46 protein-coding genes (2 of these 46 cut by a window edge) are annotated in these 57,671 nt (G+C 71.6%); 21 read left to right on the top strand and 25 right to left on the bottom strand.

The annotated features are described in order from the left end of the window. Together ET471_RS00770 and ET471_RS00765 are read right to left on the bottom strand one after the other, a co-directional pair. On the bottom strand, positions 1 to 458 hold the 5' portion of the coding sequence (locus ET471_RS00770) for a hypothetical protein (protein ID WP_129186160.1). It extends 187 nt beyond the left edge of the window; the window shows 458 of its 645 coding nt (coding positions 1–458); its start codon is at positions 456 to 458; the stop codon falls past the left edge of the window. Between the two features lie 306 nt (positions 459 to 764). Continuing rightward, a complete protein-coding gene (locus ET471_RS00765) occupies positions 765 to 1,139 on the bottom strand; it encodes a hypothetical protein (RefSeq protein ID WP_129186159.1) in 375 nt (124 codons plus the stop codon). A gap of 646 nt (positions 1,140 to 1,785) precedes the next feature. Here ET471_RS00765 and ET471_RS00760 point away from each other — a divergent pair. From ET471_RS00760 to ET471_RS00750, 3 genes are all read left to right on the top strand, one after another. Further along, positions 1,786 to 1,986, top strand: coding sequence for a hypothetical protein (locus ET471_RS00760; protein WP_129186158.1), 201 nt, complete (start codon positions 1,786 to 1,788; stop codon positions 1,984 to 1,986). Then, positions 1,983 to 5,315: a MobF family relaxase gene (mobF, locus tag ET471_RS00755; RefSeq protein ID WP_165350345.1), complete on the top strand. Its 3,333-nt coding sequence runs from the start codon at positions 1,983 to 1,985 to the stop codon at positions 5,313 to 5,315. The genes ET471_RS00760 and mobF overlap by 4 nt, the downstream gene beginning before the upstream one ends. A gap of 253 nt (positions 5,316 to 5,568) precedes the next feature. Next, positions 5,569 to 6,144, top strand: a complete 576-nt coding sequence (locus ET471_RS00750; RefSeq protein WP_129186156.1) for a hypothetical protein — start codon at positions 5,569 to 5,571, stop codon at positions 6,142 to 6,144. A gap of 285 nt (positions 6,145 to 6,429) precedes the next feature. On the opposite strand, the gene ET471_RS00745 is transcribed toward ET471_RS00750, so the two are convergent. The 7 genes from ET471_RS00745 to ET471_RS00715 all read right to left on the bottom strand — a co-directional run bounded on the left by ET471_RS00745 (position 6,430) and on the right by ET471_RS00715 (position 15,120). Continuing rightward, the gene (locus tag ET471_RS00745; RefSeq protein ID WP_165350344.1) at positions 6,430 to 7,578 is read right to left on the bottom strand and encodes an MBL fold metallo-hydrolase; all 1,149 of its coding nucleotides are present in this window, start codon (positions 7,576 to 7,578) and stop codon (positions 6,430 to 6,432) included. A 243-nt stretch (positions 7,579 to 7,821) separates the two neighbouring features. Beyond that, positions 7,822 to 8,958, bottom strand: a complete 1,137-nt coding sequence (locus ET471_RS00740) for an alcohol dehydrogenase catalytic domain-containing protein (RefSeq protein WP_129186154.1) — start codon at positions 8,956 to 8,958, stop codon at positions 7,822 to 7,824. Beyond that, positions 8,955 to 9,998, bottom strand: a complete 1,044-nt coding sequence (locus ET471_RS00735; protein WP_129186153.1) for an ROK family protein — start codon at positions 9,996 to 9,998, stop codon at positions 8,955 to 8,957. Before ET471_RS00735 ends, ET471_RS00740 begins: the two co-directional genes overlap by 4 nt. Beyond that, positions 9,995 to 11,089 (bottom strand): nitroreductase/quinone reductase family protein, encoded by a 1,095-nt coding sequence (locus ET471_RS00730; RefSeq protein WP_129186152.1) that lies wholly within the window; start codon positions 11,087 to 11,089, stop codon positions 9,995 to 9,997. Before ET471_RS00730 ends, ET471_RS00735 begins: the two co-directional genes overlap by 4 nt. Continuing rightward, a complete protein-coding gene (locus tag ET471_RS00725; protein WP_129186151.1) occupies positions 11,082 to 12,233 on the bottom strand; it encodes an acyltransferase family protein in 1,152 nt (383 codons plus the stop codon). The genes ET471_RS00730 and ET471_RS00725 overlap by 8 nt, the downstream gene beginning before the upstream one ends. Beyond that, a complete protein-coding gene (locus ET471_RS00720; RefSeq protein WP_129186150.1) occupies positions 12,230 to 13,897 on the bottom strand; it encodes an FAD-binding oxidoreductase in 1,668 nt (555 codons plus the stop codon). Before ET471_RS00720 ends, ET471_RS00725 begins: the two co-directional genes overlap by 4 nt. Continuing rightward, the gene (locus ET471_RS00715; protein WP_207207305.1) at positions 13,894 to 15,120 is read right to left on the bottom strand and encodes a sedoheptulose 7-phosphate cyclase; all 1,227 of its coding nucleotides are present in this window, start codon (positions 15,118 to 15,120) and stop codon (positions 13,894 to 13,896) included. Before ET471_RS00715 ends, ET471_RS00720 begins: the two co-directional genes overlap by 4 nt. Positions 15,121 to 15,480: 360 nt before the next feature. Between ET471_RS00715 and ET471_RS00710 the strand changes: the two genes are divergently transcribed. From ET471_RS00710 to ET471_RS00700, 3 genes are all read left to right on the top strand, one after another. Beyond that, positions 15,481 to 16,260: an aldo/keto reductase gene (locus ET471_RS00710; protein ID WP_342586058.1), complete on the top strand. Its 780-nt coding sequence runs from the start codon at positions 15,481 to 15,483 to the stop codon at positions 16,258 to 16,260. Between the two features lie 7 nt (positions 16,261 to 16,267). After that, positions 16,268 to 17,485 (top strand): serine hydrolase domain-containing protein, encoded by a 1,218-nt coding sequence (locus tag ET471_RS00705; RefSeq protein ID WP_165350343.1) that lies wholly within the window; start codon positions 16,268 to 16,270, stop codon positions 17,483 to 17,485. Positions 17,486 to 17,668: 183 nt separating this feature from the next. Continuing rightward, on the top strand, positions 17,669 to 18,823 hold the full coding sequence (locus tag ET471_RS00700) for an IS701 family transposase (protein ID WP_165350342.1): 1,155 nt from the start codon (positions 17,669 to 17,671) through the stop codon (positions 18,821 to 18,823). 202 nt (positions 18,824 to 19,025) lie between these two features. On the opposite strand, the gene ET471_RS00695 is transcribed toward ET471_RS00700, so the two are convergent. Then, positions 19,026 to 19,910, bottom strand: a complete 885-nt coding sequence (locus ET471_RS00695) for a hypothetical protein (RefSeq protein WP_129186147.1) — start codon at positions 19,908 to 19,910, stop codon at positions 19,026 to 19,028. A gap of 1,074 nt (positions 19,911 to 20,984) precedes the next feature. Here ET471_RS00695 and ET471_RS00690 point away from each other — a divergent pair. After that, positions 20,985 to 21,608: a hypothetical protein gene (locus ET471_RS00690; RefSeq protein ID WP_129186146.1), complete on the top strand. Its 624-nt coding sequence runs from the start codon at positions 20,985 to 20,987 to the stop codon at positions 21,606 to 21,608. 273 nt (positions 21,609 to 21,881) lie between these two features. On the opposite strand, the gene ET471_RS00685 is transcribed toward ET471_RS00690, so the two are convergent. After that, the gene (locus ET471_RS00685) at positions 21,882 to 23,513 is read right to left on the bottom strand and encodes an IS1634 family transposase (protein WP_129186106.1); all 1,632 of its coding nucleotides are present in this window, start codon (positions 23,511 to 23,513) and stop codon (positions 21,882 to 21,884) included. Positions 23,514 to 23,755: 242 nt separating this feature from the next. On the opposite strand from ET471_RS00685, the gene ET471_RS00680 reads away from it, so the two are divergent. Both ET471_RS00680 and ET471_RS00675 read left to right on the top strand, forming a co-directional pair. Beyond that, positions 23,756 to 24,574, top strand: a complete 819-nt coding sequence (locus ET471_RS00680; RefSeq protein WP_129186145.1) for a hypothetical protein — start codon at positions 23,756 to 23,758, stop codon at positions 24,572 to 24,574. 89 nt (positions 24,575 to 24,663) lie between these two features. Continuing rightward, positions 24,664 to 25,578 carry a DNA-processing protein DprA gene (locus ET471_RS00675; protein ID WP_129186144.1) on the top strand — a complete coding sequence of 305 codons (915 nt, stop codon included), beginning with the start codon at positions 24,664 to 24,666 and terminating at the stop codon, positions 25,576 to 25,578. 1,193 nt (positions 25,579 to 26,771) lie between these two features. Here ET471_RS00675 and ET471_RS00670 read toward each other — a convergent pair. Next, positions 26,772 to 28,010: an alpha-amylase family protein gene (locus ET471_RS00670; RefSeq protein ID WP_129186143.1), complete on the bottom strand. Its 1,239-nt coding sequence runs from the start codon at positions 28,008 to 28,010 to the stop codon at positions 26,772 to 26,774. Positions 28,011 to 28,080: 70 nt separating this feature from the next. Here ET471_RS00670 and ET471_RS00665 point away from each other — a divergent pair, with 70 nt between their 5' ends. Further along, positions 28,081 to 28,692: a TetR/AcrR family transcriptional regulator gene (locus ET471_RS00665; RefSeq protein ID WP_129186142.1), complete on the top strand. Its 612-nt coding sequence runs from the start codon at positions 28,081 to 28,083 to the stop codon at positions 28,690 to 28,692. A gap of 238 nt (positions 28,693 to 28,930) precedes the next feature. Here ET471_RS00665 and ET471_RS00660 read toward each other — a convergent pair whose 3' ends face one another. The 5 genes from ET471_RS00660 to ET471_RS00640 all read right to left on the bottom strand — a co-directional run bounded on the left by ET471_RS00660 (position 28,931) and on the right by ET471_RS00640 (position 32,905). Beyond that, complete coding sequence (locus ET471_RS00660) at positions 28,931 to 29,347, bottom strand: Dabb family protein (protein ID WP_129186141.1); 417 nt, start codon at positions 29,345 to 29,347, stop codon at positions 28,931 to 28,933. 26 nt (positions 29,348 to 29,373) lie between these two features. Then, entirely contained in the window at positions 29,374 to 30,570 is a 1,197-nt protein-coding gene (locus ET471_RS00655) for an MFS transporter (protein WP_129186140.1), read from the bottom strand. A gap of 4 nt (positions 30,571 to 30,574) precedes the next feature. Beyond that, positions 30,575 to 31,183, bottom strand: a complete 609-nt coding sequence (locus ET471_RS00650; RefSeq protein WP_129186139.1) for an SRPBCC family protein — start codon at positions 31,181 to 31,183, stop codon at positions 30,575 to 30,577. Between the two features lie 87 nt (positions 31,184 to 31,270). Further along, the gene (locus tag ET471_RS00645) at positions 31,271 to 31,828 is read right to left on the bottom strand and encodes a TetR/AcrR family transcriptional regulator (protein WP_129186138.1); all 558 of its coding nucleotides are present in this window, start codon (positions 31,826 to 31,828) and stop codon (positions 31,271 to 31,273) included. 114 nt (positions 31,829 to 31,942) lie between these two features. Then, positions 31,943 to 32,905 carry an FKBP-type peptidyl-prolyl cis-trans isomerase gene (locus ET471_RS00640; RefSeq protein WP_129186137.1) on the bottom strand — a complete coding sequence of 321 codons (963 nt, stop codon included), beginning with the start codon at positions 32,903 to 32,905 and terminating at the stop codon, positions 31,943 to 31,945. 83 nt (positions 32,906 to 32,988) lie between these two features. Here ET471_RS00640 and ET471_RS00635 point away from each other — a divergent pair, with 83 nt between their 5' ends. From ET471_RS00635 to ET471_RS00625, 3 genes are all read left to right on the top strand, one after another. Beyond that, positions 32,989 to 33,288, top strand: coding sequence for a hypothetical protein (locus ET471_RS00635; RefSeq protein WP_129186136.1), 300 nt, complete (start codon positions 32,989 to 32,991; stop codon positions 33,286 to 33,288). Between the two features lie 112 nt (positions 33,289 to 33,400). Further along, entirely contained in the window at positions 33,401 to 34,150 is a 750-nt protein-coding gene (locus ET471_RS00630) for an alpha/beta hydrolase (RefSeq protein ID WP_129186135.1), read from the top strand. 36 nt (positions 34,151 to 34,186) lie between these two features. Further along, a complete protein-coding gene (locus tag ET471_RS00625; RefSeq protein ID WP_129186134.1) occupies positions 34,187 to 34,990 on the top strand; it encodes an alpha/beta fold hydrolase in 804 nt (267 codons plus the stop codon). 87 nt (positions 34,991 to 35,077) lie between these two features. Here the strand turns inward: ET471_RS00625 and ET471_RS00620 are convergent, their stop codons facing one another. Then, complete coding sequence (locus tag ET471_RS00620) at positions 35,078 to 36,427, bottom strand: coiled-coil domain-containing protein (RefSeq protein WP_129186133.1); 1,350 nt, start codon at positions 36,425 to 36,427, stop codon at positions 35,078 to 35,080. 236 nt (positions 36,428 to 36,663) lie between these two features. On the opposite strand from ET471_RS00620, the gene ET471_RS00615 reads away from it, so the two are divergent. Genes ET471_RS00615 through ET471_RS00600 form a run of 4 tightly spaced genes read left to right on the top strand, consistent with a single transcriptional unit; the run spans position 36,664 to position 40,289 of the window. Next, entirely contained in the window at positions 36,664 to 37,140 is a 477-nt protein-coding gene (locus tag ET471_RS00615) for a hypothetical protein (RefSeq protein WP_165350341.1), read from the top strand. Then, positions 37,068 to 38,309 carry a hypothetical protein gene (locus tag ET471_RS00610; protein WP_165350340.1) on the top strand — a complete coding sequence of 414 codons (1,242 nt, stop codon included), beginning with the start codon at positions 37,068 to 37,070 and terminating at the stop codon, positions 38,307 to 38,309. Before ET471_RS00615 ends, ET471_RS00610 begins: the two co-directional genes overlap by 73 nt. After that, positions 38,306 to 39,334, top strand: a complete 1,029-nt coding sequence (locus ET471_RS00605) for a DUF8094 domain-containing protein (RefSeq protein WP_129186130.1) — start codon at positions 38,306 to 38,308, stop codon at positions 39,332 to 39,334. The genes ET471_RS00610 and ET471_RS00605 overlap by 4 nt, the downstream gene beginning before the upstream one ends. Positions 39,335 to 39,347: 13 nt before the next feature. Further along, the gene (locus tag ET471_RS00600) at positions 39,348 to 40,289 is read left to right on the top strand and encodes a tetratricopeptide repeat protein (protein ID WP_129186129.1); all 942 of its coding nucleotides are present in this window, start codon (positions 39,348 to 39,350) and stop codon (positions 40,287 to 40,289) included. Between the two features lie 67 nt (positions 40,290 to 40,356). Here ET471_RS00600 and glgB read toward each other — a convergent pair whose 3' ends face one another. The 7 genes from glgB to glgX all read right to left on the bottom strand — a co-directional run bounded on the left by glgB (position 40,357) and on the right by glgX (position 53,898). Continuing rightward, positions 40,357 to 42,585 (bottom strand): 1,4-alpha-glucan branching protein GlgB, encoded by a 2,229-nt coding sequence (glgB, locus tag ET471_RS00595; RefSeq protein WP_129186128.1) that lies wholly within the window; start codon positions 42,583 to 42,585, stop codon positions 40,357 to 40,359. Between the two features lie 82 nt (positions 42,586 to 42,667). Next, positions 42,668 to 44,086 carry an NCS2 family permease gene (locus ET471_RS00590; RefSeq protein ID WP_129186127.1) on the bottom strand — a complete coding sequence of 473 codons (1,419 nt, stop codon included), beginning with the start codon at positions 44,084 to 44,086 and terminating at the stop codon, positions 42,668 to 42,670. Positions 44,087 to 44,274: 188 nt separating this feature from the next. Further along, positions 44,275 to 45,576: a phosphotransferase gene (locus ET471_RS00585; protein WP_129186126.1), complete on the bottom strand. Its 1,302-nt coding sequence runs from the start codon at positions 45,574 to 45,576 to the stop codon at positions 44,275 to 44,277. A gap of 1 nt (position 45,577) precedes the next feature. Beyond that, positions 45,578 to 47,350: a maltose alpha-D-glucosyltransferase gene (gene treS, locus ET471_RS00580; protein WP_129186125.1), complete on the bottom strand. Its 1,773-nt coding sequence runs from the start codon at positions 47,348 to 47,350 to the stop codon at positions 45,578 to 45,580. Further along, positions 47,347 to 49,683 carry an alpha-1,4-glucan--maltose-1-phosphate maltosyltransferase gene (locus ET471_RS00575; protein WP_425356564.1) on the bottom strand — a complete coding sequence of 779 codons (2,337 nt, stop codon included), beginning with the start codon at positions 49,681 to 49,683 and terminating at the stop codon, positions 47,347 to 47,349. Before ET471_RS00575 ends, treS begins: the two co-directional genes overlap by 4 nt. Positions 49,684 to 49,768: 85 nt before the next feature. Next, complete coding sequence (locus ET471_RS00570) at positions 49,769 to 51,484, bottom strand: FAD-binding dehydrogenase (protein WP_129186124.1); 1,716 nt, start codon at positions 51,482 to 51,484, stop codon at positions 49,769 to 49,771. 98 nt (positions 51,485 to 51,582) lie between these two features. Continuing rightward, positions 51,583 to 53,898, bottom strand: coding sequence for a glycogen debranching protein GlgX (gene glgX, locus ET471_RS00565; RefSeq protein ID WP_129186123.1), 2,316 nt, complete (start codon positions 53,896 to 53,898; stop codon positions 51,583 to 51,585). Between the two features lie 82 nt (positions 53,899 to 53,980). Here glgX and ET471_RS00560 point away from each other — a divergent pair, with 82 nt between their 5' ends. The 4 genes from ET471_RS00560 to mnmA form a co-directional block, all read left to right on the top strand. Next, positions 53,981 to 54,775, top strand: coding sequence for an electron transfer flavoprotein subunit beta/FixA family protein (locus tag ET471_RS00560; protein ID WP_129190582.1), 795 nt, complete (start codon positions 53,981 to 53,983; stop codon positions 54,773 to 54,775). A gap of 28 nt (positions 54,776 to 54,803) precedes the next feature. Further along, a complete protein-coding gene (locus ET471_RS00555) occupies positions 54,804 to 55,808 on the top strand; it encodes an electron transfer flavoprotein subunit alpha/FixB family protein (protein WP_129186122.1) in 1,005 nt (334 codons plus the stop codon). A gap of 83 nt (positions 55,809 to 55,891) precedes the next feature. Next, on the top strand, positions 55,892 to 57,052 hold the full coding sequence (locus ET471_RS00550; RefSeq protein ID WP_242496478.1) for a cysteine desulfurase family protein: 1,161 nt from the start codon (positions 55,892 to 55,894) through the stop codon (positions 57,050 to 57,052). Beyond that, on the top strand, positions 57,049 to 57,671 hold the 5' portion of the coding sequence (gene mnmA, locus ET471_RS00545; RefSeq protein WP_129186120.1) for a tRNA 2-thiouridine(34) synthase MnmA. 529 nt of this gene lie beyond the right edge of the window; 623 of the gene's 1,152 nt are visible here — the first part of the coding sequence; it begins with the start codon at positions 57,049 to 57,051; the stop codon falls past the right edge of the window. The genes ET471_RS00550 and mnmA overlap by 4 nt, the downstream gene beginning before the upstream one ends.

Genomic DNA, 57,671 nt, shown 5'->3' with positions numbered 1-57,671 from the left:
GGCGAAGCGTGACCAGCGAGCGCGTCGGTAAACGGCGTTCCCGGACCGGTGCACACGACTGTCCCGCCGTCGCCCATGGTCCAGGTGATGCGGTGGATCGTCGCCGTCGCAGTGATGGTGATACCCCCGGCCGACGCCGACGCGGTGACCGGGCCCACCGTGCTCGGCCCAGGACTGACAGCCCACATCCACACCGGCTGACCCACGATGCCGATGTACCCCGGACGCGGCTCGGGAACGATCCCGATCTCAATCGCCTGCAGCTGCATCTCGTCGATCGCCATCTCGGCAACCTGCCGTGGCGACGGGCCGGCAGCCGCCGCCGGCGGCGGGTTCAGCAACCACAGATAGACGTCGACGTCGACAGGCAGTGGCTGATAGCACCCGTACACGGCGCCGCCGTCATCAGGGGAATGGCGCGCCCACAACGGGTCGTCCGCAGCCGGCTGAGGGTCCAAGACCCTCACGTAGCACTGGAGCGACGACGACCAGTAGCCGAGCTCGCTCGTGCACGGCACCGGTCCCGCTGGGACCGTCGTCACACCCTGCCGCGACGGATCGAAGTAGCACGGTGAACCTGCCCCCGCGTCCGCAGGGCCGTCGTCGGAGGCGGGCTCCGTGACCGCTGGAGATGCGGGGAGGCAACCTCGACCTTGCAGACCCCAGTCCAGCGGCTTTCGCGTCGACACTCGGGTTCTGCCGATGCCGCTCCGGCTTGGAGCGTGAGCAGGCTCGCCAACGTGGCGATCGTGAGGACCCGAAGGTCAGTCGGCATCGCATGGTGCCTGCTCGAGGGTCTCGGCCGATGACACACGCCACGCACCAGCGGGGTCCATGTCCCAGTTGTAGTTGGCGACCCGAAGCCGTTCCCAGCCCCGCACCGGTTGATCGGGGGGCGCAACGGAGTTGCCGCTGGCGTCAACGACGTCGCCGCTGCTGATGTCGTAGCAGACGTCGAACTGGACCACAGGAACTCTGCCGGTCGAAGGATCGGAGTTGTCGAGCGAGACGTCAACGAGATCGACCTCGACAAGGCGCGTCGAACCTTGCTGAGTCCACCCGTCGCGACGCCAGCGCTCGAACTCTCGCTTGTCGGCGTCGAGCACGATGCTCGTCGCAACCGACTCGAGGTCCGTCAAGGGCCGTGCAGGGTCCGATCCGACCAGGTCACTCACGCGGTAGTACTCGTGGACAAGCGCTTCCGCGCGAGCTGCCGCGAGATCAGCATCCGACGTCGGGGATGACGACGGTGTCGGTGACGGGCTCGCGGTGGTTGGCAGCGGTGACGCGGTGACTGTCGGCGTCGGGTCGGGGGTGGGGGAGTCGTCAGGCGTGCTGGAGCACGACGAGAGGACGGCCAGTGCCAGCGCCGCCGTCGTCAGAAGACCTGCTCGACCTGTGCCACGCATCCCCCGCACGCCCTCCTCTGAGAACCGCTGACGGCCCCTCGGGACAACGAGGCAACCGTGTGATACCCGCCACACGGTTGCCATCGGGAACGTTTCTCCCATGTCATCGCCCTCCCCGCAAACGGTGCGAGTCCACGTGGTGATCTCCGGCGGCTGATCCGGCCGCTGTGCACCAGGTGTTCCAGCCACACCGAGGCCCGCGTGGGACGCACCGGAATGTCCGGCTCGCAGTGCCCGGAGTCGCGCGTCGCGGCCACGTGCACGAACCGGCCGGCGGCCAGCGCGCCGCGCGGTCGTCACCCCTCCCAGGCGCCTCACACGTCTGGCCAGTGAGGTTCGAGTGCTGCGCGGCACACCTGTGTAGCGGAGGTGGCGGATGACGGTGTCGCTGCGTGTGATGTCGGCGGGCAAGGGTTACCAGTACCTGCTGCGATCGGTGGTGACCGGTGACGGGAACCGGTCGCTGCGCACGCCGTTGACGCGGTACTACCTGGAGGAAGGAACCCCGCCGGGCTACTGGCTCGGGGTGGCGTCGGCGAGTTCGGTGACGGCGGACTCGCGCCCGGCGACCCGGTGACCGCTACCCAGCTCGAGGCCCTCCTGGGTCGTGGCCACGACCCCATCACTGGTGTCCCGCTCGGGGCCGACTTCCGGCGGTACCCGTCGCTGAGCGACCGCATCGATGCGGGCGCCCCAGCGCTGCCAGCGGGCCTTGCCGAGAATGAGCGTGCTGCCGCGGTGGAGGCGATCACGCGGGTGGAGTCGGGCAGGTCGACCCCGACGGCCGTGGCTGGGTATGACCTGACGTTCTCCGTGGCTAAGTCGGTGTCCGTGTTGTGGGCGCTGTCCGATGCGTCGACGCAGGCGCGGATCGCGGAGATCCACCATGCCGCCATCGCGGACGTGATCGGCCTCCTGGAACGTGAGGTCGCCAGCACCCGCATCGGGTACGCCTCGCGCGCCCAGGTTCCCGTCATCGGCATCGAGGCCACCGCGTTCGACCACTACGACTCGCGCGCCAACGACCCGCAGCTGCACACGCATGTCGTCGTCTCGAACAAGGTCAAGACGCTCCAGGACGGGGTGTGGCGTGGGCTTGACAGCCGCTCGCTGCACGCCGCGACCGTGGGGCTGAGCGAGTACTACAACGCCGTCCTTGCCGACCGGCTCACCTCCGAGCTCGGCGTCGCCTGGGAGCGTCGGCTGCGTGGGGACGAGCGCTCCGCGCAGTGGGAGATCGCCGGTGTCGGGGAGTCCCTGATCGCCGAGTTCTCCTCGCGGACCCGGATGATCGAGGAATTCAAGGACCGGCTCGTGGCCGAGTACGTCGCCGCGCACGGCAGGGCGCCGTCGCGGGCGGCGGTCATCAAGATGCGCGCCCAGGCCACCTTGGACACCCGGCCCGAGAAGCACATCCGATCCCTGGCCGATCTGACCGCGTCGTGGCGCGAACGCGCCCGACGGTTCGTAGGCGAGGACCCGGCCGCCTGGGCGGCGGGCATCACGCGTGGTCCGGCGGGCGCGTCCCTGACGTTCGACCGCGTCCCTGCCGAGATCTTCGCCGAGGTGGGCGCGCGCGTCGTGACGGCTGTGGCGCAGAAGCGTTCGACGTGGCGGCATTGGAACCTGTGGGCCGAGGCCTCCCGTCAGACGGGCGGATGGCGGTTCGCCACCACCACGGACCGCGAGCAGGCCGTGGCCGCGATCGTCGCGGCCGCGGAGGAGCAGTCCGTCCAGGTCACCCCGCCCGAGGCGAGCGTGACACCCGCGCGCCTGCGCCGGGCCGACGGGACGAGCATGTTCCGGCCCTTGCACGGCAAAGTGCTGACGTCGCAGATGATCCTGGCTGCCGAGCAGCGGCTCATCGACCGCGGCAACGACCTGAGCGCCCCGTACCTCGCACGGCAGGTGGTCGCGGCGATCACGGCCAGGGAGCACAACGGGCAGGTCCTGTCGGTCGAGCAGGCCGACGCCCTGGAACAGATCGCCACCTCGGGGAGGCAGGTCGACCTTCTCCTGGGGCCCGCGGGTGCGGGCAAGACCACCGCGATGACGGCGCTGCGCCACGTCTGGGTCACCCAGTACGGCCCGGGCTCCGTCGTCGGGCTCGCCCCGTCGGCCGCGGCCGCGCAGGTGCTCGCCGGTGACTTGCAGATCGGGTGTGACAACACCGCCAAGTGGCTCCACGAGCACGACCACGGCCGCGCCGACTTCACGGCGGGGCAGCTCGTCATCATCGACGAGGCCACCCTCGCCTCCACCTTGACCCTCGACCGCATCACCGGCCTTGCCGCGCAGGCGGGAGCCAAGGTGCTCCTGGTCGGTGACCACGCCCAACTGCAGTCCGTCGACGCCGGGGGAGCGTTCTCCATGCTGCGCCACGAGCGCGGCGGCCGCGTCCCCCAACTGACCGAGGTGCACCGGTTCCTCCACGAGTGGGAGAAGCGGGCCTCGCTCGACCTGCGCGACGGCGACACCGATGTCGTCGAGACGTACATCGACCACGACCGCGTCCGCGCCGGCACCAGCGAGGAGATGGTCGACGCCGCCTACGCCGCCTGGCGTGCCGACACCCGCGCCGAGCTGCGCACCCTGCTGGTGACGGACTCGGCCGACCACGTGCGCGACCTCAACGCCCGGGCCCGCGCCGAACGCATCCTCGACGGCGACACCCTCGCCGACCGCGAGGCCACCCTCGCCAACGACGCCCGCGCGTCGACCGGAGACCTGGTCATCACCCGCCGGAACAACCGCACCTTGCGCACCGCCTGCGGCGGATGGGTCCGCAACGGCGACCGGTGGCGCGTCACCGACGTCCACCGCGACGGCGGCATGGAGGTCCGCCGCGAGGGCTGGCACACCGGCGCGAGCGTCGTCCTGCCCGCCGACTACGTCACCCAGCACGTCGACCTCGGCTACGCCGTCACCGCTCACCGCGCCCAGGGCATGACCGTCGACACCTGCCACGTCGTCGTCGCGACTGGTACCAGCCGGGAGAACCTCTACGTGGCCATGACCCGCGGACGCCACGCGAACACCGCCTACGTCGCCCTCGACAATGCCGACGACCTGCACACCCACCCGATCACCGACCAGATCACCGCCCACACCGTGCTCACGAACGTGCTCGCCCACACGGGCGTCGAGGCCTCCGCGCACGAGACCATCAGCACCGAGCGGGAGCGGTACGCGTCGATCGCCCAGCTCGCGGCCGAGTACGAGACCATCGCCACCCTCGCCCACCACGACCGTTGGGCCGACGCCGTCACCCGCACCCTGATCGACCGTGCTGGGTTCAATCCCGACCAGGCAGCCGCCGTCGTCAACGACGACGCCTTCGGGCCCCTGTGTGTCGAGCTGCGCCGCATTGACGCCATCCGCGGCGACGCCGAGGCCCTGCTTGAGCGTGTCGTGGCCGGACGCGGGTTCGAGGACGCCGAGAACGTGGCCGCAATCCTTACGTGGCGGCTCTGGAACACCGCCGGGCGACCCGCCACCGGCCACGAACCCCACTTGATCGCTGGACTCGTGCCCGAGGCACACGGCCCGATCGACGACGAGACCCGCACCGCGCTGGACCAGCGCGCCGCCCTCATCGTGCAACGAGCGAACGACCTGGTAGCCGCGGCCATCCGTGACCGGCAACCGTGGGTCGCCGACCTCGGGCCCCGGCCGGGGACGGAAGCCGAACGCCGTGCCTGGCTCGCGCAGGCCGCGGTCGTCGCCGCCTACCGCGACCGGTACCAGATCGGCCCACGCACGGTCCTCGGTGGTGACCCCGTCACCGTCGCCCAGACCCGCGACCGCCAACGCGCACAGACCGCAATCCGGTGGGCTCAGCAGATCGCAGGACCCGGGTGGGCCGCCGGCGTCGAGCAGTTCGACGTCGACCTCACACCCCGGTGAGGCGGCATCCACCCGGGCACCGCGACGCACACGCATGGCACCAGCGTCGGCGCCTCGGGGCAGGTGGGCGCGACCCGATCGAGAGGCTGTGGAGAACCGGTGGGGCGGGCCTCGCCCGTGGGCGAGGGACACAAGAATGCGAATGCCGCCGTCCACAGGCGTCCCAGCGGCACCTGCACGAAGGCGCCGAACCGGCGCACCGTCCTGTCGTCGCTGTCTCGTCGTGAGACGGCACCGACCCAAGGAGGCGGCCGTGGCCTTCCAACTCTCGTTTCTCCTCGCGAGCGCGTACGTCAACTTCTCGCAGAGGTACTTCCCGACCAACATCATCACCAACTGGATGCGCCAGCCCGGCCACCTTCGCTACGCCTGGCCACTGTCCATCGTCCTGTTCCTCGCCTACGGCAATCTCGCAATGTGGCTCGACAAGCTCCCCGCCGCCGAGACCAACGGATGGCTCCGCCTCGCCATCTACGTCGCATCCCTCGACGGGCTGAAGTTCGCCAGCGCCTTCGTCTTCTGGCCGATCGTGGGCGCCTTGAGGGGGCTCCGAAAGATGAAGGCGGCGGGTGAGGGCTGGCTGGCAGGGTGGGGCGTCACGCCCAGGGAACGACTGGCGACCGGATCGCCCGTGGTGACCGGGTCGGCTAGAACAGACGGCTCTGTCAACCTCTGCCCTTGTCGCACACTCGTGGAGCCTGACAGGCAGGTTCCTGCTGCTGCCATGCTCTGCCGTGTCAGGGCCGCTACTCGTGGGGCTGCAGGACTGGTGGGCAAGGACGTCGCCCCAGCATGGCGATGGGCTGGTCGTCACGCCCGTGTGCCGTGACGTCGGGCGGCCCGGGCCGCGTAACCGGTGTGCGCGAGCCGTCCGCACGCGGTCACGATCAGGCGGTGCGCTGCCCGGCGGACCTTCCGGGGGCCGGAGTACCGGCTGATCCGCCCGGTGCGCCGCGTCCTCGCGCACGTTCCGTTAGCAGATCCCGGACGCCCATGAGCGCTGTCAGCGCGCGCGGCCAGCCCTAGTTGTTGCTGGTCATGATGCTGGTGACGTGGCCCGGGGTGTGAGGGAGGGGCCTGGAGGCAGGTGCTGGCGCGTCGGGCATTGCCCAGGTCAGAGCCAACTGGTGGCGGAACTCGTCCATCGTGAACGAGGGTCCCCGGTGACCTGCACCAGGTGGAACCCGCGGTCGTGTACCGCGGTCTGCGTCTCCGGATGAGGATGGCCGTAGCGCGGGGTTGTTGCGGACACGACGCATGCCGGCAGTGGCGGACTGAACATGTCGAGGAGCACCGGGTCCAGGCTCCACCGTGAGCCGTGATGTGGGAGGGCGAATGTTCCGACGTTGGGGAGGTGCCGTTCGAAGACCCGACCGAACTCCTTGAGCCTGCCGGCGGAGTTGAGCGGGGCGTCGCCAGTTCCGAGCCAACCAGGACGCACGTCCCAGGCGGCAATCTCGGCGCGGTCTACGCCACCGTGGCGCGTCCGCCACGACTTGGCGCTGTTTCCCGTCCCGATCGCGTTGACGGGGCCTGAGTACAGCATGAGCGACGTGAAGTTGAGATCTGTGCTGACGGCCTCGTACGCCTTACGCAGCGCTCGGGACTCGTTCATAACTAGTGAGCGCACGCACGCGGTGCGGTCAATGTCCTTGGCGAGGCTCTCGGCGTCCACGCAGAGCTCCTGGGCGAGCGCCTGCACGAACAGTCTCTGGCGGTCTGTGACGTCTGCGAGCACGTATGTCTCCCACAGCCAAACTGGGCGGGTCCTACCGCCGCGCGTTGCGGCCTCGATGCGGGCAGGCCTCGTCACGAGAGGCGGGACCCAGGTCGTCGCCGCACCTGTTGGCTCAGTGACGTCGCCAGCGGCCAGCACGTCGTCGTCAGCGAACTCTGGCGTTGTCCCTGGAGGGATTTCTATGATCTCGGCGTCCCCGGCTTGGTTGGGAAGGGCGGTGAGCGCGCCTCGCGGGTTGACGACGAACGATGCGTACCAGCCGTCGGGGTCGATCGGTTCGCGGCTGTCGAGCGATCGCGCAAGGGCCAGGAGTCGTTCGGGCGCCGAGACGAGCGGGATGACGAAGCGTTCGACCGGAATGGCCGCGACGAGGTCCTTGACTCGGTTAACGTGGTCCTGGTCGAAGTGCGACAGGAAGACCATGTCGACCTTCGACGGCGCACCGTCGCCTGACGTGTAGGTGCGGATCTCCGCCTTGCACCGAGCGGTGCTCCCGACCGACCCGCAGTCGTAGACGTAGTTCACCGTGACGTGGTCCGTGCTGATCCTGCCTGAACGGAAGAACCCCTGACCTGCGGCCCACTGCGTGTGCGTCGAGTTCACCCACACCATCACGTTCCCCTCTCGTCGCCCATGTTCTCGATCCAACCGTGTTCGCGGTTTGGGTGCCTTGCGTAGTCGCTGCCGGGCCTGTCGGGAACTGAGGAGCTACCGGGCGAAAGCCGAGGGGGGAAGCGGCGGTCGTCCGCCGTACGGGATGCTCATGGCTCACCCGAACCGGATCACCAGGCGGATTATGGGCTCGCCCGAGCTGTCGTGGCGGTCGCCGGCAACGATGCGGTTCAGCAAGCGCACTCCGTCCTCCGGCCCGACGACGTGCGTCAGAAGCGACGCCTGCTCGTGCCCGTGGGCGGCGAGGTCACCTGCCGCGAGGGCCAGCCTCGCGTTCGACACTCCACGGTTACCCGTGAACAACTGGCTTCCCGCGGACGAGGCATGCGGGGGCCAGGGACCGCCGGTGTTGTCGGCACGGACTGCGGCGAGATCGACACTGTTGGAGTCGCGGAGGTGGGCCGAGTCCTGTACACCTCCTATCACGTGGACCGCAATGAGGCGGTTCCCGAGCACCTCAAGAAGCCGTTCGACGTGCTGCGTCGTCGCGTCCCGGTAGACGGCGGACAGGAGCGCGGCGCCGTCGGAGACGTCGGCCAGCCCCATGGGGTCGTCGTCCAGGCTCCAGGTGCGGTGAATGCCAGGGATGCGATCGACTGCCCAGCGGCGAACGGCGTCGTGCCGGTGCAGGACGGTGATCGCTGTGTCCGCGCCGAGGACCCGTCGTGCCCGGGTGGCGGCGAGGAGTCCGATGAGACCTCCACCGTCAACGACGAGGTGCCGGGGTGCCGTGTTGCGGAGACATTCCAGCGCGTAGGTGACGACGGCCAGTGGCTCCGTGAGCGTGCCGAGCGCCGCTGGCAGCTGGTCGGGAACTGGCAGGAGCTGTCCGCCTGCGACCGCTGCGGCATTGACGACGACGCGCTCTTGGAGCAGGCCCGGGACGTTGTGTCCAAGGAGGAAGTTCGGGTTGCCGGGTGCGGTTGGGTTGACCATGACACGGTCTCCCGCCGCGGTTCCGGTAACGCCTGATCCGACGGCGACGACGCGGGCGAAGCCCTCATGGCCGACGACGTCCGCGGGATCCGGCCGCATTCGGCGCAGGATCTGGATGTCTGTCCCGCACACGGCGACGGCCTCCGGTGCGAGCAGGATCTCGCCGGGACCAGGCTGGGGCGTCGGCACCTCGACGAACACGCACTTCGTGGGCGCCCGGATAATCGCACGATGCGTGGCCGAGTCTCTCGTCGTGGTCGACGGCGTGCGGCTGCTACGGGTGGTGGTGGTCGTCATCGAGCGTCTCCTTGGTTGTGGTTGACATGGTGGTCTCCGCCCGGACGCAGCGGGCGTAGCACGTGGTTGGCGAGCAGGCGAGCTCCAGCCCGCAGGTCGAGATCCGTGTCAGACGTCACCCAGACGTGTTCGGCGACCCAGGCGTGGTCCCGTCCGCCGTCCGCGTACGTCCGATCCTCGACGAGCAGTCGGCGCAACTCCCTCTCGTACCGGCGGCCGAGGCCGCTGGCGACTCCACCGCCTACCGCGACCAGTTCCGCGTGGGGACGAACGCGCCACAGTCCCCGGATAGCCTCGGCGACGGGGCGCACTGCCTCGGTGAGGAGTGTCTGTGCCAGCGGATCACCGAGATCGAGGAGTGAGGGGAACCGCTGGGCGAAGTCCTTGGCAGGTCCGAGTCCAAGGGCGTGCGCCGCGCGGCTCAAGCCCGGGCCGGAAGCGAGGGACGCGACGTGACCGAGGCCACCGCACTCGCAGGGTAGTGGCCAGTGCTGGAGGATCTGGCGATCGACCGGAGCGGCTGGTCCGTGTCCCACCTCTCCCTGCAGGCCCCACCGGTCCACCTCGATAACCCCTCGCGTTCGATCGGCGGTACGGAGCGCCACGCCGCTGCTGACCGTCATGTAGGTGATCTGCGCCGCCTCCGCCGGCGCGGAGGCGGCGAGTGAGGCGACCCCGCAGGTGAGGTCGTTGAAGATGGCCCAACGTGCGTCGGGTCGGCGTTTCCGGAGCAGGTCGGCCAGCGGCAACTGCCCCGTCCAGTCCCCCCACAACGGCCCAGACCCGCGGACGACTCCCGTCGTCTCGTCCATCGCTGCACCCAGCGATACCGCGACGTCGGCACCGGGAGGAGCTGAACGGTCGAGCAGGTCGACGAGGTCCGCGATCAGGTCTCCGACGTGGCGGTCGGGGCGCCGCAAGAGGCTCGGGGCCGGGAGCACGGTTTCGAAGGGTTCCGCGCCCGAGTTGTTCGCGACCCGGGCGCGGAACCAGGTACCCCCGATGTCAAGGTCGACCTGAGGTCCGGTGGCCACGGTCATGCGTGGTCCTCGACGGTGACGTGCAGCCCTCGGGACCCGCGGGCCTGGACCCGGAGGTGTGTCAGGTCAGGCACGATGAGGTCAGCGCCGTGCACGGCACCGCCGTCCGGCGCGCCGACCTGCACGACTGTCGCGCCAGCGCGTGCGCCGGCCTCGATCCCAGCGGGAGAGTCTTCCAACACGAGACAGCGTTCCGGTGTAGCGCCCAGGGCCCGGGCCGCGTGGAGGAACCCCTCGGGATCAGGTTTCCCCCGCGGGACGTCCTCCGCGCTGACCAGGACGTCGGGCATAGGAAGACCGGCAGCGGCGATGCGCCGGATCGCGATGCACCGAGGGGCGGCCGTCACGATCGCCCACGCCGCTCTGGGCAGCGCGCGCAGCAGACGGCTCGCTCCGGCGACCTCCCGTACGACGTCGGCGGCGTCTGCTTGCTCCTCCACCATCCGCCTCCGCTCTACGGCGGCAACCTCGGGGTCGGTGACATGGTCGGCGATGATCTCCGACCCGGTCCGGCCATGCACGCCGGCGACGACCTGCTCCGGGTCCAGGCCGTGCCGGAGCGCGAAGGCCGTCCACACGGCGTTGATCGACTCCTCGGAGTCGACGAGCGTGCCGTCCATGTCGAAGAGGATCGCCTCCACGTCGAGCTCGGTGCGGCCGCGGGGACGGTCCACCTGGGGTCGTGGCCCGAAGCCGACAGTGAGGGGCCGCAGCCGAAGGATCGGGATTGGCCGTGTGGTCCGGCTTCGGAACGTCTCGAACTCCGGTACAAGCGCGACCTGTCGACGCCAGAGGCTCTCTGCATCGCGCCCGGTCGCACGCTCCACCGTCGCGATCAGCGTGCGCTCGCCCACCTCGATCTCGCAGTGTCCCGCGGCTATGAGGTTGCCGACCCAAGCAGGGTTCCTCGGGGCTCCACCGTTTAGGCCGAAGACGACGTAGGCCTCGTCGTCCGGGAGGTAGAGCAACGGAGTGGTGCGACCCGTCCCGGAGTGGCGGCCAGTGACGGTGAGCAGGAGCAGGTGCTTGTTCGCGAGGCCGGCAACCCGCCCCTGGTTGGCACGGAACTCGGCGACCACGGGGTCAGCCACGGAGCGCCTCCTCGATCATGGGCGGAGGCACGGCTGGTTCGCGCTTGACGGTTCGCCCCCAGCGGTTCATGGCGGGCACCTCGACGAGCCGGAACAGCGCCCAGCCGAGTCCGAGGCTGATCGCCAGCGACGTCACCACGAGAACTGCCGCGACTGCGGGTTGGCGCGGCACGTCCTGAGGTGCCCGTGTGGCGAGGCCGAGCGGCCCGTACTGCAGGACGAGGAAGTGGACCATGTAGAAGGCGAATGAGATCTCGCCAAGCCGCACCAGCGGCCTGGCGGCGAGCCATCCCGCCCGACCGTCGACCTCACGGTGGGCGAGCACGGCGACGAGCAGGCCGAGCGGGAGAGCCACCGGGGCGACCAAGCCGAACGGACCGGGCAGGAGCAGGACCCCGGCGTAGCCGAGTCCCGCCAGTACCAGCGCGGCAGGGACTCCAACCCGTGGCAGCCGACGTTCGGCGACGACCCTGGCCAGCACCATACCGAGCACGAAGTCGCCGACCCTGCCGGCAGGCAGGAAGTACGCGAACCAGTTCTGGGTCCACGGCATGTTCTGGAAAGGCGACGGCTCGGTGCCCGGCAGCATGCTCGCGACCGCGGGGACAGCCAGCTCGAAAAGGCAGGCGGCGCCGACGGCCCACCACAGGCGATCCGTCCGTACGGCTCGTACCAGGGGAGCGAGCAGCGGGAACGAGAAGTAGAACAGCAGCTCGCAGGCCAGGGACCACGACGGCCCGTTGGTGCCGAACAGCACCGGCAAGTCTGTACTCCAGGACTGGACAAGGAACAGGCTGGGCATAAGCGAGGCGATGGGAACGGCGGCGATCGCACCGGTGCCCACCATGAGAGCGAGTCCGACGACCCAGGTGACGAGGTGGTTCGGGAAGATCTTGACGATCCTGCGGCGGTAGAACGCGCGCATGGTGTCGTGTTCGCGAGCGGACCACATCAGCACGAACCCGGATAGGACGAAGAAGAACGTCACTCCCGCGTAGCCGAGGCGCCCCAGCCAACGGTCCAGCCCGTCCGCCAGGGACTTGTCGGCAACGACGTGGTTGACCGTCACGTGGGTGACAAACACCATGAGCGCAGCGACGAACCGGGTGGACGTCAAGGAGTCGAGCGCCGGGCCGCGCATCATGGTCGGCCCCCGTTCACCGGGGCGACTCCGGGCAGCCGCACCGACTGTGCGTGCCGGAAGAAGTCGGTCGGATCGTACGCGGCCTTCACTCGCTGGAGCCGGGAGTAGTTGTCTCCCCAGTACAGCGTGGTCCACGGGACCCCGGACTGGTTACGGGCAGGGTCGCTGATGTCGCCGTCCGGGTAGTTGACGTAGCAGCCAGCCGTGACCTCGCCAGGGACCGGCACGCCGCCGGTCGAGGCGTACATCTCCTCGTAGAGGTCGCGGAGCCAGGAGACGTGCCGCGCGTCCTGCGACGGGTCGGTCCAGTAGGTCTGGAAGAGCAGTTTGAGAATCGCGTCACGCTGGTGCACGGCCGTCGCGTCCGGAGCGACATCATTGATGGCGCCGCCGTACGAGGTGGCGACGAACATGCCGTAACCGTTGTCGTAGTCGGCGCGAGTCAGGTGCTTCCACGCGGCCGCGATGTGCTCCTCGGTGAAGCTCCTGCGTAGGTACGCGGACTTGTGTTCGCCGCGGAGCGTCGGCGACGTCTGCAGTGGGGAGCCCATGCCCATGTGACGGGTCGCCTTCAGCCACTCCGTGCGCAGCACGTTCTCCGTACGCAGCACGCCCGCAGCAGCGTCCAGCTCGTCGAGGAAGGCGCGTACGAGATGCTCGGCGTCGCCCCTGGAGCCGTCCATCTGAATTAGCACGTTGATCTTCCCGCCCGTCCGGTGCGGGACGAAGAGCCAGCTGCAGAGGCCGGCGTAGGGGTCCGCCCTCCCGGAATGCCGTTCGTGCCACGTACCGTAGGCCCGCAGCAACTTCGCGAAGCCCTGCTCGGTGATCTGGTCCCAAGGCCACTCGGCCGTCACGGAGAGTACTTGGACCGGCGGAGCCGGTAGCAGCTCCGTCGGGTCGGTGCTGGTTGTGTTCTTGGAGCGGAACCAGTATCTGGTCACGACGCCGAAGGTGCCGCCTCCGCCACCGGTGTGGGCCCACCACAGGTCGTGATTCGGATCGGCCGGGTCCCGGGTCGCGACGACGGGCCTGACGATCCCCGTCGCGGACACCGTCACGACCTCCACGGCCTCCAGGTAGTCGACAATCAGGCCGTGCTTGCGCGACAGCATGCCGTAACCGCCGCCGCAGGCGTGCCCCCCGATGCCGACCGTGGCGCACACCCCGGCGGGTACCGTCACGCCGTAGCCCTCATACAAGCCGGTGTAGACATCGAGCAGCGAGGCCCCCGCCTCGACTGCGAACGCCTGGCGAGCCGGGTCAAAGTAGACGCGGCGCATCAGGCTCATATCGACGACGACCTTGATCTGGGAGTTGTATATCCAGTCCTCGTAGCCGTGCCCCCCGCCGCGGACCGAGAGCCGCTTTCCTGCTCGGACCGCCTCCCGCACGGCGTTGACGACCTGCTCGGTCGTCGTGGGCAGCCGCACGGCATCGGGCGATCCGACCCAGCGCTGGTTGAACGGAGAGACCAGATCCCAGTACTGGCGGTCGGTCGGGGTCACGGTCAACGCCGTCGCCGCTGCACCGGACGTGTCCGCCTCGACGACCGCGGACAGCAGATCCCCGGCCGATCCGTGGAGCCTCGACAGCCCGAAGAGGGCTGTGCTTGCACCGGCAGCCGTGAGGACCGTGCGACGGGTGAGTTGGGTGCGAGTCATGCGCGGGACTCCTGAGGGGCGCCGTCGGACACAAGAGAGCGGAGCTGGTGCAGTGCCGCGGTGATCTCGTCAGTGGTGACGTCGTTGACGAACGTGCAGGCGCCGATGCCGACGGGAAGCGGCAGCCGCTGCTGACCGTCCCGGTGCCGGCGGGTGTCCTCCAAAGCACGTGCGAGTAGCTCAGGCTCAAGGCAGTCGTCCCAGGCGGGCAGGCGCAGGGCACGCATCACGTCGAGAACGAGCCGCATCTCCGAGTCCGTCATCAGCCCGCGGCGTGCCGCCATGACCGTCGTGAGGGCCATGTCGATGCACACCGCCTCGCCGTGGAGCAGCGCCGGCAGCGCGTGCATCTCGACCGTGGGGCTGAAGGTGTGGCCGTAATCGACGACCCGCTCCAGGTCCGCCTCCCAGAGGTTGGGCTGAAGTTCCTTGAGCATCCCGTGGATGGCGTGCTCGAGGACGTAAGCCGCGGCCCGGCGCCCGGAACGGTCCTCGTTCTGGAAACGTCGGTCGATCAGCTCAGGACCGGAGAGAGACAGCACGTCGAAGAGGTCACGATCCTTGACGATGGCGATCTTGAGAATCTCGGCCATGCCATTCGAGATGTGCCGCTCGTCGAGCGTGCGGAGGAACGACGGGTCGAGCAGGGTCAGGGACTTCTCGAAGTAGGTGCCGAGACGGTTCTTGTGACCGTTGAAGTTGACACCGGTCTTCACGCCGACTCCCGCATCGACCAACCCGATGAGCGTCGTGGGGACGCGGACGAAGGGGGTGCCGCGGCGGTAGAGGTTGGCCGCAAGGCCGACGATGTCCATGATCACGCCCCCACCGATCACGATGATCGGCTCACGCCGTCGGTCGATCCCGAAAGCGTCGAACTCGGCGGCGACCTGAGCGAGCATGTCCAGCGTCTTGACGGTCTCGTCGATCTCGAGGACGAGAAGGTGCGCCTCGACACGATGGTGGTCGAACCAGGCCCGGATCCGTTCGCCGTGCAGGTTGTCGATCACGGAGTCGATGACGACGAACCGGCGCAGGCTTCTCGGACTGTCAGGTACGCCGGTCTCGAGCAGAGCCGTGGACCGAGGGTCGAACACGTCTTCGCAGAACCGGACTTCGTATGCGACATCCTTCTGGGCCCGCACGCGCCACGAGTCGACATTCCGTGGCTCGATAAAAACGCCGGCACCATCGTGTCTGGCAGGGGAGAGGATCTCGCTCACCAGTATTGCCTCCTCGATCGCGGTGACGGGCCGCCCTGTCGGACGGCACCGATGACGTGGAGGAGGCAACCGCCTGCGATCCGCACGAGGCCAGGACTCGTGGCCCAGTGCGTCACCTCGAAGGGACTCTGTCATGTCGAGAATGTCGTGCGTCACGCCCGACCTGACATAGTCCAGCCGTCATGACACCTTCCGGCGGGAGCGCTTGGCTCGCGCCACCTCGAGCGATGAGCGTTGGCGCTTCCGGAGTAACGAGTTGCCAGGAGGGCGACAGATGACCATTGACGAGAGTTCAGTTAGCGCGGAGCCCGCCGTGCTGATCGGGCAGGACCTGCAGGTTGGGCGGATCGGCTACGGGGGATGCGGCTGGCTGACGGCGACGTCTGGCACGGTCCGGCGGACCGAGCGGCCGCCGTCGGCCTGGTGCGCCACGCCGCAGATCTCGGCGTCACCTTGTTCGACACGGCGGACTCGTACGCGCTCGGCGCGAACGAGGAGATCTTCGGCGAAGCCTTGGGCGGTCGCGACGACGTGGTGGTCGTCAGTAAGGCTGGCGTCGTGCGCCCGGGGCCGTCGATGGAGGAGTGGGTCCCGCTCGGACGCCCCGAGTACCTCAAGCAGCAGGCAGAGCTCAGTCTTCGGCGCCTGCGACTCGAGCGCCTCCCCGTCTACCTGCTGCACCGGATCGACTCCCAGGTCCCGCTCGAGGATCAGGTCGGGGCTCTCAAGGAACTGCAGGATGCGGGAAAGATCGGGCACATTGGCTTGTCCATGGTGACGGTCGACCAGATCGAGAAGGCCTCACAGGTTGCGGACATAGCGGTCGTGCAGAACCAGTACAACCTCTCTGCCAGGAATGACGGGGCGGTCATCGATCACTGCGAGAGCCGCGGGATAACTTACATGCCGTTCTTCCCGATCGCTGTGGGCGAGCTCGCGAAGCCTGGGGGAGTGCTTGCCGAGATCGCGGCGGAGGTGGGAGCGACGCCAGCCCAGGTGTCACTTGCCTGGCTGCTCTATCGTTCTCCGGTGATCGCCCCCATCCCGGGCACGACGTCGGTCGAGCACCTGGCTGAGAACGTCGCGGCTGGCAGCATTGAGCTCACCGATGAGCAGCTGCTGCGTCTCGTGGAAGGGTGACGGCGTCGTGACGACAGAGACGGCGGACGCGGTCCAGGGGACTGTCCACAGCGGCTTCGAGCCACTGCGAGCCGAGTTCGTCCGCAACTTCACGCATCGTGACGAGCTCGGTGCGGCGCTTGCCGTTGCCGTCGACGGCGACCTCGTCGCCGACCTGTGGGGCGGCGTCGCGGACGCCTACGACGAGCGCCCGTGGGAGCGGAACACGCTGCAGCTGATCTTCTCGGGCAGCAAGGGCCTGGTCGCGACAGCCCTCCTCGTCCTCGTCGAGCGTGCCGGGCTTGACCTCGACCGACCGGTCTCCGTCTGGTGGCCCGAGTTCGGGGCTGCTGGCAAGGATCGCATCACCCTCCGCCAGGTGGTGACGTTCACCGCAGGCCTGCCCGCGCTGCACGAGGCGGTCTCGCAGGCGGACGTCGAGGATCCCGAGGCGATGGCCGCGGTGCTCGCCGCACAACCGCCTGAGGATGATCCCCGCGCGTACCCGCTGATGTACGGGCCGTTCACGCCGGGGTGGATCGTGGCGGAGATCATCCGGCGGGTGGACGGCCGCGATCTTGCACGCTTCTTCCATGACGAAGTCGCGGCGCCGCATGGGCTGGACGTGCACTTCGGCGTCCGCCCCGGTGACCTGGGTCGGGTCGCCAGGACGGAGTACGGCGCCGGGTTCCTCGACCAGTTCACTGGGTACTTCACCAGCAGCGACCCGCTGACTCAGCGGGTCTGGCAGAACCCAATGCCCTTTCCGCCTGACGCCGCCATCTGGTCCGACCCCCGTCGGCTCACCGCGCTTGTCCCGGCGGTCAACGCCGTCGGCACCGCTCGTGACCTCGCTCGGTTGTACAGCCTCTTGGCGGCGGACGCGACCCGTGACGAGGGCGAACCCGCAGCGATCCTGGGGCGCGAGCTCCTGCGTGACGCCACCAGGGAGCATGCCCGCCACACGGATGCGATCATTGGGGTTCCGATGGTCTACGGGGGCGGTGGGTACCGTCTGCGTACGCGCGCCAGGCCAGGGGCCGATGGCGCGAGTTTTGGGCACGACGGCGGGGGCGGGTCAGCAAACCAGGCATGGCCGCGGGTCCGTGCAGGCGTCTCGTACGTCCCGAACCGGCTGATCGCCCTCGGCCCGGACGATCGGCGTGCGGGCAGCGTGGTGACGGCCGCTGCCGCCTGCTTTGGAGGCGGTTCCGCGACACCTGGCATCGAGTTCCGGAGGGCGTGACAACGGCAGACACCCCGGCTCGGTCTCATTACGTGAACTCCCGGGCGATACGGGTGAGCAGCACAGAACGGGCGAGTAGGGTGCCCGCGAGTTCGGAAGCGAATGTCGATGGCGCCGCGCGGCAGGGGCGTCAACCAGCTGCGGGTCTGGCGCTTGGACACCTGGACGCCTGGGAGATCACAGATGTCGTACGAGACGGACGGCTTGGCTCGGCTGGAACAAGAGCGAGCGGACGAGCTGTGCCGGCTCGTCCTCGCCGGCATGGCGCGGTCCGACCAGCGGACCCGGGGGCATGAGTACGTGCTGGGGCTCCTCGCCGCCAGTGGACGGAAGACCGTCCGTCGGATCGCTAGTTGCGAACGCGAGCAGACTGCTAACGAGCAGCGGCTCCATCACTTCATCAGCCGCTCGACCTGGTCCTCTCGCGACGTCCTCGGCCGGTTGGTCGGCCGGTTGCAGGCCGAGGACGTCGCGCGAGGCTGGGTTGTCCGGCCGATGGTCGTCGAAAAACACGGCGACCAGTCGGTCGGTGTGAAGAACGAGGTGGTGCCATGCCTGGGCCGAGCGGTCAACCACCAGCACGTCCTAGCGTCGTGGTTCGTGGGGCAGCGGCTCACGGTGCCCGTCGACTGGCGGATGGTCATGGCCGCCACATGCGATGAGGCCGAAGGGCAGCGGACGAAGACGCACGTCCCCGTCCGGAACGACAGCCCAACCGCCTCCCATGCCGCAGCCGCGCTGGTCCGGGCTCTGCGCCCGGTGGACCGGACGGTGCCAGTCATGATGGATGCCCGTGAGGCGGACCCGGGTCTGATCATCGCCGCTGCTCGCGCCAAGGGCCTGCCGTTCCTTCTGCGTATCCCTGGCAGCACCTACCTGCAGGCCCAGGACGGCGTGCCGCCGTTAGGTAGCACGCCGGGGCGGTTTCGCGCCCAGCGCCTTGCGGAACTCGTCCGGGGCCAGGCGCGGCTGGTGCCTGGGGTGACCCTGCGGACCGCCAGCCGCACGCCCGTCGTCCTGCGAGGTCCGGCTGGTTCGATCGCTGCGACGCTCGTGGGACTCTGGTCGAGCGGTGCTGGCTGGGCCGGCGTGTGGCTGACGGACATGGAGGAGGACGTCGCCGCGACGGTGGCGCGCACAGACCTGGTCGCTGAGGCTGACCGTGCGTTCGAGGGCATGGCGCGCGAGCTCGGGGCCGCGGACTACGAAGGACGCTCGCACCAGGGTTGGTATCACCACATGGCGATGGTGTCGGTGGCGCATGCCGTCCGCGCGTCGGTGCTGACGGAGGACGGCGCCGACAACGTCCCGCCGCTCGTGCACCTGGCCGCCGGATAGTTCCGGACACCGGGGCGGTTGACCCGGGGCGTTGGAGGTGGCGACGGACAGGTCCGGTAGTGGGGAGCCGTGTCGCTCGCGTCTCGCGCCCGTCACGACGGTCAGCGCGCGGCTGACGACGGGCGGACGGTTCGTCGCGCAGGGGGCGGCCACAAGCGGAGCAGCCACTGCTCGACTCGGGCAGTGGCACGTCGCGGCGACCCTACGGGCGCCTGAACAAGTGGTCTGAGTCGAGAATTTCAACCCTAGTCGACTTGTCAGGTTCACAAGAGTAGTCAGGCAATCCAGTGGTGGGATCCGTCCACTCTCGCTCACGTTCCTCACCGTCGACGGGGTAACCGCACGTGGCGAGTAGCCACCTAATTGCGGTGCGATCCAGCTGGCCTCCGCCAGGTCCCAGCCGCACAGCACGGATGGGCAACAGCGCAGGTCGGGTCGACCCGCCGACTGGCGCTTGCGTTCCCGCAAGTTCGATCTGTGGTCGTGGAACTCGGCCGTCGTCAGAGAACTTCACCGATGCGGTGCGCGGATCATCGATGGTGACGCGCCACTCCTTCTCGTCGCAGAACGAAGAGTCTTTCGTGGTGGCCTGTACCTCAGACCACGCCTGCCAGATGGCATCGATGAGAATCGGCCAGGCTTCATTGGAAGGGAGGTCATTGTAGGCCTCTGCGGCGGCACGCAACCGTTTCTCGGCACGCTCAATGACGTCGTCGGCGTTGTATGCCAGTGGAGCCCATCTGGTGATCGCTGTGCCGCGCCCGGTTCCGTTGGCGGCTGAGCCGACTACGGTAAGGTGCTCGTTGGTATCGAGTGCGATCGCACATCCGACGGAGTCCGCCGAACCATAGGTGCGCCAGGCGTACAAACTGTCGCCGTCGCTGGAGGCGCAGAACACGTAGCGGGGAGCTCCGCGGACAAGAGGTGCGTTCCAGGAGGGCGTTCCTGTTTCGATAACTTGCCTGTACAACGAGCGAGCACGTGAGGAGAAACTCTTCAGTTCGGGGACTTCCTCCAACTTCTTCAAGACATTCGGGAACACATCGTGGGCGATTGACGGCTCGCGCGGATCATTGAGGAAGTTCACCTCAGTGGCACGGAGTGTCCCAGTCGTCAGAATCTTTCGCAGGGTCTGAAGTGATGTGTAGTGCCATACCCACGTGGTTTCCGAGTTGCTCATCAGGGCCTCCGGAGGGCATCGAGAGCGGTCCTAGGCCTAGGACCGCGCGAGTACGGCCATGCTGCGGTGTAACCTGCGACTACGCGCTTCGTTGGCGCGATCTGTGTGCCATGATGGCGACGCGCGTCGTTTCCCATATAACGAGGAATCGTGTGCCGGTGGCAGTAGTCCGAGTGGTTGTCAAGAAGCGCTTGCGGATCAGCCGGACGGAGAGTGGAAGGTCCATGGTTATGCCATCGCACGGTGTTGTCGGTTCCACCCCAGAGAGCTGCTCGTGGATCGCCCGCCGCAAGATGCTTCCGGACCAGAAGAGAGCGTGACCTGCGCATGGCCAAATCGCCGGCGGTCTGGCGCGGTGCCGCTGCCGGTGCTTGAGTGCTCGGGGCCTCGACACCACATTTCCAGCGGGGAGGACCAGCCGAACGATCTTTGACTAGGGAAGACGAACATCGGGTGGTCAGCGGAACCGGCAGCGAGGTCCGCACAGCGGCCAGACGACCACATCCCTAGTCCGCGGGGGACTCACTTTGCGCCGAACGCCCGACGCCCTTCTGCTGGCGACCCTCGAGTAGCTGGTCACGTGCTCGAGCTCCTCAAGTCGATCCAGCACGGTCTCCACTCGGTGCTCACTGACCACCTCTTGTGGCCCACCACACGCCGACCGACACCACAAACCTGACTCACACCCGGATGGAGAGCGTTCGCGAGGAATGTCCCAGCATCGCCGTAGAGTGCGCCCTGAGACCAGAAAGGGGTGTCACGGTGGCACATACTTCCAGTTGCGAGAATGCGGCGGGCCGCACGTGCCGGTGTCAGTGCGGGAACGCGCGGCACGGCGGCACGCTCATCGATGCGATCACTTCGGCCGATCGCGAGAGTCGCGAGGCAGCGCGCCAGGCTGCCGAACCGCGTCGATGGACGACACTGCCCGAGGCGAAGCGACGCCCCCAGGGCGTGAAGTCCGCAAAGGATCGCCGCGCCGTGCTCGACGCCATCATGTCCGAGCTGATCTGTGTTCTTATCGAGCAGATCAACCAGGATGGCCAGGTCGACGCAGTGGAAGCGCTCGCACGCGGTGTTTCCTCGGAGGTCGCCCACGCTATCGAGGCTCGGTTGAAGGGAGAGAATGCCAGGCGGCCGGGCAATCACTTCTGGTGCGTCGTGATGGCCGCGATATGCAAGTTCTACGACAAGACCTTTGAACTCGTGGGGGTGACGTTGGATAGTCTCGTCGATGCGGTGATGGCCGAATTAGGCGGGTCGGACAGCGCACGCGAACGGGCTGACACCAGCGCCCAGGACATTGCCTCCCGTACCAACGCGCGGCGTACCGCCTTCAGCCTTGGGCACTTCCCATGGCTGACAGTCGTCGTCAAGGCTGCGCTGAAGAGCGTGCTGGAAGCCATCAAGAAGATCGGCGAGGACGCCGTCACTCGCTACCTGCGGTTCTTTGGCCTGATCATGTGCCCGGACCCCGACCGCCACCCCGCTGTCATCCGCTACTGTCTCTGGCCTCTGATCGCAGCGCCCCTCAAGCAGTTGCTTACGGATGAGACCAGCGCCCAGATGCGCGAGTGGGTTCGCGCCAACTACTCCACCGAGTAGCATCGCCGGCGCCCGCGACGGCGAGCTCCTGGCGGCCGTTCGAGACCGCGACGTGGTCGCCCGCTATGAGGCCAAGGTCCACGTCTGTTGGGGCTGGTCGCCGGCGTCGAGGGCGGCTGATTGCGGAACCACAATCTTGACGCACACCCAGTCGCGCACGCGTGCGGCGGTCGTGTCGGTGCTGCCAGGTGGTCCAGCCGTGCAGATTGCCTCCCGCTTGCCGCGATCAACGGGTGAATCCTCGGGCTTTCGACCTGACTTGGGTCAAGAGCCTTAGTGCCTTGCGGGCTTCCTGATCGCGTCGAGGATGGCCTGCTTGTCGGCGGGGATGGCGGGTTCGGCGTCGCGGATGACGCCGTTGATCTCGATGGTCGCGGAGCGCAGTGGTCGTAGCTCGCGCAGGACTTTCCGGATGGACAGTCCGGTGCGGTCCTGGATCGTGCGGGAGACGGCCAGCGCGGTGAAGACGATGGTGAGGTGGGCTTCGATCGCGTCGCGTGTCCTCGCGAAGAAGGGTCTGGCCTGCAGGTCTGTCTTCGACATCCGGAAGGACTGCTCGACGTGCCACAGATCGTGGTAGCTGGAGATGACCTCGCCTGGGGCCATGACCGTGGCGGGGATGTTCGTGACGTAGCCCTTGAGGCCGGCGACCTTCCGCGCCCTGGCCAGGGCGGTCTCGTCGAGGGTGCGGGCGGTTCCGGTGGTCTTGACGAACCGGGTGGCGCGGGCGGGCTTGTCACCGTCGATGACTGATCGGGCGCGGTCCTCCTGCGCGGTCAGGGTCCGGTTGTCTCTCGCGAACCTCTTCGCGGAGTAGGCCCACACGGCCCGCCATGACGCCGGGGTCCCGGTCTTCGTCCACACGGGCTCGGCCTTGACGTTGACGTCATTGACGGGCGTCGCGCCGCGGTGCTTGGGGGTGATCGTGTCGATCATCTGCCCGTCGGTGAACACGGTGCCGTGCCACCGGTAGTGCGAGGCCAGGTCGAGGGGCGCGGTGGTCTGGCGGGAGCCGACGATGAAGGAGAACCCGGCGTCGTCGAGCTCGCGCAGGTTCGCACCGGAGAGCATGCCGGCGTCCGCGACGATGACCATGCCCTCGATGCCGTGCCTGGCTTGGAAGGACTTGATGACGGGCAGGATCGTGAGCGTTTCGGCCTTGTTCCCCTCGAAGCAGCCGATCTCGAGGGGGAACCCGGTCCTGTCTACGAGGAGGCCGACGACGATCTGCGGGTCGACGCGACGTTCTTTGGAGTAGCCGACCTTGCGCAGGTCGTCTTCCTTCTCCGCTTCGAAGTAGAGCGTGGTCACGTCATACAGCACGAGGGACACATCATCGCTGGCCTGCGCGAACGTGAAGCACGCCTTCGCGATCAGGTCCCGGTACCGGCCGTCCTGCGCCCGCTTCAACGTCCGCTTCCGCGTGGACAGCGACGCGGCGACCCGGCCCAGGTCGGACAGGACCCGGTCGACGTCGAGCAGCGAGGTCGGCTCCACGATCCGCGCGATCACCAGGTCGCGGAAGGTGTCGTCGCCGACGATGTCGAAACCGAGCTCGTCGAACACGCCCCCGATCGCGTCGTACAGGATCCGGGAGAACGAGCGCCGCAGCAGGGGCGCGGGCATCCACCCACGCGCACGGGAGGGCGTCTGCCCGAACAGGGCCGGCGGCTGCGGGACGGGAATCAACGGGGCGTACCTCGACACGGCCTGCAGGCCAAGGTCGAGCTCCAACTGCTGGTCACCCTTGATCAGATCGGCCGCCTCATCCATCAACAGGCCGAGCGCGACCTCGTCATGCGCCGACCCGACATGCCGCACGATCCGCCGCCGCCCGTTCACGGACTCGACGATCTGGACCGCCGTCGCACCCGACGCCGTCCTCACCCGCCGAACCCACACCACCCCGGCAGCGTACTTAGTGCCTCCAGGAGGACACTAACCCACAGAGCCACGACCATCACCGCAGGTCAGAGAACTGCGGATCGCGGGCTGTGGAGAACCTGACCGAAGTCAGGTGTCGGTGCTGCCAGGTGGTCCAGCCGTGCAGATTGCCTCCCGCTTGCCGCGATCAACGGGTGAATCCTCGGGCTTTCGAGACCTCTCACTGCCTGGTCGACTAGCCTTCGACCGGAGGTGAAGGCCAAGTGGCGTACCGCGACTTCGCACGCCCAGCCATCGTCGAACGTGCGCACAGTACGCAGAGTTGGCTGGACTGGCTCGATGAGCAGGGCGAAACTCTGGTCCCGGTCGCGCCCCGCCATCCACTCAGCTGCGAGCGCTGCTACGGATCGTCCAGCTACCGCGAGGCGGGGAACGCATGGCCAGTTTGCTGGCAGTGCCGCACCTACGGCGACGCGGTGGACGCCCTGGTACCGATCACCTACAGCCTGGATGCCGGCCTGGAGTCGATGCTTCACCGCTACAAGGATCGCAACGTCAACTGGCTGAGGATGCCCCTGGCGTCCCTCCTCACCCTGTTCGTAGGCAAGCATGCAGACTGCATTGAGGGTGTATCGGGCGGGGTCGATCTCGCCACCCTCATCCCGTCAGGCAACCCGAGCCGCCCGTTCGACCATCTCGGCAATCTCCTGCGCGACGTGGTCGCGAACGACCCTGTCCTCGATATCTTCAACTGGCGCCTCGATGCCATCGCACGCGATCGAAGTACAACCCGACCGGGGCGCGGTGAACTCAAGCCCGAGGCGTACTCGACGAACCCGCACGTCGTCGGCGGTGCCTCGGTCCTCCTGCTCGACGATACGTGGACGTCCGGCTCGTCAGCCGCCAGCGCCGCTGCAGCCCTCAAAGCCGCCGGGGCACGTCACGTAACGGTCGTCACGCTCGGGCGCCAGCTCAACATCGGCAACAACTTCGGAAGTACCCGAGCCATCTACGACGAGCAGCGAACCGCACGGTGGATCCTGGACGACTGCGTCCTCTGTGCCCGAGCTCACGGCCGATGAGTGTCAGTGGCCGACGGAAGACTGGGCATCAGACATGCTGGAGGTCAACGATGGTGAGCCACACGCAGAGCCTGGCCTACTCTGGCCATATGGCCGCAGCAACGGAGGAGAACGCCGCGCTGGTCGCGCTGCTCCGCACGCTCCGCAAGGGCGAGAGATGGGCCTCCGTGACCGAGCGCGTCCTGGAGCGCGGCAGCGCACTCGCAGTCTGGCACGACAGAACCAATGAGTCGCTCCTACCGGACCCCGATCTCGTTGATGCGTACAACCAGGCGCTCGCCGACGTCGGGACCTGGGTCGAGGCCGGCTACCGACTGATCGGGATCCTCGACCAGGACTACCCCGCGCGCCTCCGGGAGATCCATCAGGCCCCACCTTTCCTCTTCGCCGCCGGACAGCTGCTCGCCGATGACGCCGCGATCGCCGTTGTCGGCTCCCGGAAGGCCTCAGATCGGGGGCTCGGCATCGCCTCCGCGCTTGCCGACGCGCTGGCTCGTATGCACGTGACGGTGCTCTCTGGTCTTGCTGCGGGTGTCGATGCCGCGGCGCACACCGCCGCGCTTGCGGCGGGGGGACGTACGGTTGCCATCATTGGTACGGGAATCAGCAGGCAGTACCCCGCTGAGAACCGGGCGCTGCAGCGTCAGATTATGGAGCGGGGCCTCGTTCTCTCGCAGTTCTGGCCCGACGCACCCCCACAGCAGCACAACTTCCTGATGCGGAACGCCGTTATGTCGGGATACGGCCGCGCCACAGTTGTCGTGGAGGCTAGCGAGAAGAGCGGCGCTCGTGCTCAGGCACGCATGGCCGTTGAGCATGGCCGACCGGTCGTCCTCACTGACCACGTCGTGGCCACGAACGATTGGGCAAAGGCTCTCGCCGGCCGTCCTGGCGTTCACGTAGCTCACGGATACCAAGAAGCGCTGGACCAGATCGGCTCAGTTCTCGACAAGGAGAACGAGGTCGACCGCCTCCTGGTTGACCTCCTGGGCGCCGGCCTGTGACAGACCCGCGCGTAGCCCGGGTCAAACCAGCGCTCACGGCCACGGCCGGCGGCTTCCTCCGCAACCCGCGGCTAGAGGGCACGTGCGCCCGATGCTTCACGCCGACGCTGTCACGGCCCGTGTGTGGACGCTGCCGCACGCTGATGTCCTACGCCGATGGTCCAGACCTGCTCGGAGTGATGGCCTACGCAAGCTACCTCGCCCCGATCACCCAGTCCGGGCACCTCATGCGCGGATACAAGAACCCGCACATCCCGTCGCAGGTCCACCGCCAAACGGTCGCCCTGATGTCAGCACTCGGCCTCCTGGGCCACGTCCAGTGTCCGGGAGCCTTGACTGGCACCCGAGTCTCGGCGTGGGCGACAGTCCCATCGCTTCCTCCAAGGCCCGGCGAGCCAACGCACCCGCTCAACGACATCGTGAGCAAGTTGGCGCGACCCGAAGCGATCGAAGTCACCCTGACCGCCGCCACGGCCTCGTCGAATCCCCGGGAGGTCAACCCAGCCCATTACACAGCGAGCGCTAGCGGTGTGGGACGTCACGTGCTCGTGATCGACGACACGTGGACTGGTGGCGGGCACGCCACATCAGCGGCACTAGCACTACGCGCGGCTGGCGCCACCCAAGTCTCGCTCTTGGTGCTCGCTCGCTGGCTCTCCGAGGGATGGGAGCAGACCACGCAGCAGTGGGCAAGGAGGCACTTGTCGACACCGGACTTCGACCCCGAGATCTGCCCCTGGACGCAGGGGCCATGTCCTTGACCTGAGTCTCTCCGCCGATCCCGGCCCGACTCGTGCCACGGTGTCAGTGATCTTGGTGTCGTAGTCGTGTGACCCGCGTGTCGCTCGGGGTGATGCACGGAAGGGGACCGGACAGACACCACGGCGGCACCATAGCCTGTGGGCGTGGCTCACCTGCGGGTGGGGCGCGTGATCCGACCTCGGGCGCGGAGTAGCCTGGTGTCACATGGTCCGGGCGGGTCCTCAGCGGGCAGCGCATTCGCAGACAGGTCCGAACCATGAGTGGCGCGCAGGTGGCACGGCGCCTTCGGCATACGGCAGAATCGGTGGAATCCCGCGCCTCCCAGCCCCTCAGGGCAAGAACTGGGACTTCTGACCGTCCCTCACCTTCGCGGCTGACACGAGGCCCGGAACCGGCGGTTCCGGGCCTCGTCGCGTGCTCGAGCCGGCCGCTCAGGCCGCATGCCGCCAGACGATGCGCCCCGCGCGGTCGCTGACGAAGGTGCCCGCGTCGAGGTCGTGCTCGACGTCGAGCCAGTCCTGGGCGTCGCGCGACGTCGTCCGGTAGGCGTAGCGCGTGCTGGACAGGTGCGTGGTCGTGGTCGTGGCGGTGGTGAGCCACGGGTGGCGGTGGCGCAGCGCGAGGAGCTCTCGGTGGGCGCGGTGCACGGAGCTGCCCCAGGGGGCGAGGTCCTCGGGCCGGTCCGGGAACGCGGGGCGGACGGCGTCGTCGCCGCCGAGGCGGTCCTCCTTGACCCCGGTGAAGCCCTGCTCGTCGCCGGCGTAGACCGACGGGACGCCGCCGACGGTGAGCAGGATCGCGGCCGCCGTCACGGCGTGGTCGGCGCCGACGGCGCTGGCGACGCGCGTGACGTCGTGGTTCCCGACGAAGGTCTGAGGCGTGAAGTGCCCGAGGAGCTCGTTGTGGCGGCGCAGCGTCCAGTCGAGCTCGAAGAAGTTGCGGTCGGCGATCGACGAGCGGACCGCCTTCCACAGCTCGTACTGCGTGACGGTGTCGACGCCGGACGCCTCGACGAACGCGGCGTAGTCGCCGTGGATGACCTCGCCGAGGAACCACGCGTGGGGGAAGCGGGCGCGGACGCGGGGGATCACGCGGGCCCAGAACGCCGTGTCGACGGAGTAGGCGGCGTCGAGCCGCCAGCCGTCGGTGCCGCGCGCGAGCCAGTGCTCCATGACGTCGACGACGTGGTCCGCCGTCTGCGCGGAGGCGTGGTCGAGGCGGGCCAGCGCGCCGTGGCCCTCCCAGACGCGGGGAGCGGGGCCGCCGTCGGCGTCCCAGACGATGTCGAAGAGGCCGGCGTGCTCGCTGTCCGGGCCGTGCGCCAGCGCGTCGACGAGCCAGGGGTGCCGGTCGCCGACGTGGCTGAAGACGCCGTCGAGCACGATGCGCAGGCCGCGCTCGCCGCATGCGGCGACGAGGTCGTCGAAGTCCTGGTCGCCGCCGAGGCGCGGGTCGATGCGCAGCAGGTCGAGGCTGTCGTAGCCGTGCGACTGCGAGGCGAACACCGGGCCCAGGAGGAGGCCGGTGACGCCGAGGTCCGCGGCGTAGTCGAGCCAGCCGAGCAAGCGGCGCAGGCGCGTGGCGGGTGCCGGGTCCGCGTCGCGGATCGGCGCGTCGCAGAAGCCGAGCGGGTACACGTGCCACCAGACCGGCTGCTCGTCGCGAGCCATGACACCTCCTACTGAGAGCGATTCACTAAAGGTTAGTGAAGTTAGTTCAGTAGTCGGTACCATGTCAACCATGGCCAGGACCGACCGCAAGCCGAGGCAGCGCCTCGATCCCGACGCCCGCCGCGCCGCGATCCTCGCCGCGGCCACCGAGGCCTTCGCCGCGCAGCCCTACGCCGACGTGAAGGTCAGTGCGGTCGCCGCGCAGGCGGGCGCGTCGGACGCGCTGCTCTACCGGTACTTCGCGGGCAAGGAGGAGCTGTACGCCGCCGTCGTGCGCGCCGGCGTCGACGCGCTGGGGAGCGCGCTCGTCGCGGCGCTCGCCGAGCTCGACGACGGCGTGCCCGTGCGCGAGCGCCTGCGCGCCGCCGTGATCGTCTACCTCGACCACATCGCCGCGCGTCCCGGGGCGTGGGCGATGCCGCACCGGCAGCCCGGGGGCGAGCCGCCCGCGGCGGCCGCGCTGCGAGCGGCGGCCCGCACCGCCTACGTCGACCGCCTGCGCGCGCTGCTCGCGCCCAGCGCGCAGGCGCGCCACGAGTACGCCCTGTGGGGCTACTACGGGTTCCTCGACGCCGTGTGCCTGCGCTGGGTCGAGCGGGGCTGCCCCGCGGACGACCGCTGGTCCGTGATCGACGCGGCGCTCGGTGCGCTCGAGGGGGCGCTCGGCGACTGGGCGGCCTGATCGCCTGGCGACGGCGCCGCGCGCTGGGTGCCTCCCACGGCACCGGCGGGAGGACCAGGCCGCCCGGGCCGACGCCGCACGCCGTGGTGCCTCCGCCGGGAGGAGGTGCCTCCGCCACAGAACGCCGCGGCCCCCGCGGGTCGCCCGAAGGGGTCGACTCCGCGAGGGCCGCGGCGCACGGGCTCGAGAGCCCGCGGGTGCGGGGTCCGCTCTGCGTGAGCGCACCCCGCGGGGGAGGTCAGCCCGCGTGCGGGCCGGGCGCGGCGCTGCCGCTGTACTCGCCGAGGTCCGACACGAGCTGCGTGAGCGCCGCGTCGCTCTCGTAGCGCCGCTGGTGCAGCGCCGCGATCTTGGCGCCCGCCTCGGGGTCGGCGTCGTCGGTGATGTCGAACGACGCGAACCTGTCGACGAGCGGCAGGCCGACGCGGTCGGTGTTCCGGTGCGCCGGGTGGACGAGGTACTCCCAGTAGCCGTCGAGGTCGTCGATGACGAAGCTGGCGCCCCACTCGTACTCGCCGCCGAAGTCGCGGCCGACGACGAAGGACCGCACCGAGGGGATGACGCGCCCCTGGTTGCGCAGGCTCTCGAGGGCCTCCTCGAGCTGCTCGGGGGTGACGCCGGGCTTGATGGTGAAGCGGTTGCCGTGGACGATCATGGTCGTTTCCTTTCGAGGGTGGTGGGTCAGCGGCCGCGGTGCGGCCGGAGGAGGAACGGGGCGGCGAGGGCTGCGCCCGCGGTGGTGAGGAGCCCGGCCGCGGTGAACGCGCCGTCGGGCCCGACGGCGGCCACGAGCGGCCCGGCCGCCAGCGGCGACAGGAACTGCCCGAGGAAGATGCCGGCGACGAGCCCGGCGAGCACCTGGCCGCGCCGGCCCGCCGGGGCGAGGTCGCCGAGGCGGAGGTTGAGGTTCGGCACGGTGAGCCCCACGCCGATCCCGCCGACGAGGAGCCCCGCCACGACGAGCCCGAGCCCGTCGGCCCGCCCGATCAGCGCCCAGCCGACGCCCAGCAGCGCGAGCGCGGCGAGGGTGATCGCCGTCGGCGACAGGCGACGCCGCACGGCCGGGAACGCGAGCGAGCCGGCCAGGCTCGTCAGGGTGGACCCGGCGATCGCGACGCCCACGACGCCCGGCCCGACGCCCAGGCCGCCCAGCAGGAAGGGCAGCTGGGTGGGGGCCATGAAGAACACGGCGGTCGCGACCAGGGCGAGCGCGTACAGCCCCAGCACGCGCCCGTTCGTGCCCGGCGCCGGAGCGTCGGAGGCTGCCGGGCGCCGTCCCTCGGCGCGGGCAGAGCCCGAGCGCGGGACGGCGGCCAGGACCAGCCCGGCGACGGGCGCCGCGACGGCGTAGAGCCAGAAGGGCGCCCGCCAGCCGACGTCGGCCAGGAGCCCGGCGAGGGGGAGGAGCACCACTCCGCCGAGGCTCGCTGCCGCCTGCTGGTAGCCCAGGTAGGTGGCGCGTCGCGGTCCGGTGAACCAGTCGGTGATCAGGGCGCCGACCGCCGTCGTCACCGCGCCGACCGCGAGGCCGAGCGCGGCCCGCGTGGCGAGCAGCGTGCCCAGGCCGGTGACGACGAGTCCTGCTGTGCCGGCCACGGCGTACGCCACCAGGCCCGCGAGCAGTACCAGGCGGCGCCCGAGCCGGTCGGCGAGCGCGCCCGCGAGCGGGGCGCCGACCGCGATGGCCAGCGACGTGACGGTCAGGGCGAGCCGGACGAGCGTCTCGTCCCTGAAGTGGCCGGCCATCGCGGGCAGGCTCGGGGCGATCAGGGCCGGGGCCATGATCGTCAGGCTGGCCGCCGCGAGGACAGCCGCGCGGGCGGGGCGCCCCGGGGCCTGAGCCCCGAGGACTTCGGCTCGGAGCGTCTGCGTGGTCATGGCGTCAGTCCCACAGGCTGAGCGCGAGCGCGAACGTGAGGACCGGGACCAGCAGCCACGGCTCGGCCAGCACGAAGAGCCCGGTGACGACGAGCGACGTCCAGGCGAGGACCTTCGCGGCCCGGCGTCGGCGGGCCTTCTTCGCGCGCTTGCCGGCCTTGGCCTCGGCCTTGCCCCGCAGGAGCGCCAGCCAGGACCCGAGGGAGGCGTCGAGCGCGGCGCGCAGGTTCTCGGCGTCGGCCCGGACGGGGTCGCCCTCCCAGGACTCGGCGGTGCGGACGATCGTCGCGTCGCCGTCGGGCGTGAAGGTCCACTCGTGGATGCCCGTGATGCCCTGCGCGGGGCCGCCCCACAGGATGCGGCGCGGCGCGTCGACGGCGTAGACGGTCGAGGCGACGTCGAGCCCGTGGGTGCTCCAGCGGAAGGTGGCGCCCGGGACGAGCGGGCCGTCGACGTGCGCGGCCTCGACGTCCGTCTGCCAGGACGGCCAGGCGGCGACGTCGGTGTGCAGGCGCCACACGAGGTCGACCGGGGCCTCGATGCGGACCTCGCGGCGGACGACGACGGTGGCGGACTCGTCGATGGTGGTGGGGACGGCGTCGGTGGTGCTCATGGTGGTCTCCGTTCGGCAAATAGAGTGAACAATCACTCACTATGATGGGCAGAGAAGAACCCGCCGGGACGGCGGGCCCAGGTGCGGTCAGCCGGGGTGCCGGATCCCCTCCGTGAGGAGGCGGGCCCAGGCGTCCGGGACGTCGTCGATCTGCGCGGTGACGATGAGGTGGCAGAGCTGGCCGTACGCGACGAACCGCTGCACCGCCTCGTCCGAGGCGCGCGACCGGCTCTTCGCGAAGTCCACGACCTGCTGCAGGCCGGCGCGCAGCGCCTCGCCGATCTCGGGGAGGTCGGCCACCGACTGCGCGTGCACCTGGAGCATGAGCAGCGTGCGGTCCGCGATGAGGTGCGCGTAAGCGCCGCCCATCGCGTCGAGCAGGCCCGTGGGCGACGGGTCGGCCGCGTGGTCCGCGCCCGTGGCGAGCGCCTCGACCACCTGGTCGAAGCACGTCTCGAGCGCCGCCACGAAGAGCCGCTCCTTGGCGGGGAACAGCTTGATGACGTAGGCGGGGGAGATCTTCGCGGCGCGGGCCACGTCCGCGATGGTGGTGCCGTGGTAGCCGCCGCGGGCGAACTCCCGGACGGCTGCCGCGGCGACGACCGGCTTGCGGAGCTCGGCGGTGGAGAGCGTCGTGCGGTTCATGTGAGTGACTGTACATTCACTCACGCGCCGACGCAACCCCCGCTGCCGGGAACGCCGAACGGGCGGCCTCCCCGGTGAGGGGAGACCGCCCGTTCGGCGTGCGTCAGAGAGCGATCAGTTCGCGTCAAGGATGTCGACGACGAAGACCAGCGTCTCGCCGGCCAGCGCGTGCGAGCTTGCGCCCGCCTCGCCGTACGCCAGCGACGCGGGGATCACGAGCAGCACCTGCGAGCCGACCGTCTGGCCGGCGAGGCCCTGCGTCCAGCCCTGGATGACCTGCTGCAGGCTGAACGTGGCGGGCGTGCCGCGCTCCCAGGAGGAGTCGAAGACGGTGCCGTCGAGCTTCCAGCCGGTGTAGTGCGCGGTGATGGACTGGGTGGCCTCGACGGCCGGGCCCGAGCCCTTGATGAGGGTCTGCGCGACGAGCTCCGTCGGCGCCTGGTAGCCCTCGGGGATCGTGATCGACGGCTTGCCCGAGTCGTCCAGCGTGACGGTCGGCAGGCCCTCGGCCGGCGTCACGGCCTCGCCCTCGGCGCGCGTCGGGATCGTCTTCGCGGCGGCGACCTCGAGCAGCATGATCGACGTCGTGACGGTGCCGTCCTGGGCCGTCATCGGGTTGGCAACGAGGGCGCGCGCCCCGACGTTCTGGCCGGTCAGGACGTCGTTGATGACGCCGAGGCTCGGGTCGCCCAGGGTGATCTGGTCGGTCGAGCCCTGGCCCTCCTGCCACGTCGAGCCGACGCGCGAGGCGTCCTCGCCGCTGAACGCGACGAAGTGGACCGAGAGGTTCTGGCCGTCCTGCAGCGGCTCGCCGTCGCCCTTGTCGACGAGGCGCGCCGTGGGGGTGGACACCGAGAGCGGCGCGTCGAACGTCAGGGTCGGCTCGGCGCCGGCGTCGCCCTCGATCTTGATGCCGGCGACGGCGGCGACGTCGGCCGCGCTGGGCGACGGCGCGGCGGTCGCGGTCGGCGACGGCGAGGCACCGGAGTCGGAGGCCGAGCCGGAACCACAGGCGGTCAGGGCCAGGGCGGCGGCGAGCGCCAGCGCAGCGGCGCGGACGGGAAGTCGGTAGTTCACGGGAGAAGTCCTTCGGTCGGGATCGCGGTCATGCTAGCGGGCGAACCCGAACCACCTACCCAGACTTCGGCGAAGATAGGGGTATGCCCTCCTCCCGCCGATCGTCGCGTCGCCCGTACGGCGCGGAGCACGTCCCGCTCGACCTCGACCGCGCGACCGGCGGCATGCAGCACGTCTCCGCGGACGACGGCGAGTGGGCCGTGCGCAAGGTCCGCGGCGGGGAGAAGACCTTCCGGTGCCCGGGCTGCCAGCAGGAGATCGCGTCCGGCACCGCGCACGTCGTCGCCTGGTCGCGCGACGCCTTCGGGGGAGAGTCGGCCGGGCTCGACGCCCGCCGCCACTGGCACGCGAGCTGCTGGGACCGCCGGTCCCGCCTGCGCTGAGCCCGCCTGCGCTGAGCCCAGCTGCTCTGGCCCCGGCGGCGCCGAGCCTGCTGTCGCGAACGTCGCACCCTGCTGCGCCTGGCGGCGCGTCCCGCCCGACTACGCTGGACGGGTGCCGCAGGAGATCCGTTCGCTCACCGTCCTGCCCGCCCAGCGCGACGACGTCGAGCTGCACACCCGCGACGGCCTGACGCTCGTCGGGGAGCTGGCCGTGCCGGTCGACGCCGAGCCGGCCGCGACGCTCGTGACGTTCCACCCGCTGCCCACGCACGGCGGTTACATGGACTCGCACGTGTTCCGCAAGGCCGCGTGGCGGCTGCCCGCGCTCGCCGGCCTCGCCGTCCTGCGGTTCAACACGCGCGGCACCGCCTCGCCGCGCGGCACGTCGCAGGGCACGTTCGACGGCGGCGAGGCCGAGCGCTACGACGTCGAGGCCGCCTACGAGTTCGCCCAGTTCCACGGCCTGCCGCGGCGCTGGGCCGTCGGCTGGTCGTTCGGCACCGAGCTCATCCTCAAGCACGGCGACGACCCCTCGATCGAGGGCGCCGTCTTGCTGTCCCCGCCGCTGCACCGCGCCACCGACGCCGACCTCGACCGCTGGGCCGCGTTCGGCCGCCCGCTCGTGGTCCTGGTGCCCGAGCACGACGACTACCTCCAGCCCGACGAGGCCCGCCGCCGCTTCGCGCGCGTCCCGCAGGCCGAGGTGATCGGCGTCGACGGCGCCAAGCACCTGTGGGTCGGCGAGCCCGCCGTCCGGCGCGTGCTGGACGAGATCGTCGCGCACGTGGTGCCTGGTCAGGCGCCGTTGCCGACGACGTGGGACGGTGAGACCAGCACCGTGTCGGCCGCCGTCGGCGACTGACGACCGGACCTATCCGCAGAACCCCGGAGGACGATGATGACCCCGCTGCCACAGCTGGCCCTGCACGAGCTCCACGACGGCGGCGGCGTACCGATCGTGTTCATCCACGCCTTCCCGTTCGACCACCGCATCTGGATCCCCGCCGCCGAGGCCCTGCCCGCGAACGTCCGGGCCGTCGCCGTGGACCTGCCCGGGCAGGGGTACTCCGAGTTCGGCAGCATCCCGCCGCGGCTCGACCTCGTCGCCGACGCCGTCTACCAGACGCTCGCGAAGGCCGGCATCGCGAACGCCGTCGTCGTCGGGCTGTCGATGGGCGGGTACGTGGCCCTCGCGCTCGCCGAGCGGCACCCCGGGTTCGTGTCCGGGCTGGGGCTCGTCGACACCAAGGCGGTGGCCGACTCGCCCGAGGCGCGCGCCAACCGGCTGCGCATCGCCCGCGAGATGGAGATGGGGCAGTCGCTCCAGCCCGTGCTCGCGCTGCCCGGGCAGCTGCTGGGGGAGACGAGCCTCAAGGAGCGTCGCCACCTGCTCCCCACCCTCGACGCGTGGGTGCACGCGCAGGCGCCGCGCGGCCTGGCCTGGGCGCTGCGCCTCATGGCGGGGCGGTCCGACCGCACGCACGTCCTCAAGGAGTTCGGCGGGCCCGTCGCCGTCGTCGTCGGCGCGGAGGACAAGGTGACGCCCCTGGACGAGGCCGAGCACATGCTGCACGCCGCGGCGGACGCCGCGCTGACCGTCGTCCCCGGCGTCGGGCACCTCAGCGCGCTGGAGGACCCGCGGTCGGTGGCGGCCGCGCTCGGGCTGCTGCACCGGCGCGTGGTGCGCAGCCGGCGCGCCTGACCGCCAGAACGGACTCCCGGAACGCGAGAACGGGCCTGCGGCAGACGCCGCAGGCCCGTTCTCTCAGGTCCGTTCTTGTGGGCAGGCTCAGGCCTTCGTGGCCTCCGGGGCCTCGGCGACGTCCTCGGCCGGGGTGCCGGCGGACTCGTCGGCGGCAGGCTCTGCCGCGGGCTCCTCGGTCGCGGGCGCGCTCACCGTGCCGAGGACCTGGGCCGCCTCCTTCTCGGAGCCGAGCAGGCCGCGCAGCTCGTCGAGGTAGGTGTTGATCGACTCCTGCTTGCGCGAGAGGTCCTCGAACTGGCGCTGGGCCGCGCTGCGGTGCGCCTCGGACTCGGCGCGGGCGTCGTTGACCGTCTGGTCGGCGAACGCGCGGGCCTCGGCGACGATGCGGTCGGCGGTGCGGCGCGAGTCGGCCACGAGCTCCTTGACGTACTGGTCGGACTCGCCGCGCACCTTCTCGGCCTGCTGGAGCGCGACGGCCACGCGCTTCTCGGCCTCCGACGCGTGCTCCTCCGCGGTGCGGATGAGCTGGTCGGTCTGCTGCTTGGCGAGCTCGTGGCGCTCGGCCGCCTCGCGCTCCACCTGCTCGCGACGCTGCGCGACGTCGAGCTCGGCGTCGGCGAGCGTCTTGCGGGCGGCCTCGCGGAGCTCCTCGAGCTCGGTGGCGGCCGTGTGCGACGCCTCGGTGGCGTGGTGGCGGGCCTCGGCGATGATGCGCGCGGCCTCGCGGCGCGTGGACTCGAGGAGGGTGTTCGCCTCGGCCTCGGCCTCCTGGCGCAGGGTCGCGGCGTCGGCCGCGGCCTGCGCGCGCAGCTGCGCGGTGTCGCGCTCGGTGGCGAGGCGCAGCTCGGTGACCTCGCGCTCCGTCGACGAGCGCAGCACGCCGAGCTCGCGCTCGAGGCTCGCGCGGCGCTCGGACTCCTCGGCCTGGATCGTGCTGGCGATGAGGGATGCCTCGCGCTCGGCGGAGCCCACGAGCTCCTCGGCGCGGCGCTGCGCGCCGAGCAGGGTTCCCTCGGCCTCGGCGCCCGTCGTCGTGCGGATCTCCTCGGCCTCGCGGCGCGCTGCCGCGAGCAGCTCGGCGACCTCGGCCTCGGCGCGGGCGCGCACCTGGCCGGCGGACAGCTTCGCGCGGGCCATCACGTCGGCCGACTGCTGGTTGGCCTGCGTGAGCACGTCGGCCGACTGCTCCTCCGCCGAGCGCAGGAGCTGCTCGATGCGCGAGCCGAGGCCCGAGTACGACGGACGGTCCTGCTCGCGCAGGAGACGCTGGGCCTCCGCCAGCTCGGACTGCAGCTGCATCGCGCGCTCGTCCGAGGCTGCGACGGCGCGGCGCGCCTCGTCGACAGACTGCTCGAGGCGGGCGAGCTGGTTCTCGACCTGGGCGCGGTCGTAACCACGCATGGTGATCGGGAAGAGCGTGCGCTCGTCGGACACGACGGGACCTCCGTGAGGGTGGGTGCGAGGATGGCGCTCGCGCCAGGATAGTGGCCCGGCAAGGCACCCGACACCGGGACGCTGGGTGCAAAGCGGGCGAAACGTCACAAGGCGACACGCCGTCGGCGGCGGTCCGCCCGCGTGAAGGACTGGTGCAGATACGGTCCCTGCGCTGCGAGAAGGCGGTCGGTTGACGCTCGCCTGGACCGTGGACCGCCTGGCGTCCTTATCCTGGGATGTCGTCCGAACGCTCCAACCGGAAGGAACAGTCGGTGCTGCGTCGATTGCTCGGAATCCTCCTGATCGTCCTGGGGCTGGCTGCCGCTGGCCTGGGGGTCGCCTCGGCGACCGTGTGGCGGGAGTCAGACTCCGTCGTCGCGTCCGCGGCGCCGCAGGGGGACGGCACGCTCGTCGTCACCGACCCCGGGGTGCTCGAGCTCATCGGCCCCGACGTGACCGTCCGGGCCACCGTGCCCGACGGCGGGACGGTGTCCGTCGCCATCGGCCGCGACATCGACGTCGAGGGCTGGGTCGGCATCGACCACTCGACGCAGGTGACCGGCCTGTCCGACTGGACGACGCTCGCGACCTCCCCGGTGACCCCGGAGATCCCCGCCGCCCCGAGGGCCAGGAGGCCCCCGTGCCCGGCGTCGGCGCAGACCCCGCGGGCAGCGACATGTGGGTCGCGGAGGCGACCGGCGAGGGCAGCGTGAGCCTGCGCTGGACCGACCGCCCCGGCCGCTGGTCGCTCCTCGCCGCCGGCGTCGGCGAGGGCGCCCAGGCGCCCGAGATCGAGCTGACCTGGCCGCGTGACGCGTCCACGCCGTGGCTCTGGCCGGGCGTCGGCGTCGGCGCGCTCCTCCTGCTCGCGGGGCTCTTCCTGCTGCTCGCGCGGCGCGGCGGCACGACGCCGGCCGAGCCCGCCGCCGACGGCGCGGGGACCGCTCCGCTCGGGACGACCGAGCCGGCGACGCCGGGCGGCACCGCGACGGCCGACGGCGCCGACGCCGGCCGTGCGGGCGTCGCCGCGAGCCTCGGCAGGCGCTGGCCGGTGTCGCTGCGCACCCCGGGCGCCGGCGACGGGGCGCCGTCCGACGTCGCGCCCGCGGACGCCCCGGACGCCCCCGCGGCGCACGGCGCCGACCGGACCGAGTCCTCGGCGTCCGCCGCAGGCATCGAGTCCTCGGCCGCCGGTGGGGCCGACGCCCCGGTGGACGCCGGCGCGGCGGGCGACGAGCCCGCGCAGCGCCCGTCGCGTCCCGCGCTCATCAGCCGGCGCTCGCGCCGCCGCGCCGAGGCGAGCGAGCCCGCCCCCGAGGAGGCCCCCGCCGCCGTCGCGCCCGCCTCTGACACGCCCGCCCCCGGGACGCCCGCCGAGCCCGTCTCCGCCGAGGAGCCCGCTCCCGCCGGACGGCGCTGGGGCTTCGCGCCGGTCTTCGGCGGATCGCCGGCCCCGGCGCAGGCGCCCGCCCCCGCGGCGTGGCCCGCGCCCGCCCCGCAGCCGCCCGCCCCGCAGCCGGCCGCGACGCAGCAGGCGACGCCCCAGCCGACGCCGCCGTCCGCCCCGCCCGCGGCGGTGCCGGGCGACGCCGCCGCCGAGGCGCCGACGGCGACCGGCTCGCTGCCCCGCCTCACGCGTCGCGAGCTGCGCGCGCAGGAGGAGGCGCGCAAGGCCGCCGAGCAGACGGGCATCACCGGCCGCCTCCGCGCGCTGACGGGTCAGATCCCCGCGGTCCGGCCCGCCGCCCCGCAGCCGCCGGCCGACCCGGCCGCCGCGCCCCCGCGCGCGAGCCGCTCGCAGGCCTGGCGTCAGGCCTGGGGCTTCGACCCCGAGTCCGCCGACCGACCCACCGACAACGACACCGAGGGAGGCGCCCGATGACCGCGACCACCACCCGCAAGCCTGGGCGCCTGGCCGTCGCGGCCGTCCTGGCCGCGTCGAGCCTCCTCGTCGCCGGCTGCTCGTCCGCGCCGCCGGCCCCCACGCCCGACGCCGCGGCGTCGGGCCCGGCGCTCTCGCTCGACCAGAACACCACGGTGCTGGAGTCGATGAACGCGGCGATCGCCGCGGCGACCGAGACCCTCGACCCGGCGCAGCTCGCGGCCCGCGTGACGGGCCCGGCGCTCGCGGTGCGCACCAGCCAGATCGAGGTGGCGAAGGTGCGCGGGTCGGCCGACCTCATCACCGAGCTGCCCACGGCGTACCAGCAGATCATCCTGCCGACCACCGAGACGTGGCCGCGGACGTCGTTCGCCATCACGGAGCCGACGGACCAGCTCCAGCCGCAGCGCATGCTCGCCCTCGTGCAGGAGACGCCCCGCGACCCGTACAAGCTGTGGGGCTGGGTGCAGCTGCGGCCCGGCATCCGCATGCCGGCGTTCGCCGACGCCAAGCTCGGCAGCGAGATCCTCGCCCCGGACGACACGTCGCTGAAGGTCACGCCGCAGGACGTCGTCGCGCAGTACGCCGACCTGCTCACCACGGGCGACGGGTCCGCGTTCGCGGGCACGTTCGAGCCGTCGACCGAGGACCCGTTCCGCGCGCTGCTCAAGACCGTGGCGGAGACGCAGGCGGCGCTGCTCGCCGGCGACCGCGTCAACGGCACGTACACGTTCTCGGCGACGCCGCGCCCGGACACCGCGATCAAGACCGTCCGCACGGCCGACGGCGGCGCCGTCGTCATGGCCGCCCTCGACGGGACCGAGGTCATGGAGGCCATGGCGGGCGCGAGGATCACGCCCGGCACCAACACGGCGCTCGCGCTCCTGCAGGGCCAGGGGGAGTCCAACCGCGTGACGGGCGGGTTCTCCGACATGATCGCCCTGTACGTGCCGCCCGCGGGCTCGGACCAGCCCGTCATCCTGGTCGGCTACTCGCACGTCCAGACGTCCGCGTCGCTCGGCTGACAAGATAGGGGCCATGAGCACTCCTCCCGAGCCGGCGTTCTCGACGCGCGGCGCCGTCGACCTGTCCGCGCTCCAGCGTCCGCAGTCCCCGCCCCCGGGGACGCCGGGGGGAGCGCCCGCCGCCGGCGGGTACGTCCTCGACCTGACCGAGGAGTCGTTCCCCCAGGTCGTGCAGGCGTCGTCGACGTACCCCGTCGTCGTGCTGCTGTGGATCCCCACGGACCAGGCCAACGCCGAGCTCGGCACCATGCTCGGCCGGCTCGCGGACGAGTACGCGGGCCGGTTCCTCCTGGCGCGCGTGGACGCGCAGGCCTTCCCGCAGATCGCCGCCGCGTTCCGCGTGGAGGGCGTGCCGACGGTCGTCGCGGTGCTCCAGGGCCAGCCGCTGCCGCTGTTCCAGGGCGGCGCGGCGGAGGACCAGGTGCGCGACGTGCTCGACCAGGTGCTCGCCGCCGCCGAGCAGAACGGCGTGACGGGCAGGGTCCCCGCCCAGGGCGCGGACGCCCCCGAGGGCGCGCCGCAGCCCGAGCCCGAGCCGGAGCTGCCGCCTCTGCACCAGGAGGCGTTCGACGCCATCGACGCGGGCAACTACGACGCCGCGGTCGCCGCGTACGAGAAGGCGCTGCGCCAGGACCCGAAGGACGCCATGGCGGCCGCGGGCCTCGCCCAGGTGCGCCTGCTCCAGCGCACCCACGACGCCGACCTGCCGGCCACGCGCAAGGCCGCGGCCGACGCCCCGGCCGCCGTCGACGCGCAGCTCGCCGTCGCCGACCTCGACGTCCTGGGCGGCAACGTCGCCGACGCCTTCGACCGCCTGCTGGAGCTGCTGCCCGCGGCCGACGCCGACACCAAGGAGAAGCTGCGCGTCCGGCTCGTGGAGTACTTCGAGGTGGTCGGCCCCACCGACCCGCGCGTGCTCAAGGCACGCCAGCGGCTCGCGCTGTACCTGTACTGAGCACCTCTGCCGAGGCGAGGACGCCGAAGGGCCCCGGGTCTCCCCGGGGCCCTTCGGCGTTCCTGCGTCAGTCCTGCGTCAGCACCAGCGCGCCCAGCGGGGGCACGCGCACCGACGCCGAGTACGACCGGCCGTGCCACGGCACCGGTTCCGCCGTGATCGCGCCGAGGTTGCCGACGCCCGACCCGCCGTACATCTCGGCGTCGGTGTTGAGGGCCTCGCGCCAGGAACCGCCGTCGGGCAGCGCGAGGCGGTAGCCCTCGTGCGGCACGCCCGCGAAGTTGACCACGACGACGACGGGCTTCCCGTCGAGGCCCTTGCGCACGTACGCGAGCGTGTTGTGGTCGGCGTCGTTCGAGTCGATCCACTCGAAGCCGTCGGGCGTGAAGTCCCGCTCCCACAGGGCCGGCGTGGCCTTGTAGAGGGCGTTGAGGTCGCGCACGAGGCGTTGCACGGCGGCGTGCGACGGGTTGTCGAGCAGCCACCAGTCGAGGCCGACGTTCTCGTTCCACTCGGCGTCCTGCCCGAACTCCGAGCCCATGAACAGCAGCTGCTTGCCCGGGTGCGTCCACATGTAGGTGAGGAACGCGCGGACGCCGGCGAGCTGCTGCCAGCGGTCGCCGGGCATCTTGCGCAGCAGCGAGCTCTTGCCGTGCACGACCTCGTCGTGGCTGATGGGCAGCACGTACTGCTCGGAGAACGCGTAGATGAGGGAGAACGTCAGCTCGCCGTGGTGGTAGCGGCGGTACATCGGGTTCTCCGCGATGTACCGCAGCGAGTCGTTCATCCAGCCCATGTTCCACTTGAAGCCGAAGCCCAGGCCGCCGTGCGACGTCGGCGCGGTGACGCCGGGGAACGCCGTCGACTCCTCCGCGATCATCATGACGCCGGGGGAGCGGCGGTACGCCGTCGCGTTGGCCTCCTGGAGGAACGAGATCGCCTCGAGGTTCTCGCGCCCGCCGAACTGGTTCGGCGACCACTCGCCGTCGTTGCGGGAGTAGTCCAGGTAGAGCATCGAGGCGACGGCGTCGACGCGCAGCGCGTCGACGTGGAACTCCTCGAACCAGTACGTCGCGTTCGCGACGAGGAAGTTGCGCACCTCGCGGCGCCCGAAGTCGAACACGAGCGTGCCCCAGTCGGGCTGCTCGCCGCGGCGGGGGTCCGGGTGCTCGTAGAGCGCCGTGCCGTCGAACCGGGCCAGGGCGAAGTCGTCCTTGGGGAAGTGCGCGGGCACCCAGTCGACGATGACGCCGATGCCGGCCTGGTGCAGGCGGTCGATGAGCAGGCGCAGGTCGTCGGGGTGCCCGAACCGCGAGGTGGGGGCGTAGTAGCCGGTCACCTGGTAGCCCCAGGAGCCGCCGAAGGGGTGCTCGGCGACGGGCATGAGCTCGACGTGCGTGAAGCCCTGCTCGACCACGTAGTCGGTGAGCTGGTCGGCGAGCTCGCGGTAGCCGAGCCCGGGGCGCCACGACCCGAGGTGCACCTCGTAGACGGAGACGGGGCCCGAGTGCGGGTCCTTGGTGGCCCGCGCCTGCATCCACGCGAGGTCGTCCCACTCGTGGGACGACTCGACGACCACCGAGCCCGTCGCCGGGGGCACCTCGGTGCCCTTGGCCATCGGGTCGGCCTTGGCCCGCCACTGGCCGTCCGGGCCGAGGATCTCGTACTTGTAGACGGTGCCCGCGCCGACGCCGGGCACGAAGATCTCCCACACACCCGTCGAGCCGAGCGAGCGCATCGGGTGCACGGGCGTCCAACGGTTGTGGCTGCCGATGAGGCGCACGGCGCGCGCGTTGGGCGCCCACACGGCGAACCCGGTGCCCGCGACGTCGCCGAGCGCGCTCGGGTAGCGGCGCAGGTTCGCGCCGAGCGCCTGCCACAGCTCCTCGTGGCGGCCCTCGCCGATGAGGTGCAGGTCGACGGCGCCGAGGGTGGGCAGGAACCGGTACGGGTCGTCCTGCGTCTGCTCGTCCGTGCCGTAGCGCGTGCGCACCCGGTAGTCGGGGGCGTGCTCCGCGCCGTCGGCGGTCACGAGCGCCGGGACCACGGCCTCCCAGACGCCCGCGGCCGCGTGCCGGGCCGGCGTCTCGCCGTCGGCGGTGATGACCACGACCTCGTCCGCGAGCGGGCGCAGCACGCGCACGACGGCCCACGCCGACCCGTCCGCGGCGGTCGGCATGAGGTGCGGTCCCAGCACCGAGTGCGGGTCGTGCGTCGTCCCCTGCGCGACGGCGTAGAAGGCGCCCTGGTCGACGGCGGGGGCGGGCGGGGGCGTGCTGGCAGAGCCGATGGTCATGCTGCTCACCTTTCCACGGTGGGGTAGGGACCGCGTGTCCAAGGCGTGCCCGGACCGCGATGTGGGCGTGGCAGGGCCGCGGTCAGACGAGGAACTGCAGCACGAACAGCAGGCCGATGACCGCGGCCGGCCAGCTGATCTCCCGCCAGCGGCCCGTGGCCACCTTGATGACGACGTACGAGATGAGCGCGAACGCGATGCCGTTGGCGATCGAGAACGTCAGCGGCATGATCGCGATCGCGAGGAACGCCGGGACGGCCTCGGTGAGGTCCGAGAAGTCGACCTCCTTGATCTGCGACATCATCAGGCAGCCGACGAAGACGAGCGCCGGAGCGGTCGCCGCGAGCGGGATGAGCGGGATGACCGGCGCGGCGACGAGGGCCACGAGGAACATGCCTGCCGTCGTCAGCGCGGTCAGGCCGGTGCGCCCGCCCTCCTTGATGCCCGACGCCGAGGACACGACGACGGCGGTGGACGACGAGCCGAGCAGGGCGCCGCCCGCGGTGCCGATGGCGTCGGACAGCAGGCCCTTCTCCAGGCCGACGACGTTGCCCTTCTCGTCGACCATGCCGGCCGCCGACGCGACGCCGAAGATCGTGCCGAGCGAGTCGAGCGAGTTGACCAGCGTGTGGGCCAGCACCATCGCGAGCGCGACGGTGACGACGTGGCCCACGTTGCCCAGCGTGGCGAACGTGCCGAAGTCGAGCGTGAAGAACGAGTAGGTCGCGAAGTCGGACCACTGCTGGCCCAGGTTGAAGCTGAAGCCCTCCGGCACGGTCGAGTGGCCGAGCAGGAACGACAGCGCCGTCGTCGCGAAGATGCCGATGAGGATCGCGCCCTTGACCTTGCGCGCGTACAGGACGGCGATGACGAACAGGCCGACGAGGGCGAGCACCGCGCCGATGACGGGGTTGCGCACGGCGGCGTCGGGATGGTTCCAGCTCGCGAAGTCCACCAGGGTGACGAACGTGCTGGGGCTCGCGACGGTGATGCCCGCCTGGCGCAGGCCGAGCAGCGTGATGAACAGGCCGATGCCCGACCCGAGGGCGACCTTGATGTTGCGCGGGATGCCGTCGATGATGCGCTGGCGCACGCCGGTGGCCGACAGCAGCACGAACAGCGAGCCGGAGACGAAGACCAGCGCGAGCGCCATCTGGTAGACCTGCGGCGCGGTCAGCGTGTCGGGTGCGGCGAGGACGCCGATGGCCGGCATCACGGTGAAGGCGAGGTAGGAGCCGAGGCCCATGCCGGGCGCCTGGACGAACGGCAGGTTCGCGAGGAACGCCAGGAGCAGCGAGCCGAGCACCGAGCTGAGCACGGCGGCGATGTAGACGGCGTTCGCGACGGCGGGGTTCGCGCCGGCGTCGCCGACGGCCGCGGCGGCACCGCCGGCCATCATGCCGGGGATGGCGAGCACGGTGAAGACCGAGGCGAAGAAGGACGTCAGACCGGCCATGACCTCGACGCGGACGGTGGTCCGGTGCTCGGTGAGGCGGAACATCCGCTCGAGGACCGGCTTCTTGGGCGCGGTCGGCGGGGCGGCGGGGGTTGCGTTTTTGTACGTGGTGGGCGCAGACACGCCTAGAAGTGTCGGTGCGCGGTCACGCGTCCTGCGGCGTCTGGCGTGCCGGGGGCCGCCGCGGCGTCCCGATGTGATGCGTGCGGCGCGTCAGCGGGGCGTGCCACGCGTCAGCGGGGCTCGCCCGCGAGCAGGCGCTCGACGGCGCCCAGCGGGATGTGCACCCAGTGCGGGCGCTGCCGGGTCTCGTAGACGACCTCGTAGAGCGCCTTGTCGAGCACGAGCGCGCGCAGGACGGCGTCGTCGAGCCGGTCGCCCACCTCGGCGCGGTAGGCGTCGAGGAACGCCGCCTGCGCCCGGGCCGACCAGCCGGGGTCGGTCGCACCGCCCACGGCGGCGGCGTAGTCGAAGGAGCGCAGCATGCCGGCGACGTCGCGGACGGGCAGGTCGGGCGCCGTGCGCTCGGCGACCGGGCGCTGCGGCTCGCCCTCGAAGTCGAGCACCTGCCAGCCGCCGGAGCCGTGGAGCGCCTGCCCGAGGTGCAGGTCGCCGTGGATGCGCTGGAGCGGCAGGGGGGTCAGGTGGGCGCGGAGGTCGTCGAGGACGCGGCGGACGGCGTCGGCGTGCGGGGCGAGCGCGGGGGCGGCCTCGAGCGCGGCGTCGGCGCGCAGGTGCAGCCCCGTGACGAACGCGGCGGGGTCGAGCGTCACGGGCGTCGGCAGCGTCTCGCGCAGCGCCGCGTGCAGGCGCGCGACGACGACGCCGAGGTCGGCGGCGAGGGCGTCGAAGGGTTCGCCGGCCCGCGCGTGCTCGCACGCGAGCTCGAAGCCGTCGCGCGCCTCGGGCACCAGGGCCGCGAGGACGGCGAGGTGGTTGGTGCGGTGGACGAGCTGCGGCGCCGCCGGCAGCTCGACCGCGCCGAGGTAGCGCGGCGTGCCCGTGAAGCCGGCGGCCGTCAGGGCCTGCGGCACGACGACGTCGGGGTGGGCCCCGGCGGCGACGGTGCGCAGGATCTTGAGCATCGCCCCGTGCGGTGCCCCGTCGGGGCGGACGGCGGGCAGGATCACCGACGTGTTGGACTGCTCGCCCGCGATGGCGCGGCCGCCCGTCACGTCGGGGTCGAGGCCCGCGGCGCGCACGTACGCGGCCCACGCGGCGGGGTGGACGCCGCCGTCGTGCACCGCGAGGCCGGCGGCCGTGCCGATGTACCCCGGGTCGCCGTCCTCCGCGCGGCCCTTGGGGCCCACGACGAGCGGCACCTGGAGCACGGTCGCGCCGAGCAGGAGCAGCGCGACGACGACGTCCGGGGCGTCGTCGGCGGGGGACGCCGCGGCGAACGTGACCTCGAGCCACGGCGTCGGCAGCCCCGTCGCCCCGCCGGGGTACCAGCGGCGGCCGGGCGCCCACGCGGCGACCAGGTCGGTCACCTCCGCCGGCAGGTGCGTCCCGGGCGCGACGACGTGGAGGGTCACTTCACGCCGTCCGCCGTCGGGGCGTCGTCGGGGGCGTGAGCGTGAGCCAGTAGAAGTCGCGCGAGCCCCAGGTCATCGTGAGCGTCCCGTCGTCGGCCACCGCGGGGAAGCGGGCCCCGCCGAACACGTCGACGGGCGTCCAGCCCGCGTACCCCGTGACCTTGACGGTCGAGGAGCGGGCCGTGGCCGACATGTTCGCCGCGACGAGGAGCGTCTCTTCGTCGGACGTGCGGGTGAACGCGAGGATCGCCTCGTCGTCCGCCTCCCGGTGCTCGAACGCGCCCGTCCCGAAGGTCGGGTGCAGGCGGCGCACCGCGAGCATGCCGTGCACCCAGTGCAGCAGCGACGTCGGCTGGGCGAGCTGTGCCTCGACGTTGTGGCCGCTGTAGTGGTGCACGAGCGACTGGATGAGCGGCAGGTAGAGCTTGCCGGGGTCCGCCGTCGAGAAGCCGGCGTTGCGGTCCGGCGTCCACTGCATGGGCGTGCGGACGGCGTCGCGGTCCGGCAGCCAGATGTTGTCGCCCATGCCGATCTCGTCGCCGTAGTACAGGCACGGCGAGCCGGGCAGGGACAGCAGCAGGGCGTGCGCGAGCTCGATCTCCTTGCGGGAGTTGTCCAGCAGCGGCGCGAGCCGACGCCGGATGCCCACGTTGGCGCGCATGCGCGGGTCCTGCGCGTACCAGCCGTACATCGACGCGCGCTCCTCGGTGCTGACCATCTCGAGCGTGAGCTCGTCGTGGTTGCGCAGGAACGTCGACCACTGGCCGCCCTGCGCGGGGATCTGCGGGGTGTCGGCGAGGATGTCGACGATCTGCCGCGCCCGCTGGTCGCGCAGCGCGTAGTAGATGCGCGGCATCACCGGGAAGTGGAAGCACATGTGGCACTCGGGCTCGTCCTGCGTGCCGAAGTAGTCGACGACGTCGGCGGGCCACTGGTTGGCCTCGGCCAGCAGGATGCGCCCCGGGTACTCCTTGTCGACCATGCGCCGCAGCTTGCGCAGGAACGCGTGCGTCTCGGGCAGGTTCTCGCAGTTGGTGCCCTCGGCCTCGAAGAGGTACGGCACGGCGTCGAGGCGGAACCCGTCGACGCCGATGCCCAGCCAGAACCGGGCGACGTCGAGCATGGCGTCCTGCACGCGCGGGTTCTCGAAGTTGAGGTCGGGCTGGTGGCTGAAGAACCGGTGCCAGAAGTACTGCCGCCGCACGGGGTCGAACGTCCAGTTGGACGTCTCGGTGTCGACGAAGATGATGCGCGCGTCCTGGTAGCGCGTGTTGTCGTCCGACCACACGTAGAAGTCGCCGTACGGCCCGTCGGGGTCGGAGCGCGACGCCTGGAACCACGGGTGCTGGTCGCTCGTGTGGTTCATGACGCAGTCGACGACGACGCGGATGCCCCGCGCGTGCGCCTCCTCGATGAGCTCCGTGAAGTCGGCCGTGGTGCCGTACTGCGGCGCGATCGCCGTGTAGTCGCTGACGTCGTACCCGCCGTCGCGCAGCGGCGACGGGAAGAACGGCGGCAGCCACAGCGCGTCGACGCCCAGCCACTGGAGGTAGTCGAGGCGGTCGATGATGCCGCGGAGGTCCCCCGTGCCCGTGCCCTGCGAGTCGCTGAAGGCGCGCACGATGACCTCGTAGAACACGGCCTTGCGGTACCAGTCCGGGTCGTCGCTCAGCCCGGGCCGGCCCGCGGTGGGCGGCTCGGGCTGCCGCTTCGGGGGCAGCGCCTGGACGGGCAGCGCCTGGGTCACGGGCCGGGGGACCTCCGCGGTGGTCATCCCAGGCCCACCTGGATCACGTGCGCGACCTGGTGGCGCGGGTCCAGCCGGACGAACGGGTGCGCGCCCCACGGGAACGAGTCGCCCGTGAGCAGGTCGTGGGCCACGAAGAACGGCGCCGACCCGTCGGTGCCCGGCGGTGGCGTGAGCCCCAACGCGGCGAGGTCGAGGTGGATCGTCGACTCCTGGGTGCCCCACGGGTCCAGGTTGACGACCACGAGGATCACGTCGTCCGTGTGCCCCGCCACCTGCGTCGTGTCTCCGCCCGCGGCGAGCGGCAGGTGCTCGGCCCGCACGCGGCGCGAGAAGACGAGCACGTTGCCGTTCTCCGCGTGGTGCACCGAGAGGTTGCGCAGCTGCTGGAGGGCCGGGTGCTCGCGGCGGACCTGGTTGAGCCTGCCGAGCAGCAGCGAGATCCCGATGTCGTCGGCGTGCCCCCACGACCGGGGCTTGAACTCGTACTTCTCGTTGTCGACCTGCTCCTCGACGCCGGGGCGCGGGACGTTCTCGACCAGCTCGTAGCCGGAGTAGACGCCCCACGTCGGGCTGCCGGTCGCGGCGAGCACAGCGCGCACCGCGAAGCCGCCGACGCCGCCGTGCTGGAGGTAGGGCGGCAGGATGTCGTGCGTCGTCGGCCAGAACGACGGGCGCATGACGGAGCCGGACGGGCCCGAGACCTCCTGGAGGTACTCGAGGATCTCGTCCTTGCCGTTGCGCCACGTGAAGTACGTGTACGACTGGTGGAACCCGATCCGGGCGAGCGTGGCCATCATGGCCGGCTTGGTGAACGCCTCCGAGAGGAAGAGGACCTCGGGGTGCTTCGCGTGCACCTCGGCGAGCAGCCACTCCCAGAAGTCGAGCGGCTTGGTGTGCGGGTTGTCGACGCGGAACAGCGTCACGCCCCGCTCGATCCACACGAGCACGACGTCGAGGACGGCCTGGCGCAGGCCCTCCGGGTCGTTGTCGAAGTACAGCGGGTAGATGTCCTGGTACTTCTTCGGCGGGTTCTCGGCGTAGGCGATGGTGCCGTCCGCGCGCGTCTTGAACCACTCCGGGTGGCTCGTGACCCACGGGTGGTCCGGCGAGCACTGCAGCGCGAGGTCGAGCGCGACCTCCATCCCGTGGTCGGCCGCCACCTGGACGAACTGGACGAAGTCCGCTTCCGTGCCCAGGTCCGGGTGGATGGCGTCGTGCCCGCCCTCGGCGGCGCCGATGGCGTAGGGGCTGCCCGGGTCGCCCGGCTTCGCGTCGAGCGTGTTGTTGCGGCCCTTGCGGAACTGCGTGCCGATCGGGTGGATCGGCGTCAGGTAGACGACGTCGAAGCCCATGCCGGCGATGGCCGGCAGGCGCTCCGCGGCGGTCGCGAACGTGCCCGACGTCCACGTCCCGTCGGGGGCCCGGGTCGCGCCCTCGGACCGCGGGAAGATCTCGTACCACGAGCCGTACAGGGCCCGACGCCGGTGCACGCGCAGCGGGAAGTCGGCGCTCGGGGACACCAGGTCGCGCAGCGGGCTGCGGGTCAGCGCCTCGCGCACCGCCGGCGTCGTCGCCATCGCGAGGCGGGCCGCGGGCAGGCGGGTCTCGTCGGCCAGCACGTGGGCGGCCTCCGCGACGACCCGCGCGTCCTCGGGCGAGCGCGTGGCCTGCGCGTCGTCGGCGGCGATGCGCTCGAACAGCAGCACGCCCTCGGCCAGCATGAGCTCCTGGTCGATGCCCGCCTCGAACTTCACCGTCGCGTCGTGCGCCCACGTCGCGTAGGGGTCGCTCCACGCCTCGACGCGGAACGTCCAGTCGCCCTCGGCGTCGGGCTGCAGGAAGCCCTGGAAGCGGTCGTTGCCCGGGGAGATGTCGTGCATCGGGGCGGTCGAGTGCACCGTGCCCGCGGGGTCGAGCAGCACCGCCGTCGCGCTGACGGCGTCGTGCCCCTCGCGGAACACCGTCGCCTCGACCGGCACCACCTCGCCCGGCGTCGCCTTGGCCGGCCAGCGGCCGCCCTCGACCACCGGCGAGACCTCGACGACGGGGATGCGGCCGATGGAGACGTGCGGGGTGGGGCGCGGCGCCGGCGTCGCGACGACGACCGGGACGTGGTGGGAGGTCGGCTCCAGGACCTTGGTGACCGCGGCGCTCGCGGCGGTCGCGTGCGGCTGCTCGGCCGCGGCGGCCCTGGCCCTCGGCGCGGCCTTCGCGGTGCTCTTCGTGGTGGTCCTCGGTGCCGCCTTCGCCGGGGCCTTCCGGCGGGTCGCGGGCTTCTTCGGGGCCGCCGACGCCGTGCCCGGAACCTTCGGCGCCGTCGGGTCGGGGGTGGGCAGGCTGCTCGTGCTCGTCGTCACCCGGACCACGCTAACGAGCGGGCATCAGGGACGCGCGCTCAGGACGCGGCGCGTCACACGGCGAGACCGTTTCCGCTCCGCCGCGTCACCGGGCCAGCGCCCGCCCCGTCACGCGTCCCGTGTGCAGGCACCCGCCCAGGAACGTGCCCTCGAGCGCGCGGTGCCCGTGGACGCCCCCGCCCCCGAACCCTGCCGCCTCGCCCACGGCCCACAGCCCGTCGAGCACCGACCCGTCGGCGCGCAGCGCACGGCCCGACGGGTCGCACCACACCCCGCCCAGGGTCTTGCGCGTCAGCACCGAGAGGCGCACCGCCAGCAGCGGCCCGTCCCGGGGGTCGGTGAGCGGCCGCGGGGGCGCCACGCGGATGCGGCGGTCCACCCAGAAGTCGCGCGCCGCGCGCGTCGCCACCACCTGGGGGTCCTTGCCCAGCCCGGAGCGCACCTGGGCGTCGCGCTGCTCGATCACGCGGGCCAGCGCGCCGGCGTCGACGGTCCCGGCCGAGCCGGGCGTCGCGGCCGTCAGCGCGTTCATCTTCGCGGCCAGCTCGCCCGGCGACGACGCCCACAGGAACTCGGGCGACTCCTTCGCGAACCGCTCGACGGGCCCCACCGCGCCCGGCAGCACCCGGCCGGCGAGCAGCCGCACGTCCTTGCCGGTCAGGTCGGGGTTCTGCTCCGACCCCGACAGCGCGAGCTCGGCCTCCATGATCCGCTTGTTGAGCACGAACCAGGAGTGGTCGTGCCCGGCGCGCGTCACGTGCTGCAGCGCCCCCAGCGCGTCGAACCCCGGGTAGAGCGGCGCGGGCAGCCGCACGCCGTCGGCGTCGAGCCACAGCGCCGACGGGCCCGCGAGGATGCGGATGCCGTGGCGGGTCCACACGGGGGAGTGGTCGGCGATGCCCTCCGGGTAGTGCCACATGCGGTCCTCGTGCACGAGCGCGGCCCCCGCCGCGGCCGCGTGCCCGAGCATGAGCCCGTCCGTGGAGTCCGGCACGCCCTGGAGCATCCGGGCCGGCAGCGTCCCCGCGGCCGGGTCCCAGCGGTCCCGGGCGACGTCGTGGTCGGCGCCGATGCCGCCCGTCGCGACGACGACGGCGCCCGCGCTCAGCTCGACCTCCCCGACGACGGTGCGCGACGACGGCGCCGCCCGGCCCCCGAAAGGCAGCGACGACCGTGCCGCGTCGTCGGCCTCCAGGACCTCGGCGCGGACGCCCGTGACCCGGCCGTCCGTGACGACCAGCGACGTGACCCGGTGCCGGAAGCGGATCTCGAGCCGGCCCGCGTCGCGGTGCGCGCGGGCGCGGGCGACGAACGGGGCGACGATGCTCGGGCCCGTGCCCCACGTGATGTGGAAGCGCGGCACGGAGTTGCCGTGGCCGCCGGCCGGGTACCCGCCGCGCTCGGCCCACTGCACCAGCGGGAACCAGCGCACGCCCAGGCCGTGCAGCCACGACCGCATGCCGCCGGCGGCGAACTCGACGTAGTGCCGCGCCCAGGCGTAGCCGTGCCGGTCCGGTCCCTCGCCGCGCTCGGCCGCGGGGTCGAACGCCGCCGACCCCAGCCAGTCGTCCCACGCGAGCTCCGCGGAGTCGCGCACGCCGACGCGCCGCTGCTCGGGCGAGCCCACGAGGAACAGCCCGCCGAACGACCACCACGCCTGCCCGCCGAGCGAGTCGGCGTGCTCCTGGTCGAGCACGACGACGCGGCGGCCCGCGTCGGCCGCCTCGCACGCGGCGACCAGGCCGGACAGGCCCGCCCCGATGACGACGACGTCGGCGTCGGCGGCGACGTCCCGGCTCATGCGTGTGCTCGGCCCGCGGCGGGCGGGCACGAGGGACGGAACGACCGGTGGTGGCTGGCCCGCTTGCTCATGGAGCCGGACCCTAGCGGTCCGCGGCGTCAGTCGCGACGGGCCACGAACACCTTGATGCTCAGGGACTCCTGGCGCAGCACGCCGTCGGCCCCGTCGTCGTCGCGCTCGTCCGCCGGCTCGACCGGCCGGTCCCACGTGGAGCTCCACACGCGGTCCCAGGCGCGCGCGCCGGGCAGGACCGGCGGGAGCGTCACGTCGAGGTCGGCCAGCCGCCCGTTGATCACCACGAGCACGTCGGCGTCGCCCTGGCCGGGGCCGGGGCGCAGCATCTGCACCACGCGGCGCTCGGCCTCGTTCCACGCGTCGTGGTCCATGGGCGTGCCCGCCTCGGTGAACCACAGCAGGTCGGCGAACTCCTCACCGGGCCGCGGCGTGCCGAGGAAGAACGAGTCGGCGCGCAGCGCGGCGTGGTCGCGGCGCAGCCCGAGCAGGAACCGCGTGGTCTCCAGCATCTCGCGCCCCGCGTCGTCGAGGGCCCAGTCGACCCACGAGATGGCGTTGTCCTGCGCGTACGCGTTGTTGTTGCCGTCCTGCGTGCGGCCGAACTCGTCGCCCGCCGTGATCATCGGCGTGCCCGCGGCGAGCAGCAGCATCGCCATGAGGTTGCGCTGCGAGCGCCGCCGCAGCGGCACGACGGCCGACCACGGCTCGGTGGTCGCGTCGTCGCCGTCGCCCGTGTGGCCCTCGACGCCGTGGTTCCACGAGAGGTTGTTCGAGGTGCCGTCGTGGTTGTCCTCGCCGTTCGCCCAGTTGTGCTTGTGGTCGAACGCGACGAGGTCGGCGAGCGTGAACCCGTCGTGCGCGGTGATGTAGTTGACCGAGGCGACCGGCCCGCGCATGAGCGGCGGGTCGGAGTGGCCGAACAGGTCGGCCGAGCCGGACAGGCGGGTGGTCAGCTCGCGGACGCCGTCCATCGGGCGCCCGTGCGAGCCGGCGGCGGCCGAGGCGAGCCAGAACGCGCGCATGGTGTCGCGGAAGCGGTCGTTCCACTCGGCCATCGGCGGGGGGAAGCTGCCGGTCTGCCAGCCGCCGGGGCCCACGTCCCAGGGCTCGGCGATGAGCTTGAGGTTGTTGAGCACCGGGTCGGTCTGCAGGCCCACGAGGAACGGGTGGTCGGGCTCGAAGCCGTAGGTGCCGCGCCCGAGCGTCACGGCCAGGTCGAAGCGGAAGCCGTCGACGCCCACGACCTGCGCCCAGTAGCGCAGCGAGTCGAGGGCCATCTGGACCACGCGCATCCGGCGGAAGTCGAGCGAGTTGCCCGTGCCGGTCACGTCGGCGAGCGCGGCGGGCGAGTTGCCGTCGTGCAGGTAGTACAGGGGGTTGTCGAGGCCGCGCCAGGAGACGTGGAGCTGGTCGTCGCCGCCCTCGCACGTGTGGTTGTAGACGACGTCGAGGATCACCTCGATGCCGGCCTGGTGCAGCAGGTGCACCATGCCGCGCACCTCGTCCAGCACGGCCGCGGGGCCGGACTCCTGGGCGGCGCGCGTGGCGTAGCTGGGCTCGGGGGCGAAGAAGCCCAGCGTCGAGTAGCCCCAGAAGTTGGTCAGCCCGTGCGCGGGCAGCCGCGGCTCCGACGCGATCGCGTGGATCGGCAGCAGCTCCAGCGTGGTGACGCCCAGCTCCTTGAGGTGCGCGATGGTGACCGGGTGGGCCATGCCTGCGTAGGTGCCGCGCAGCTCCTCGGGGACGGCCTCGTTGAGCAGGGTGAAGCCGCGCACGTGCGCCTCGTAGACGACCGTGTCCGCCCAGGGGACGCGCGGGCGCGAGAGCGGCGGCGGCGCCGTCATGGGCGGCATGACCACCGAGTGCGGCACGTACGGCAGGGAGTCGGTGGTGTCGGCCTCGCCGTAGCGCTCGCCGATCCACCAGCGGCCGTCGGGCGTCGTCGGGTCGTCCGAGCGGGGGGCGCTCACCGCGCCGAGCGTCTCCGGCCCGTAGCGCAGCGTGCCCACCAGGCCGCGCGCGTACGGGTCGACGAGCAGCTTGGCGGGGTTGTGGCGCAGCCCCGAGCGGGGGTCCCAGGCGCCGCGCGTGCGGAACCCGTAGCGCTGGCCCGGGCGCACGCCCGGAACGTGCGCGTGCCACACGCCGTACGTGGGCCCGAACAGCGGCACGCGCCGCTCGGCGTAGCGTGCCGGGTCGCCCTCCGGCAGGTCGGGGCGCACGACGTCGATGAGGCAGAAGTCCACGGCGGCGGCGTGCGTGGCCACGACGGCGACGTCGACGCCGCCGGGCGTGGCGGTGACCCCGAGCGGGGGCACGTGGGAACGGCGGGCGGTCGGGCGCGTCAACGGCCGGACCACGGGACGTGGCGCGGGAGGCTCGGCGGCTCGGGCGTTCATGGTGGTCATCGTGGCGTACCACGTGAGACAACGCGAACCCCTGGCGCAGCCGCGCACCGGCCAGCGGGTAGTCTCGGTGCTCGTGCGCATCGTCGTCCTGCTGAAGTACGTCCCGGACATCACCAGCGACCGCCGGTTCGAGGACGGTCGCGTGGTGCGCGACCCCGCCGTCGGCTCCCTCAACGAGCTCGACGAGAACGCGGTCGAGGCTGCCCTGCAGCTGATCGAGGCTCAGCCCGAGGGCGAGCACGAGGTCGTCGCCGTCACCGTCGCGCCCGCGACCGCGGACATCGCGGTCCGCAAGGCGTACCAGATGGGCGTGCAGCGCGGCATCCGCGTCACCGACGACGCCCTGGCCGGCTCCGACTACTTCGGCACCACGGCGGCGCTCGCCGCGGCCGTGCGCCGCCTGGGCGACGAGCAGCCGGTCGACCTGGTCATCACGGGCATGGCGGCCCTCGACGGGCTCGGCTCCGTGGTCCCGGCGCTGCTCGCCGAGGAGCTCGGCTGGCCGCAGCTCACGCTCGCGAAGACCGTCGCCCTCGACGACGGCGCCCTGACCATCACGCGCGAGGCCGACGACGCCTACGAGACGCTGTCCGCCCCGCTGCCCGCCGTCCTGTCGGTCACGGACACGGCGAACAGCCCGCGCTACCCGAACTTCAAGCTCATCATGGCCGCGCGCTCCAAGGCGGTCGAGGAGTGGTCCGCCGCCGACCTCGGGCTCGACCCGGCCGACGTCGGCATCGCCGCCGCGCGCACCGTCACGGTCGAGGCCGCGCCGCGCCCGCCGCGCCCCGAGCTCCAGCTCGTGGTCGACAAGGGCGAGGGCGGCACCGCCCTGGCCGAGTTCCTCATCCGCAACGACCTCGTCTGACGACTGCAGGCCTGAGAGAGGCGCAACCATGACACGCCCCACCGTCCTCGTCCTCCTCGACAGCCCGGCGCGCAGCGTCGAGGAGGTGCGCCCGGCCGTCCTCGAGCTCATCACGCTGGGCCGCACGCTCGGCCGCGTCGACGTCGTCACCCTGGGCGCCCCGAGCGTCGAGGTGCTGGCCACGCTCGGCGCCTACGGCGTCGAGCTCGTGCACCAGGCCCAGCTGCCGACGTCCGTGCCCGAGCAGTCGTACCGCCTCACATCCGTGCTGGCCTCCGTGCTCACGACGGCGGTGCGCCGCAACGACGCCGACGTGCTCCTGGTCCCGTCGAGCTTCGCGGGCAAGGAGGCCGCCGCCGTGACCGCCGCCCGCCTCGGCGCCGGGCTCGTCGTCGACGCCGCGTCGCTGTCGTGGGGTGGGGACGGCGCCGCGCCGCTGCGCATCGGCAAGCGCGTGTTCGGCGGCACCTGGGACACGGTCTCGACCGTCGCCTCCGACCCCGCCGTCGTCACGATCCGGGCCAACGCCGTCGTGGCGGAGCCTGCCGAGGTCGCGACGTCGGCCACGGTCGAGCCGCTGCCCGTCGAGGTGCACGCCCCGCAGGTCACCGTCGTCGAGCGCACGCTCAAGGCGCGCACCATCGGGCGCCCCACCCTCGAGGAGGCGGCCGTCGTCGTCGCCGGCGGGCGCGGGACGAACGGCGACTTCGGCCCTGTCAACGAGCTCGCGGAGGCGCTCGGCGCCGCCGTCGGAGCCACGCGCGACGTCGTCTTCGAGGGCTGGTTCGACCGGTACATCGGGCAGACGGGCGTGACCGTGGCCCCGCGCCTGTACGTCGGCGCCGGCATCTCGGGCGCCCCGCACCACCGCGGCGGCATGCAGGCCTCGCAGGTCGTCGTCGCCGTCAACAACGACCCCGAGGCGCCGATCTTCGAGATCAGCGACTTCGCCGTCGTCGGCGACCTCGCGGACGTGCTGCCGCAGGCCGCGGCCGTCATCCGCGCGCACAAGGAGTCGCAGCAGGCGGGCTGACCGCGCGGGCCGGCGGCGATCCGTTCGTAGACTTGACCCTCGTGACACCCGGCGCCTACCTCGACCACGCGGCCACGACCCCCATGTCGGCGGCCGCGCTCGCGGCGTTCGTCGAGGAGGCCGGCAAGCCGGGCAACGCGTCGTCGCTGCACGCGGCCGGCCGGGCGGCGCGCCGCGTCGTCGAGGAGTCGCGCGAGCAGGTGGCCGCGGCGCTCGGTGCCCGCCCGTCCGAGGTGATCTTCACCGGCGGCGGCACGGAGGCCGACAACCTCGCCATCAAGGGCATCTTCTGGGGCCGCCGCTCCCAGGACACGCGCCGCACGCGCGTGCTCGTCTCCGCCGTCGAGCACCACGCCGTGCTCGACCCCGCGTTCTGGCTCGCCGGGCACGCCGGCGCCGACATCGTGCTGCTGCCCGTCGACGGCGACGGCCTCCTCGACCTCGACGCCCTGCGCGCCGAGCTCGCCGCCCACGCCGAGGAGACCGCGCTGGTCAGCGTCATGCTGGCCAACAACGAGGTGGGCACCGTGCAGCCCGTGCGCGACGTCGTGCGCATCGCCCACCAGCACGGCGTCCCCGTGCACACCGACGCCGTCCAGGCCGTCGGGCAGGTCGAGGTCGACTTCGCCGCCCTGGGCGTCGACGCGATGACCGTCACGGGGCACAAGGTGGGCGGGCCGCTCGGCGTCGGCGCGCTGCTCGCGCGGCGCGACCTGGCCATCGAGGCCGTGCAGCACGGCGGCGGGCAGGAGCGCGGCGTGCGCTCGGGCACGCTCGACGTGCCCGCGATCCGCGCGTTCGCCGTCGCGACCGCCGAGGCCGTCGCGACGCGCACCGAGCGCGCCGCGCACCTCGCCTCCCTGCGCGACACCCTGGTCGCCGGCGTGCGGGAGGCCGCGCCCGACGCCGTCCTGCGCGGCCCCGACCCGGCGCTCGCGCCCGGGCTGCGCCTGCCCGGCAACGCCCACTTCACGTTCCCCGACGCCGAGGGCGACTCGCTGCTCTACCTGCTCGACTCGGCCGGCGTGCAGGCCTCCACCGGCTCGGCCTGCCAGGCCGGGGTGCCGCAGCCGTCCCACGTGCTGCTCGCGATGGGCGTCCCCGAGAGCGAGGCCCGCGGCGCGCTGCGGTTCTCGCTCGGCGTCCCGTCCACGCCCGACGACGTCGCCGCGCTCGTCGCCGCCCTGCCCTCCGTGGTGGCGCGGGCGCAGGCGGCCGGCCTGGTGGGCGGTGGCCGCCCGTGAGGGTGCTGGCAGCCATGTCGGGCGGGGTGGACTCCGCCGTCGCGGCCGCGCTCGCGGTCGAGGCGGGGCACGACGTCGTCGGCGTGCACATGGCCCTGTCGCGCAACCGGGACCAGTTCCGCACGGGCTCGCGCGGCTGCTGCTCCATCGAGGACGCCTCGGACGCGCGCCGCGCGGCCGACGTGCTCGGCATCCCGTACTACGTGTGGGACCTCTCGGAGCGCTTCGAGGACACCGTGGTCGCGGACTTCCTCGCCGAGTACGAGGCCGGGCGCACCCCCAACCCGTGCGTGCGCTGCAACGAGCACGTCAAGTTCGAGACGCTGCTCGACAAGGCCACCGCGCTCGGGTTCGACGCCGTCGCGACGGGGCACTACGCCCGCGTCGTCGACGGGCCGGACGGGCGTGAGCTGCACAGGTCGCCCAACGCCGACAAGGACCAGTCCTACGTGCTGGCCGTCATGGGCCCCGAGCGGCTCGCGCGGGCGATCTTCCCCCTGGGAGAGTTCACGTCCAAGGCCGAGGTGCGCGCCGAGGCCGCCGCACGCGGTCTCGCCGTGAGCGCCAAGCCCGACTCGTACGACATCTGCTTCGTCGCCGATGGCGACACGCGCGGGTT

This window comes from Xylanimonas protaetiae (assembly GCF_004135385.1).
GTDB classification, from domain to species: domain Bacteria; phylum Actinomycetota; class Actinomycetes; order Actinomycetales; family Cellulomonadaceae; genus Xylanimonas; species Xylanimonas protaetiae.
This window is presented reverse-complemented; position numbering and strand designations above follow the sequence as displayed.

Excerpts from the sequence above, each read along its gene's own strand:
- ET471_RS00760 (WP_129186158.1), top strand. The coding sequence starts at position 1,786 with ATGACGGTGTCGCTGCGTGTGATGTCGGCGGGCAAGGGTTACCAGTAC.
- ET471_RS00740 (WP_129186154.1), bottom strand. The coding sequence starts at position 8,958 with ATGACGACCACCACCACCCGTAGCAGCCGCACGCCGTCGACCACGACG.
- ET471_RS00735 (WP_129186153.1), bottom strand. The coding sequence starts at position 9,998 with ATGACCGTGGCCACCGGACCTCAGGTCGACCTTGACATCGGGGGTACC.
- ET471_RS00725 (WP_129186151.1), bottom strand. The coding sequence starts at position 12,233 with ATGATGCGCGGCCCGGCGCTCGACTCCTTGACGTCCACCCGGTTCGTC.
- ET471_RS00720 (WP_129186150.1), bottom strand. The coding sequence starts at position 13,897 with ATGACTCGCACCCAACTCACCCGTCGCACGGTCCTCACGGCTGCCGGT.
- ET471_RS00710 (WP_342586058.1), top strand. The coding sequence starts at position 15,481 with ATGCGGCTGGCTGACGGCGACGTCTGGCACGGTCCGGCGGACCGAGCG.
- ET471_RS00700 (WP_165350342.1), top strand. The coding sequence starts at position 17,669 with ATGTCGTACGAGACGGACGGCTTGGCTCGGCTGGAACAAGAGCGAGCG.
- ET471_RS00675 (WP_129186144.1), top strand. The coding sequence starts at position 24,664 with ATGGCCGCAGCAACGGAGGAGAACGCCGCGCTGGTCGCGCTGCTCCGC.
- ET471_RS00670 (WP_129186143.1), bottom strand. The coding sequence starts at position 28,010 with ATGGCTCGCGACGAGCAGCCGGTCTGGTGGCACGTGTACCCGCTCGGC.
- ET471_RS00665 (WP_129186142.1), top strand. The coding sequence starts at position 28,081 with ATGGCCAGGACCGACCGCAAGCCGAGGCAGCGCCTCGATCCCGACGCC.
- ET471_RS00660 (WP_129186141.1), bottom strand. The coding sequence starts at position 29,347 with ATGATCGTCCACGGCAACCGCTTCACCATCAAGCCCGGCGTCACCCCC.
- ET471_RS00655 (WP_129186140.1), bottom strand. The coding sequence starts at position 30,570 with ATGACCACGCAGACGCTCCGAGCCGAAGTCCTCGGGGCTCAGGCCCCG.
- ET471_RS00650 (WP_129186139.1), bottom strand. The coding sequence starts at position 31,183 with ATGAGCACCACCGACGCCGTCCCCACCACCATCGACGAGTCCGCCACC.
- ET471_RS00645 (WP_129186138.1), bottom strand. The coding sequence starts at position 31,828 with ATGAACCGCACGACGCTCTCCACCGCCGAGCTCCGCAAGCCGGTCGTC.
- ET471_RS00635 (WP_129186136.1), top strand. The coding sequence starts at position 32,989 with ATGCCCTCCTCCCGCCGATCGTCGCGTCGCCCGTACGGCGCGGAGCAC.
- ET471_RS00625 (WP_129186134.1), top strand. The coding sequence starts at position 34,187 with ATGACCCCGCTGCCACAGCTGGCCCTGCACGAGCTCCACGACGGCGGC.
- ET471_RS00615 (WP_165350341.1), top strand. The coding sequence starts at position 36,664 with ATGTCGTCCGAACGCTCCAACCGGAAGGAACAGTCGGTGCTGCGTCGA.
- ET471_RS00605 (WP_129186130.1), top strand. The coding sequence starts at position 38,306 with ATGACCGCGACCACCACCCGCAAGCCTGGGCGCCTGGCCGTCGCGGCC.
- ET471_RS00600 (WP_129186129.1), top strand. The coding sequence starts at position 39,348 with ATGAGCACTCCTCCCGAGCCGGCGTTCTCGACGCGCGGCGCCGTCGAC.
- glgB (WP_129186128.1), bottom strand. The coding sequence starts at position 42,585 with ATGACCATCGGCTCTGCCAGCACGCCCCCGCCCGCCCCCGCCGTCGAC.
- ET471_RS00590 (WP_129186127.1), bottom strand. The coding sequence starts at position 44,086 with ATGTTCCGCCTCACCGAGCACCGGACCACCGTCCGCGTCGAGGTCATG.
- treS (WP_129186125.1), bottom strand. The coding sequence starts at position 47,350 with ATGACCACCGCGGAGGTCCCCCGGCCCGTGACCCAGGCGCTGCCCGTC.
- ET471_RS00570 (WP_129186124.1), bottom strand. The coding sequence starts at position 51,484 with ATGAGCCGGGACGTCGCCGCCGACGCCGACGTCGTCGTCATCGGGGCG.
- glgX (WP_129186123.1), bottom strand. The coding sequence starts at position 53,898 with ATGAACGCCCGAGCCGCCGAGCCTCCCGCGCCACGTCCCGTGGTCCGG.
- ET471_RS00555 (WP_129186122.1), top strand. The coding sequence starts at position 54,804 with ATGACACGCCCCACCGTCCTCGTCCTCCTCGACAGCCCGGCGCGCAGC.
- ET471_RS00550 (WP_242496478.1), top strand. The coding sequence starts at position 55,892 with ATGTCGGCGGCCGCGCTCGCGGCGTTCGTCGAGGAGGCCGGCAAGCCG.